This is a genomic window from Telluria sp. PB2R4 (assembly GCF_059685695.1).
This window is the reverse complement of the sequence record NZ_JCASIC010000009.1, coordinates 171,173-226,458: the sequence shown is the minus strand read 5'-3', so window position 1 is coordinate 226,458 and position 55,286 is coordinate 171,173. Positions and strand designations below refer to the sequence as shown.

Annotated in this window: 55 protein-coding genes (2 of these 55 running past the window's edge); 34 read left to right on the top strand and 21 right to left on the bottom strand. The window is 65.8% G+C overall.

Features of this window, described 5'->3' with window-relative positions; all coding sequences use genetic code 11:
• Together AC56LU_RS16510 and AC56LU_RS16505 are read right to left on the bottom strand one after the other, a co-directional pair.
• Window positions 1-767, bottom strand: the 5' portion of a protein-coding gene (locus AC56LU_RS16510) for a TPM domain-containing protein (RefSeq protein WP_497176698.1). It extends 103 nt beyond the left edge of the window; the window shows 767 of its 870 coding nt (coding positions 1-767); the start codon lies at window positions 765-767; the stop codon falls past the left edge of the window.
• Window positions 768-780: 13 nt separating this feature from the next.
• Entirely contained in the window at window positions 781-1,392 is a 612-nt protein-coding gene (locus AC56LU_RS16505; protein WP_497176697.1) for a LemA family protein, read from the bottom strand.
• 154 nt (window positions 1,393-1,546) lie between these two features.
• On the opposite strand from AC56LU_RS16505, the gene pyrF reads away from it, so the two are divergent.
• Window positions 1,547-2,368, top strand: a complete 822-nt coding sequence (gene pyrF, locus AC56LU_RS16500; RefSeq protein ID WP_497176696.1) for an orotidine-5'-phosphate decarboxylase — start codon at window positions 1,547-1,549, stop codon at window positions 2,366-2,368.
• A gap of 55 nt (window positions 2,369-2,423) precedes the next feature.
• Here pyrF and sbcB read toward each other — a convergent pair whose 3' ends face one another.
• On the bottom strand, window positions 2,424-3,872 hold the full coding sequence (gene sbcB / locus AC56LU_RS16495) for an exodeoxyribonuclease I (RefSeq protein ID WP_497176695.1): 1,449 nt from the start codon (window positions 3,870-3,872) through the stop codon (window positions 2,424-2,426).
• A 96-nt stretch (window positions 3,873-3,968) separates the two neighbouring features.
• Window positions 3,969-4,934, bottom strand: coding sequence for a GGDEF domain-containing protein (locus tag AC56LU_RS16490; RefSeq protein ID WP_497176694.1), 966 nt, complete (start codon window positions 4,932-4,934; stop codon window positions 3,969-3,971).
• Window positions 4,935-5,051: 117 nt separating this feature from the next.
• On the opposite strand from AC56LU_RS16490, the gene AC56LU_RS16485 reads away from it, so the two are divergent.
• Complete coding sequence (locus AC56LU_RS16485; RefSeq protein WP_497176693.1) at window positions 5,052-5,870, top strand: helical backbone metal receptor; 819 nt, start codon at window positions 5,052-5,054, stop codon at window positions 5,868-5,870.
• Window positions 5,871-5,912: 42 nt separating this feature from the next.
• On the opposite strand, the gene AC56LU_RS16480 is transcribed toward AC56LU_RS16485, so the two are convergent.
• The 5 genes from AC56LU_RS16480 to AC56LU_RS16460 form a co-directional block, all read right to left on the bottom strand.
• Window positions 5,913-6,287: an HPF/RaiA family ribosome-associated protein gene (locus AC56LU_RS16480; protein ID WP_497176692.1), complete on the bottom strand. Its 375-nt coding sequence runs from the start codon at window positions 6,285-6,287 to the stop codon at window positions 5,913-5,915.
• Between the two features lie 120 nt (window positions 6,288-6,407).
• Window positions 6,408-7,283 carry an extracellular catalytic domain type 1 short-chain-length polyhydroxyalkanoate depolymerase gene (locus AC56LU_RS16475; RefSeq protein WP_497176691.1) on the bottom strand — a complete coding sequence of 292 codons (876 nt, stop codon included), beginning with the start codon at window positions 7,281-7,283 and terminating at the stop codon, window positions 6,408-6,410.
• A gap of 72 nt (window positions 7,284-7,355) precedes the next feature.
• The gene (locus tag AC56LU_RS16470) at window positions 7,356-8,579 is read right to left on the bottom strand and encodes a sensor histidine kinase (RefSeq protein WP_497176690.1); all 1,224 of its coding nucleotides are present in this window, start codon (window positions 8,577-8,579) and stop codon (window positions 7,356-7,358) included.
• Complete coding sequence (locus AC56LU_RS16465) at window positions 8,572-9,279, bottom strand: response regulator transcription factor (RefSeq protein WP_497176689.1); 708 nt, start codon at window positions 9,277-9,279, stop codon at window positions 8,572-8,574. Before AC56LU_RS16465 ends, AC56LU_RS16470 begins: the two co-directional genes overlap by 8 nt.
• Window positions 9,276-10,532, bottom strand: coding sequence for an MFS transporter (locus AC56LU_RS16460; protein ID WP_497176688.1), 1,257 nt, complete (start codon window positions 10,530-10,532; stop codon window positions 9,276-9,278). The genes AC56LU_RS16465 and AC56LU_RS16460 overlap by 4 nt, the downstream gene beginning before the upstream one ends.
• Window positions 10,533-10,637: 105 nt before the next feature.
• On the opposite strand from AC56LU_RS16460, the gene AC56LU_RS16455 reads away from it, so the two are divergent.
• Window positions 10,638-10,826, top strand: coding sequence for a hypothetical protein (locus AC56LU_RS16455; RefSeq protein WP_497176687.1), 189 nt, complete (start codon window positions 10,638-10,640; stop codon window positions 10,824-10,826).
• Window positions 10,827-10,857: 31 nt separating this feature from the next.
• Here AC56LU_RS16455 and AC56LU_RS16450 read toward each other — a convergent pair whose 3' ends face one another.
• Complete coding sequence (locus AC56LU_RS16450; protein ID WP_497176686.1) at window positions 10,858-11,880, bottom strand: CDP-6-deoxy-delta-3,4-glucoseen reductase; 1,023 nt, start codon at window positions 11,878-11,880, stop codon at window positions 10,858-10,860.
• A gap of 142 nt (window positions 11,881-12,022) precedes the next feature.
• Between AC56LU_RS16450 and AC56LU_RS16445 the strand changes: the two genes are divergently transcribed.
• Both AC56LU_RS16445 and AC56LU_RS16440 read left to right on the top strand, forming a co-directional pair.
• On the top strand, window positions 12,023-12,946 hold the full coding sequence (locus AC56LU_RS16445; protein WP_497176685.1) for an NAD(P)H-binding protein: 924 nt from the start codon (window positions 12,023-12,025) through the stop codon (window positions 12,944-12,946).
• Complete coding sequence (locus AC56LU_RS16440; RefSeq protein ID WP_497176684.1) at window positions 12,943-13,170, top strand: hypothetical protein; 228 nt, start codon at window positions 12,943-12,945, stop codon at window positions 13,168-13,170. Before AC56LU_RS16445 ends, AC56LU_RS16440 begins: the two co-directional genes overlap by 4 nt.
• A gap of 166 nt (window positions 13,171-13,336) precedes the next feature.
• Here the strand turns inward: AC56LU_RS16440 and AC56LU_RS16435 are convergent, their stop codons facing one another.
• From AC56LU_RS16435 to AC56LU_RS16425, 3 genes are all read right to left on the bottom strand, one after another.
• Window positions 13,337-14,137 (bottom strand): glycine-rich domain-containing protein, encoded by an 801-nt coding sequence (locus tag AC56LU_RS16435; RefSeq protein ID WP_497176683.1) that lies wholly within the window; start codon window positions 14,135-14,137, stop codon window positions 13,337-13,339.
• Window positions 14,138-14,366: 229 nt separating this feature from the next.
• The gene (locus AC56LU_RS16430) at window positions 14,367-16,178 is read right to left on the bottom strand and encodes a sensor histidine kinase (protein WP_497176682.1); all 1,812 of its coding nucleotides are present in this window, start codon (window positions 16,176-16,178) and stop codon (window positions 14,367-14,369) included.
• A 261-nt stretch (window positions 16,179-16,439) separates the two neighbouring features.
• The gene (locus AC56LU_RS16425; RefSeq protein WP_497176681.1) at window positions 16,440-18,209 is read right to left on the bottom strand and encodes a glutamine--tRNA ligase/YqeY domain fusion protein; all 1,770 of its coding nucleotides are present in this window, start codon (window positions 18,207-18,209) and stop codon (window positions 16,440-16,442) included.
• 140 nt (window positions 18,210-18,349) lie between these two features.
• Between AC56LU_RS16425 and AC56LU_RS16420 the strand changes: the two genes are divergently transcribed.
• The 6 genes from AC56LU_RS16420 (at window position 18,350) to AC56LU_RS16395 (ending at window position 22,348) form a co-directional block, all read left to right on the top strand.
• A complete protein-coding gene (locus AC56LU_RS16420) occupies window positions 18,350-18,487 on the top strand; it encodes a hypothetical protein (RefSeq protein ID WP_497176680.1) in 138 nt (45 codons plus the stop codon).
• Between the two features lie 80 nt (window positions 18,488-18,567).
• Window positions 18,568-18,858 (top strand): DnaJ domain-containing protein, encoded by a 291-nt coding sequence (locus AC56LU_RS16415; protein WP_497176679.1) that lies wholly within the window; start codon window positions 18,568-18,570, stop codon window positions 18,856-18,858.
• Window positions 18,859-18,938: 80 nt separating this feature from the next.
• Window positions 18,939-19,448 carry a hypothetical protein gene (locus AC56LU_RS16410; RefSeq protein ID WP_497176678.1) on the top strand — a complete coding sequence of 170 codons (510 nt, stop codon included), beginning with the start codon at window positions 18,939-18,941 and terminating at the stop codon, window positions 19,446-19,448.
• Window positions 19,445-20,230, top strand: coding sequence for a hypothetical protein (locus AC56LU_RS16405; protein ID WP_497176677.1), 786 nt, complete (start codon window positions 19,445-19,447; stop codon window positions 20,228-20,230). The genes AC56LU_RS16410 and AC56LU_RS16405 overlap by 4 nt, the downstream gene beginning before the upstream one ends.
• A 17-nt stretch (window positions 20,231-20,247) precedes the next feature.
• Window positions 20,248-21,120, top strand: coding sequence for a hypothetical protein (locus AC56LU_RS16400; protein ID WP_497176706.1), 873 nt, complete (start codon window positions 20,248-20,250; stop codon window positions 21,118-21,120).
• A 7-nt stretch (window positions 21,121-21,127) separates the two neighbouring features.
• Window positions 21,128-22,348 carry an MFS transporter gene (locus AC56LU_RS16395; RefSeq protein WP_497176676.1) on the top strand — a complete coding sequence of 407 codons (1,221 nt, stop codon included), beginning with the start codon at window positions 21,128-21,130 and terminating at the stop codon, window positions 22,346-22,348.
• Here AC56LU_RS16395 and AC56LU_RS16390 read toward each other — a convergent pair.
• The 3 genes from AC56LU_RS16390 to AC56LU_RS16380 form a co-directional block, all read right to left on the bottom strand.
• Window positions 22,334-22,876, bottom strand: a complete 543-nt coding sequence (locus AC56LU_RS16390) for a DUF2812 domain-containing protein (RefSeq protein ID WP_497176675.1) — start codon at window positions 22,874-22,876, stop codon at window positions 22,334-22,336. The genes AC56LU_RS16395 and AC56LU_RS16390 overlap by 15 nt on opposite strands.
• Window positions 22,873-23,211 (bottom strand): PadR family transcriptional regulator, encoded by a 339-nt coding sequence (locus AC56LU_RS16385; RefSeq protein WP_497176674.1) that lies wholly within the window; start codon window positions 23,209-23,211, stop codon window positions 22,873-22,875. Before AC56LU_RS16385 ends, AC56LU_RS16390 begins: the two co-directional genes overlap by 4 nt.
• A 109-nt stretch (window positions 23,212-23,320) precedes the next feature.
• Window positions 23,321-24,343 (bottom strand): lysozyme inhibitor LprI family protein, encoded by a 1,023-nt coding sequence (locus tag AC56LU_RS16380; protein WP_497176673.1) that lies wholly within the window; start codon window positions 24,341-24,343, stop codon window positions 23,321-23,323.
• Between the two features lie 198 nt (window positions 24,344-24,541).
• Here AC56LU_RS16380 and AC56LU_RS16375 point away from each other — a divergent pair, with 198 nt between their 5' ends.
• On the top strand, window positions 24,542-24,865 hold the full coding sequence (locus AC56LU_RS16375) for a hypothetical protein (RefSeq protein ID WP_497176672.1): 324 nt from the start codon (window positions 24,542-24,544) through the stop codon (window positions 24,863-24,865).
• A gap of 46 nt (window positions 24,866-24,911) precedes the next feature.
• Here the strand turns inward: AC56LU_RS16375 and AC56LU_RS16370 are convergent, their stop codons facing one another.
• Window positions 24,912-26,165, bottom strand: coding sequence for a CaiB/BaiF CoA transferase family protein (locus tag AC56LU_RS16370; RefSeq protein WP_497176671.1), 1,254 nt, complete (start codon window positions 26,163-26,165; stop codon window positions 24,912-24,914).
• Between the two features lie 174 nt (window positions 26,166-26,339).
• On the opposite strand from AC56LU_RS16370, the gene AC56LU_RS16365 reads away from it, so the two are divergent.
• Entirely contained in the window at window positions 26,340-27,209 is an 870-nt protein-coding gene (locus AC56LU_RS16365; protein ID WP_497176670.1) for an aspartyl protease family protein, read from the top strand.
• Window positions 27,210-27,234: 25 nt separating this feature from the next.
• Here the strand turns inward: AC56LU_RS16365 and AC56LU_RS16360 are convergent, their stop codons facing one another.
• Window positions 27,235-29,025 (bottom strand): cation:proton antiporter domain-containing protein, encoded by a 1,791-nt coding sequence (locus tag AC56LU_RS16360; protein ID WP_497176669.1) that lies wholly within the window; start codon window positions 29,023-29,025, stop codon window positions 27,235-27,237.
• A gap of 212 nt (window positions 29,026-29,237) precedes the next feature.
• Window positions 29,238-31,556 carry a family 1 glycosylhydrolase gene (locus tag AC56LU_RS16355; protein ID WP_497176668.1) on the bottom strand — a complete coding sequence of 773 codons (2,319 nt, stop codon included), beginning with the start codon at window positions 31,554-31,556 and terminating at the stop codon, window positions 29,238-29,240.
• A 316-nt stretch (window positions 31,557-31,872) separates the two neighbouring features.
• Here AC56LU_RS16355 and trpS point away from each other — a divergent pair, with 316 nt between their 5' ends.
• Both trpS and AC56LU_RS16345 read left to right on the top strand, forming a co-directional pair.
• Window positions 31,873-32,901 (top strand): tryptophan--tRNA ligase, encoded by a 1,029-nt coding sequence (gene trpS / locus AC56LU_RS16350; RefSeq protein ID WP_497176667.1) that lies wholly within the window; start codon window positions 31,873-31,875, stop codon window positions 32,899-32,901.
• Between the two features lie 127 nt (window positions 32,902-33,028).
• Window positions 33,029-34,078: a serine endopeptidase gene (locus AC56LU_RS16345; RefSeq protein WP_497176666.1), complete on the top strand. Its 1,050-nt coding sequence runs from the start codon at window positions 33,029-33,031 to the stop codon at window positions 34,076-34,078.
• Window positions 34,079-34,105: 27 nt separating this feature from the next.
• Here the strand turns inward: AC56LU_RS16345 and AC56LU_RS16340 are convergent, their stop codons facing one another.
• Entirely contained in the window at window positions 34,106-34,540 is a 435-nt protein-coding gene (locus tag AC56LU_RS16340) for a DUF3597 domain-containing protein (RefSeq protein WP_497176705.1), read from the bottom strand.
• 715 nt (window positions 34,541-35,255) lie between these two features.
• Here AC56LU_RS16340 and ugpQ point away from each other — a divergent pair.
• The 9 genes from ugpQ (at window position 35,256) to AC56LU_RS16295 (ending at window position 47,010) form a co-directional block, all read left to right on the top strand.
• Window positions 35,256-36,008, top strand: coding sequence for a glycerophosphodiester phosphodiesterase (gene ugpQ / locus AC56LU_RS16335; RefSeq protein WP_497176665.1), 753 nt, complete (start codon window positions 35,256-35,258; stop codon window positions 36,006-36,008).
• Window positions 36,009-36,092: 84 nt separating this feature from the next.
• Window positions 36,093-37,760 (top strand): flagellinolysin, encoded by a 1,668-nt coding sequence (locus AC56LU_RS16330; RefSeq protein ID WP_497176664.1) that lies wholly within the window; start codon window positions 36,093-36,095, stop codon window positions 37,758-37,760.
• Between the two features lie 96 nt (window positions 37,761-37,856).
• Window positions 37,857-40,466, top strand: a complete 2,610-nt coding sequence (gene alaS / locus AC56LU_RS16325) for an alanine--tRNA ligase (protein WP_497176663.1) — start codon at window positions 37,857-37,859, stop codon at window positions 40,464-40,466.
• Window positions 40,467-40,744: 278 nt separating this feature from the next.
• Entirely contained in the window at window positions 40,745-40,972 is a 228-nt protein-coding gene (locus tag AC56LU_RS16320) for a sulfurtransferase TusA family protein (RefSeq protein ID WP_091876271.1), read from the top strand.
• Between the two features lie 71 nt (window positions 40,973-41,043).
• The gene (locus AC56LU_RS16315; protein WP_497176662.1) at window positions 41,044-41,505 is read left to right on the top strand and encodes a DUF6265 family protein; all 462 of its coding nucleotides are present in this window, start codon (window positions 41,044-41,046) and stop codon (window positions 41,503-41,505) included.
• A 62-nt stretch (window positions 41,506-41,567) separates the two neighbouring features.
• Window positions 41,568-43,283: a hypothetical protein gene (locus AC56LU_RS16310; protein ID WP_497176661.1), complete on the top strand. Its 1,716-nt coding sequence runs from the start codon at window positions 41,568-41,570 to the stop codon at window positions 43,281-43,283.
• A 145-nt stretch (window positions 43,284-43,428) separates the two neighbouring features.
• The gene (locus tag AC56LU_RS16305) at window positions 43,429-44,178 is read left to right on the top strand and encodes an electron transfer flavoprotein subunit beta/FixA family protein (protein WP_497176660.1); all 750 of its coding nucleotides are present in this window, start codon (window positions 43,429-43,431) and stop codon (window positions 44,176-44,178) included.
• 19 nt (window positions 44,179-44,197) lie between these two features.
• Window positions 44,198-45,139 (top strand): electron transfer flavoprotein subunit alpha/FixB family protein, encoded by a 942-nt coding sequence (locus tag AC56LU_RS16300; protein WP_497176659.1) that lies wholly within the window; start codon window positions 44,198-44,200, stop codon window positions 45,137-45,139.
• A gap of 80 nt (window positions 45,140-45,219) precedes the next feature.
• Entirely contained in the window at window positions 45,220-47,010 is a 1,791-nt protein-coding gene (locus AC56LU_RS16295; RefSeq protein WP_497176658.1) for an acyl-CoA dehydrogenase, read from the top strand.
• A gap of 120 nt (window positions 47,011-47,130) precedes the next feature.
• Here AC56LU_RS16295 and AC56LU_RS16290 read toward each other — a convergent pair whose 3' ends face one another.
• Window positions 47,131-47,544 (bottom strand): NINE protein, encoded by a 414-nt coding sequence (locus AC56LU_RS16290; protein WP_497176657.1) that lies wholly within the window; start codon window positions 47,542-47,544, stop codon window positions 47,131-47,133.
• A gap of 76 nt (window positions 47,545-47,620) precedes the next feature.
• Here AC56LU_RS16290 and AC56LU_RS16285 point away from each other — a divergent pair, with 76 nt between their 5' ends.
• The 10 genes from AC56LU_RS16285 to AC56LU_RS16240 form a co-directional block, all read left to right on the top strand.
• Window positions 47,621-48,373, top strand: coding sequence for an AAA family ATPase (locus tag AC56LU_RS16285; RefSeq protein WP_497176704.1), 753 nt, complete (start codon window positions 47,621-47,623; stop codon window positions 48,371-48,373).
• A 167-nt stretch (window positions 48,374-48,540) separates the two neighbouring features.
• The gene (gene rpsP / locus AC56LU_RS16280; RefSeq protein WP_036216003.1) at window positions 48,541-48,789 is read left to right on the top strand and encodes a 30S ribosomal protein S16; all 249 of its coding nucleotides are present in this window, start codon (window positions 48,541-48,543) and stop codon (window positions 48,787-48,789) included.
• Window positions 48,790-48,829: 40 nt separating this feature from the next.
• On the top strand, window positions 48,830-49,369 hold the full coding sequence (gene rimM / locus AC56LU_RS16275; RefSeq protein ID WP_497176656.1) for a ribosome maturation factor RimM: 540 nt from the start codon (window positions 48,830-48,832) through the stop codon (window positions 49,367-49,369).
• A 35-nt stretch (window positions 49,370-49,404) separates the two neighbouring features.
• Window positions 49,405-50,166 (top strand): tRNA (guanosine(37)-N1)-methyltransferase TrmD, encoded by a 762-nt coding sequence (gene trmD, locus AC56LU_RS16270; protein ID WP_497176655.1) that lies wholly within the window; start codon window positions 49,405-49,407, stop codon window positions 50,164-50,166.
• Window positions 50,167-50,284: 118 nt separating this feature from the next.
• Window positions 50,285-50,671 (top strand): 50S ribosomal protein L19, encoded by a 387-nt coding sequence (rplS, locus tag AC56LU_RS16265; protein ID WP_225240324.1) that lies wholly within the window; start codon window positions 50,285-50,287, stop codon window positions 50,669-50,671.
• A gap of 81 nt (window positions 50,672-50,752) precedes the next feature.
• The gene (locus tag AC56LU_RS16260) at window positions 50,753-51,421 is read left to right on the top strand and encodes a CoA pyrophosphatase (RefSeq protein ID WP_497176654.1); all 669 of its coding nucleotides are present in this window, start codon (window positions 50,753-50,755) and stop codon (window positions 51,419-51,421) included.
• A gap of 263 nt (window positions 51,422-51,684) precedes the next feature.
• Window positions 51,685-52,644, top strand: a complete 960-nt coding sequence (locus AC56LU_RS16255; RefSeq protein ID WP_497176653.1) for a CobD/CbiB family protein — start codon at window positions 51,685-51,687, stop codon at window positions 52,642-52,644.
• Window positions 52,645-52,748: 104 nt separating this feature from the next.
• The gene (locus tag AC56LU_RS16250) at window positions 52,749-53,099 is read left to right on the top strand and encodes a DUF3579 domain-containing protein (RefSeq protein WP_497176652.1); all 351 of its coding nucleotides are present in this window, start codon (window positions 52,749-52,751) and stop codon (window positions 53,097-53,099) included.
• A 95-nt stretch (window positions 53,100-53,194) separates the two neighbouring features.
• Complete coding sequence (locus AC56LU_RS16245; protein WP_497176651.1) at window positions 53,195-53,644, top strand: CBS domain-containing protein; 450 nt, start codon at window positions 53,195-53,197, stop codon at window positions 53,642-53,644.
• Window positions 53,645-53,719: 75 nt separating this feature from the next.
• On the top strand, window positions 53,720-55,286 hold the 5' portion of the coding sequence (locus AC56LU_RS16240; protein WP_497176650.1) for a M16 family metallopeptidase. 1,199 nt of this gene lie beyond the right edge of the window; 1,567 of the gene's 2,766 nt are visible here — the first part of the coding sequence; its start codon is at window positions 53,720-53,722; the stop codon falls past the right edge of the window.

Here is a 55,286-nt window from a genome sequence, read left to right as displayed (position 1 = left end):
CGTCCCATGCCGCTCATGATGTTGCCGAGGATGATGCCTGTCGCAACATTGCCCAGGCCGCTGCTGCGGCCGTGGCCCCAGTGGTTCGGCGAGAGCCGGCTGCGGCGCGGACGGAAGATCGAACGCAGCAGGGTAAAGCCGATGACCAGCGCCAGGATGCCGAAGATCGAGAAGCCGCCGCCGCTGTCCTGTTGGACCTGCCGCTGCGGCACTTGCTGCTGCTGCGGTGCCGGGAAGCTTTCCTTGTTCAGCAGGGTGGCGATGGCGCCGACGCCGGCCACCAGGCCTTCGTAATAGTGATTCTGCCGAAAGTGCGGTGCAATCACATCCTGCAGGATGCGTTTCGACTGGGCGTCGGTCAGCACCCCCTGTACGCCGCGCCCGGCCTCGATGCGCAGCCTGCGCAGCGCACTCGGGTTGTCGCGCGCCACCATCAAGAGCACGCCGTCGTCGATGCCCTTGCGTCCCAGCTTCCAGGCATCGGTGACGCGGATGCTGAACTGCTCGATCGCCTCGGGCTCGGTCGACTTGACCAGCAAGACGGCGATCTGGCTCCCGGTGCGCGCCTCGTAGTCGGCCAGCACCGCCGTGAGGCGCTCGCGCTGGGCGGCGTCGAGCATCCCGGCTTCGTCGACCACGCGCCCGCTCAGCGCCGGCACCGGCTTGAGCTGGGCGAATGCCGAATTGGCCCCCACCACGGCCAGCATGCAGGCCAGCAGCAGGGCCCACACGTGACGTTTGATACGGCCTTGGATCAGCGCGGGCATCGTGGTCGCGTCCTTATTTGCCGAAGTCGACCGTCGGCGCCGTCGAGATCGCCTTTTCGTTCTCGACCGTGAACGACGGCTTGGTGTCGTAGCCGAATACCATGGCGGTCAGGTTGTTCGGGAACTTGCGCACGGTGACGTTATAGTCCTGCACCGACGCGATGTAGCGCTGGCGCGCCACGGTAATGCGGTTCTCGGTGCCTTCGAGCTGCGAGGCCAGGTCGCGGAAGCTGGCGTCGGCCTTCAGGTCCGGATATTTTTCCGACACCATCATCAGGCGCGAGAGCGCGCCGGACAGTTCGCCCTGCACCTGCTGGAACTTCTGGAATGCCGCCGGGTCGTTCAGCACTTCCGGCGTGATCTGGAAACTGGTGGCGGCGGCGCGGGCGCGCGTCACGGACTCGAGCGTCTCGCGCTCGTGCGAGGCATAGCCCTTGACGGTATTGACCAGGTTCGGGATCAGGTCGGCGCGGCGCTGGTACTGGTTCACCACCTCGCTCCAGGCCGCCTTGGTTGCCTCGTCCTTGGTCTGGAACTCGTTGTAGCCGCAGCCGGACAGCAGTGAACCCGTGAGGATGGCCAGGGCCAGGGTACGGATCCAGCGCGAGAAGAGGGAAGGTGTCATGATCATTCCATGGCAAGTTGTCGAATGGTCAAAATATACATGATGTAAAGATATTTTGGCGCATCATCCGGGCCACCCGATGCTGCGTCGGCCGCCTTCCTGGCTGGCAGGTACAATATTGGGTTTGCCATCATCGACTGCCAAGGGCCCCAAAGTGACATTCATCGACAAACTTACCGCTGCATGGACCCGCAACAATTCCCTGCTGTGCGTCGGACTCGACCCCGACCTGGCGCGTTTTCCGGCCCACTTGCAAGGGCAGCCGGATGCCATCGTCCAGTTCTGCAAGGCGATCATCGACGCAACGGCCGACCTGGCCTGCGCCTTCAAGCCGCAGATCGCCTACTTCGCCGCGCTCGGCGCCGAGGCGCAGCTCGAGGAAATCTGCAGCTACCTGCGCAGCAACTACCCACATATTCCGCTGGTGCTCGACGCCAAGCGCGGCGACATCGGCGCCACCGCGCACCAGTACGCGCGCGAAGCCTTCGAGCGCTACGGCGCGGACGCCGTCACGGTCAACCCCTACATGGGCTTCGATTCGGTCGAGCCCTACCTGGCATGGTCGGAGCGCGGCGTGATCGTGCTGTGCCGCACCTCGAACGCGGGCGGATCGGACCTGCAGTTCCTGGACGTCGGCGGCCGCCCGCTGTACCAGCACGTGGCCCAACTGGTGGCCGAGAAATGGAACCGCAACGGCCAGCTGGCGCTGGTGGTGGGCGCGACCTTCCCGGAAGAGATCGCGCAGGTGCGCAAGCTGGTCGGCGACATGCCGCTCCTGATCCCGGGCGTGGGAGCTCAGGGTGGGGATGTGGAAGCGACCGTGAAGGCGGGGCGCACCGCGGATGGCGCCGGCATGATGATCAATTCTTCGCGGGCGATCCTGTACGCGGCGCCGCAAGCGGGTGAAGATTTCGCGGCGGCGGCGCGGCGGGTCGCACAGGAAACGCGGGACGCGATCAACGCGGCGCGAGCATAATCGGCGCTTGGGGTCATGGTTCGCCCCACCCGTAGGCGGGAACCATGACCCCTCTTCAATACCTGCTCGGGGCGATCATCTCCGCATAGTCGTACAGCGCGCCAAGGATCTCCTCGGCCCGCTCGTCCGCGGTCTCGGACAGGGCGTCGATCTCCATGAACAGCTGGTCCACGGTACGCGCTCCGCCCGCACCCTCGAACAGGCGCGCGGCCCGATGGTCTTCCCACTGCTGCATCTCTGCTTCCGACAAGGTCTGCGGGAAATTGCGCGCGCGGTAGCGGAAGAACAGCTCGCCAAGGCGCTCGTCTTCGAACGAGGGGCGCATGCCGGCCAGCGCTTCCGGCTTTTCGTGGCGCAGCGATTCCAGCTTGCGGCGGTCGCCGTTGCCGACGAAGCCGCCGTACAGGTCTTCGTCAACATCCACTTCGTCGACCGGGGCCGGTTTCTTGAACACCTCGGCCCAGATCGCGCTCATGTTGCGTCCACCGGCAGCCAGTGCTGCATGCGCGCGCGCCTGGTCGACGTCGATGCCCCAGCGCGCCGCCATCGCCGGCTGCAGGGTTTTCAGATTCCCGACCAGCATCGGCGACTTGTTCAGGTGGACGCTCTTGATCGGCAGGCGGGTCATCCCTTCCGGCATGTCGGCGCTGCGGGTGAACAGGCGGGTGCGGATCGTCTCGGCGTCCAGGTCGAACAGCTCGGACGGATCGTGGCGGCAGTCCCAGACCAGGATCTCGTTCTTGTTGGTCGGATGCTGCCCCAGTGGCCACACCAGGCCCAGGCAGCCGTTCTCGACCGGGAACATGCCGGACACGTGCAGGAAGGGCTGGCGCTGGCCCGGGTCCAGGTGCAGGCCCATCTCGGCGGCGACGCGGTCCTTGCGGCGCAGTTCCAGGCAGAAGTCGAACAGCTTCGGCTGCTTTTGTCGGATCAGCCTGGCCAGGGCGATGGTGGCGCGCACGTCCGACAGCGCGTCGTGGGCCGCATCGTGCGCCAGGCCATTCGCGGACGTCAGGTGTTCCAGGCGGAAGCTCGGCTTGCCGTCTTCCTTGCGTGGCCATTCGATGCCGTCCGGACGCAGCGCATGGGTCATGCGCACCACGTCCAGCAAGTCCCAGCGGCCGCAGCCGTTCTGCCACTCGCGCGCATACGGGTCGATCAGGTTGCGCCAGAACAGGTGGCGGGTGACCTCGTCATCGAAGCGGATCGTGTTGTAGCCGACGCCGATCGTGCCGGGCTCGCTGAAGGCGGCCTCGATGCGGCGGGCGAATTCGTGTTCCGGCACACCATGTTCCAGGCAGTGTTGGGGCGTGATGCCGGTGATCAGGCAGGATTGCGGGTCGGGCAGGAAGTCCGGCGCCGGCCGGCAATACAGCATGACCGGTTCGCCGATCTCGTTGAGCTCGGCGTCCGTCCTGATGGCGGCGAACTGGGCCGGGCGGTCGCGGCGCGGGGTCGCGCCGAAGGTTTCATAGTCGTGCCAGAGGAAGGTATGCGTGCTCATGTAGTGCTCATGTCGTTTGTATAGCGGCGGGCAGGCGCCATGGTGGCACAGATCAGGCTGCGCGTCAGCCGTCGGGCTCCGCCTGGACGGCCTTGCTCAAACGCTGACGCGGTCGCGTCCGGCCAGCTTGGCGCGATACAGTGCGGCGTCGGCCGCAGCCACCAGGGCATGCTCGTCGCCCCCCGGTTCCAGGCAGGCCACGCCGAAGGAGCCGGTGACATGGGGCAGGGGCAAGCGCATGTCCGGGAAGACCATTGCCGTGCGCAGGCGCTCGGCCAGGCGTTCGGCCACCATTTCGGCCAGGCCGGGCGGGGTATCCGGCAGCACGGCCATCAGTTCTTCGCCGCCATAGCGCACCGCGAAGTCCGAGGGGCGCAGCGATTCCCGGATCACGTTGGCGGCGCTGGACAAGGCGGCGTCGCCGGCGAGGTGGCCGTGGGTGTCGTTGAAGCGCTTGAAGTGGTCGAGGTCGATCATGATGACCGACAGCGGGCTGCCGTCCTGGCGCGCGCGCGCGGCCAGCTTGGGCAGCATGTCGTTGAGCCAGGCCCGGTTGTACAGGCCGGTGAGGCCGTCGTTGAGCGAGAGCTGGCGGTAGAATTCGCCCAGCTTCTGGCGCCGCTTGAGCTGGGCATTGGCCGCACGCACGCGGAAAGACAGCAGGCGCAACAGGTTACGCGCCAGCACATTGGAGCGGTCGATCAGCTGCCACACCAGGTCCGCTTCGATGACCAGCAGCGTGCAATCGTCCAGCGCCGTCATCGCGGCCAGGTTCACGGCGTCATCCAGTACCGCCTGCTCGCCCACGCTTTCGCCGGACCGCACATGGCTGACGCCACTGTCCTCGTTGCCGCTATGGGCGTCCGGCGCCACTTCCAGCGTGCCCGACAGCACGATGTACAGGCGCGCGCGCAGGCCGTCTTCCACCCGCTGTCCGGCCGCCACCCGGACCACCGCGCACGGGGAGAGCGCTAGCGCGACGAGCGGATCGTCGGCGTCGCGGAACAGCTGCAGGTCGCGCGTGGTGTAAGGGGAAGCACCAAAGGTGCCGATCTGGTTCACAGGGGTTCTCAGGCGGAAATTGTCGTTACGACCTGGAATGATAACTCATGCAACTCGCCTTATCGCAACTCATGAGCGCGCTGGCGTTCCAGAAACAACAGTGGTCAAATGACGGCCATGACGAATCCTGTTCACCTGGTCGACGCAGTCGGCCGCCAACATGTTCCCGCACCCGACGCCCGCATCGTGTCGCTGGTGCCCTCGATTACCGAACTGCTGTGCGATCTCGGCCTGGCCGCGCAACTGGTTGGCCGTACGGGCTTCTGCATCCATCCGCGCGAGGCCGTGGAAGCGATCCCGAAGGTCGGCGGTACCAAGGACGTCAACATCGAGAAGATCCGCAAGCTGGCGCCGACCCACCTCGTGGTCAACATCGACGAGAACGAAAAGCCGACCGTGGAGCAGCTGGCGCAATTTGTCCCCAACATCGTCGTCACCCATCCGCTCGCGCCGCGCGACAACCTGGCGCTGGCGACCCTGATGGGAAGCATCTTTGGGACGGAAGACAAGGCGCAGCGCTGGTGCGCGGCCTTCGAGCAGGAATATGCGGCCTTGCGCACGCTGCGCGCATCGGCTGTTGCAGCGCCGCGCACCGTTCTGTACTGCATCTGGCAGGATCCGTGGATGAGCGTGTCGAAAGACACGTATATCGCCGCGATGCTGGCCGAGCTCGGCTGGCAGGTGCCGTCCCTGGGCGAGGCCCGCTACCCGTGCTTCGCGTGGTCGGAAGCGCTGGTGCACGGGCTCGATGCCGTGCTGCTGTCCACCGAACCCTACCGCTTCACGGAAGCGCACGCGGACGCGCTCGAGAAGCAGCTCGGCATCCCGGTTTTTTTGGTCGATGGGGAAATGATGTCGTGGTACGGCAGCCGCGCGCTGGCGGGCCTGCGCTACTTGCGCGAACTGAGGGCGATGCTGGAGGGAAGGGCGGGCTGAAAACGCACGCCCAGGAGCAGGGCGTGCGTCCGGCAAGACCGGTCAGGAATCGGTCAGGTGCTTGTCCGACAAAGGATCCTCGACGACCGGAGCGGTATGCTTGTTCTTGTCCTGCAGGCGGCCAAGGGCGCTGTCGAGGGCGCGTGCCAGCTTGCTGCCGGCGTTCTTGATCGACTGGTGCAATTCTTCGGCGTGCTCGTGAACGACCACCGGCTGGTAGCCGCGTACACGCGCTTCCATCATGCAGGAATTGCCGCCGTCGGCATGCTTTTCACGGTTTTCGTTGCTCAGGTGGACTTCGACACTGGTGAGATGGTCATTGAAACGGCCGATCGCGCCGTTGACCACCGCGTGCACGTGTTCTTCCAGACCTGGGCTCTTGCTGATAGTACGGTCGGTATTAACATTAATTTGCATAGATTCGCTCCTGTTGTCATAACGATTACATCTTACCTGCAGCGCGATTTCAGCCGCGTCCCGTTATGACAAGTGGGGCCGGTCCGGCAACTTGCAAGGCCGACCACATCCGCTTCCGGTTCAGCGCCGGTGGCGGCTGAAGAACTGCCACATGAGCTCGTTCGCGTCGACGTCGCGTGTCGTTTTTCCGATCGGCAAGCCCACGTTGAACGGATCGGCCCCGGGCCAGGTATGGCCGCCGTCCCTGACCGTCACCAGGGCCACGCGGGTGTCGGCGTCGCCCTGCTCGATATAGCTGACCTCGGTACCGTCGCCGCGGTCGGTGTCGATCGTGCGCGCCGGTCCGGGCGCCGTCTCGAACCCGTTACGCCTGGCCCAATAGCGCTGGCTCTCGCTGGCGGACAGGTAGCCGCCGGCCTTGCCGTCATAAGCGACCACCTTGTCGGCGCTGCCATGGATCAGCATCACGCCGACCTTGCCGGTTTTCGTGTGGTGCTGCACCAGCGGCTCGGGCGTCGGCCCGCCCACCGAGGCCACCGCCGCGAAGCGCTCGGGCAGGTCGGCGGCCAGGCGCAGCGCGAAGAAGCCGCCGCGCGACAGGCCGGTGGCGTAGACGCGCGTGGCGTCGACCCGGTAATCCTTCTTGAGCTTGGCCAGCAGGGCCTCGGTGAAGCCGACGTCGTCGGTGCCGCCGAGCCAGGGCATGTCGAAGCCGACGTTCCAGTCTCCCTTGATGCCGAGCGGGTAGACCACGATGAAGCGGTGGCGGTCGGCGGCGCGGTTCATGCCGGTGTACAGCATTTGCTCGGCCATGCTCATGCCGCCGCCGTGGAAGTTGAACACGACCGGATACGGCTGCTGCGCTTCGCTATGGTACGACGGTGGGGTGTAGACGATGTAGCGGCGCTTCTCTTCCTTGTGGACCAGGCTGCTCACCTGGGCAAGGGCGGTGCTGCAGGCGCTGGACAGGACCAGCAGGGCGATCAGGATTTTCATGGCGTGCTCCAAGTGATGGAGCACCCAGCGTAAGGGGGCGGTGGTGAAATCGCGGTGAAATCCGCCGGCTTTTCACGATGCGGCGCGGGGCACGATCTCGACCCGGTACGCCGATTCGCCCGGATGGAAGGCGATCTCCCAGCCCATGCTGGCGGCCACCCGCGCCAGCAGGTTCTGTCCGTGCGCGAAGCCCTGTATCCGGCGCACCTGCGCCGCGTCCACGGTATTGGCGATGCCGAGCCGGCCGTCGGCCCAGCGGATCGTGAGCCTGGCCTGCGGCCCGCCATGGAACAGGGCGTTGCCTACGCAGTTGGCGACCAGCAGCGCGGCGAGGTGCCGGTTGCCTACTACCTGCAAGCGGTCCGGAAGGTCCAGCACCAGGCGCTCCTCGTCCCATTCTTCCGCCCCGGGCAGGCGCAGCAGCGCCCCCTCGATGCAGTCGCGCAGGTCGAACACCGCGTGCCCGAGGTGCTCGGCGCGCGCCAGTGCGAACAGGACGTCGATAGTGGCGCGCAGCTCGTCCACCCCGGCCTGCAGCTGGCCGAGTTCGTGCCGCTCGAGCGGGCGCGAAGCCGCCAAAGCCAGCGTGTTGTTCATGACGGTGAGCGGCGTGCGCAGTTCGTGGCCGACGTCGCGCGTGAAGTCGTGCTCGCGCCGCAGGGCCGCCTGCAGCGCGCTGAAACTGCTCTCCAGGCGTTCGGCGAGAATGCCGATTTCGTCCCGCCGGTGGCGCGCGCTGAAGCCGGCCGTGCCGCCGGGCCGCAAGGCTTGCGCCTCCTGCGCCAGCGCCTGCAGCGGCTGGACCAGGCGCCGCGCCAGCACCCAGGCCAGCAGCAGGGCCAGTGCGATCAACGCCACCGCGACGAAGACCAGCACCCCGCCCACGTCCTGCACCACTTTCGAGACCACCAGCACGGGCGCCACGTCGGCCAGTATATGGATGCGGCGCTTGCCGGCCTCACTGGACAGCTCACGCACCATCAGGTGATAGTGCTGGCCGGTCTCCGTGAACACCTCGGCGCGCAGGTCGAAGGGCGAGGTCGCCGCGCGCACCGCCGCCGGTAGCGTATCGCGGCTGGCGTGGAGGGTGATGAGGTCGGTGCTGGGCCGGGGCAGGGCGCCATCGCGGGCCATGTGCGCTTCGATGGCGGCAGCTTCCCGTTCCAGCAGCCGTCCGACCAGCATGTCTTCGGTGACGTAGGCGATCACCACCGCCAGCCCGGTGTAGCACAGGCAGATCAGGACGGTGAAGCCGGCCAGCGCGGCGAACAGGCTGCGGCGGATGGACTTAGTCATCGCCATCGCCAGGGGCTTCCAGGTCGAGCCGGTAGCCCAGCTGCAGGATGGTGGCCAGCAGCTTGCGTCCGGACGCCGCTTCGAGCGTCTTGCGCAAGGTGTAGATGTGCGACTTCAGGGCATCGCTGCCGGGCGGATTGGCGCCCCACAGGTGCTGGACCAGCGCCGCGCGCGAGACCGGATGCGGGTGCTCCCGGCACAGCAGGAGCAGGATGTTGAAGCCGAGCTGGGTCAGGACCAGCGGCCGGCCCTCGTGGAAGGCGCGCTTCTCGCGGGCCAGCAGGGTGAATGGCCCGACGCGCATTTCGTGGTGCTGGTGCAGGGCGCCGCGCCGCGCCAGCGCTTCGCAGCGCAGCGCCACCTCGCGCAGGTCGAAGGGCTTGGCCAGGTAATCGTCGGCGCCTTCGCGAAAGCCTTGCGCCTTGTCCTCGAAAGCGTCGCGCGCGGTCAGCATCAGGACCGGCACGTTGCTCGGGGCGCCCGCCTTGATCGCGCGGCAGACCTGCAGTCCGTCCAGGTCGGGCAGGTTAAGGTCGAGCAGCACCACGTCGTAGGGCTGCTGCGTGGCCAGCTGGATGGCCAGCTTGCCGGTGCCGGCATGGTCGAGCTGCCAGCCCAGGCCAGCGAGGAAATCGACCAGCTGGCGGGCGATGGTCGGGTGGTCTTCGACCACCAGCACGCTCAGCACCGGCCGGTTCATGCCTTTTCCTTTTCATTTTCCTTTTCATGGTGCGGGAAGCGGTCCATGCGCGACAGCACCGGGAACAGCACGGCCCACAGGCCGGTAACAAGCAGCGTGGCCGCGCCGCCCAGCAGGATCGCGCGGGTCAGGCCGAGCCAGCCGGCGGTGACGCCCGATTCGAATTCGCCCAGTTCGTTCGAGGCGCCGATGAAGACCGAATTCACCGCACTGACGCGTCCGCGGATGTCGTCCGGCGTTTCGTATTGCACCAGCAGGTGGCGGATGTACACGCTCACCATGTCGCCCGCGCCGAGCAGGAACAGGGCGCCCAGCGCCACCGGGAAGCTGTTGGTCGAGCCCATCACCAGCGTGCACAGGCCGAACACGGCCACGCCGCCGAACATCCACAGGCCGACCAGGCGCGTGATCGGGAAGAAGGCGAGCAGGATCGAGCACAGCGCCGCCCCCAGGCCGGGCGCGCTGCGCAGCCAGCCCAGCGCGGCCGGCCCGGCCTGCAGCACATCGTGCGCGTAGGCCGGCAGCAGGGCGGTGGCGCCGCCGAACAGCACTGCGAACAGGTCGAGCGAGATCGCGCCCAGCACGATCGGGCGCGACTTCACGAAGCGCAGGCCCTCGAGCAGCGACGCCAGGCTCACCGGGCCCTGGCTGCGCGCCTGCGGCGCGGCGCGGGTGCGCGACATGCACAGCACGGCGACCGTGAGCAGGCTGGCGGCGACCAGGTGCACGGTCATCGGACCGAAGACATACAGCAGGCCGCCGACGACCGGGCCGGCGATCACGGCCACGTGGAAGGTCGAGGAACTCAGGGCCACGGCCTGGCTGAAGTCGCGGTCCGGCACCAGGTTCTTGAGCACCGCCTGCGAGGCCGGCATCATGAAGGCGCGCGCGGAGCCGAACAGCACCAGGATCGCGAACACCGGCCACACGATGCTGGTCCCGCTGGCCGTAAACCCCACCAGCAGCAGGCTGCACAGCAGTTGCACGGCCATGCACAGCAGGACGATGTTGCGGCGGTTGTGGCGGTCGGCCACGTGGCCGGCCCACAGGATCAGCACCAGGAAAGGCGCGAACTGCGCCAGGCCGATCAGGCCGAGGTCGAACAGGCTCTTGGTGATCTGGTAGACCTGCCAGCCGATGGCGACGCTCTGCATCTGCACCGCGAGGGTGCCCAGGAAACGGGCGGAGAGGTAGTAGGCGAGATTGCGGTTGCGCAGGACGGACAGGCCGCTGGAAGAGGACAGCAGGGACATGAAGGGCTTTCGGGGACGGTGCAGGAAACGCTAGTTGCCATTGTGCCCCAAATATGCCTCTACCGTAGGGTGGGCGGGTCTCCCGCCCACGCGTTCAACCAGCTGATGATCGATCGCACCGCCTCGAATCAAACCAACCAGCTGATGATCGTTCGCACCGCCTCGAATCAAACCAACCAGCTGATGATCGATCGCACCGCCTCGAATCAAACCAACCAGCTGATGATCGATCGCACCGCCTCGAATCAAACCAACCAGCTGATGATCGATCGCACCGCCTCGAATCAAACGTAATTTGAACGCGTGGGCGGCAAAGCCGCCCACCCTACGCGAGATCCGCTTCGCTGGTGAAGGCGTCGGCGAAGAACTCGTCTTCCGGCAGCCCGCACTGCGCCACGTAGTCGCGCCGCGCCGAATCGACCATGACCGGCGCGCCGCAGGCATACACCTGGTGGCCCGAGAGGTCGGGAAGATCCTGCATCACGGCCGCATGCACATAGCCGGTGCGGCCCTGCCAGGCGTCTTCCGGCAGCGCGTCCGAAATCACCGGCACGTACTGGAAGTCCGGCAAGGTGGTTTCCCAGGCGCGGCACAGTTCGTCCATGTACAGGTCCTGCGGGCGGCGGCCGCCCCAGTACAGGCGCACGGGGCGCGTCGACTTCAGGTGCATCAGGTGCTCGACCAGCGCCTTCACGGGCGCGAAGCCGGTGCCGGAGGCCAGCAGCACGATCGGCTTGCTCGATTCTTCGCGCAGGAAGAAGGTGCCGAGCGGGCCTTCGAAGCGCAGGATGTCGCGCTCCTTCATGGCGCCGAAGACGTGGTCGGTGAACAGGCCGCCCGCCAGGTGGCGGATGTGCAGCTCGAGCGGGCCGCTGAACGAGGGCGCGCAGGCGATGCTGTAGGCGCGGCGCTTGCCGTCCTTGAGCAGGAATTCGATGTACTGGCCGGCGCGGTAGGCCAGCGCTTCGTTGGCCGGCAGCTGCAGCGTGACGATGGCGACGTCGGGCGCGGCCTTCCTGACGCCGGCTATCCGGGTCGGCATCTTGCGCACCGGGTACTCCGAACTGCCGCCCACTTCGCGCGCTTCGATCACCAGGTCCTGCTGCGGCACGGCGCAGCAGAACAGCGACATGCCCTGGGTCTTTTCGATATCGGTGAGGGCGCGCTGCTGGTGCGGCTTGTGGGCGACTTCGCCGATGGCCACCCGGCCCTTGCACGAACCGCAGGCGCCGTTCTTGCAGCCGTAGGGCAGGCCGATGCCGGCGCGAATGGCGGCGGACAGGACGGTTTCGTCGGCTTCGCAGGTGAACTGGTGGCCACTGGGCTGGACGGTGATCTGGAAAGTCATGCAGTATCTGAGTTTGACGATATTTGTTGGGCGGTATTCTACACCGCGGCCCCCGGGGCCGTGAAACGCCAGGACGGGGCTGTGCTAGAGTGGCAGGCTTTCATCCGCATCGCACCCCTGTTTCCTCTCCTACTGCGCCGCCATGATCCAGCCTCCCGCTTTCCACCGTCCGCGCCTGCTCATCGTCGGCTGCGGCGACGTCGGCATGCGCCTGCTGCCGCTGCTCGCCGGGCGTTTCCGCGTGTTCGCCCTCACCAGCCAGCCGGAGCGCCGGGCCGAGCTGCGGGCGGGCGGGGCGGTGCCGGTGGTGGCGGACCTCGACCGTCCCGCGACGCTGGGCCGCCTGTGCGGGCTGGCCGACTGGGTCGTGCACCTCGCCCCGCCGCAGCCGGAAGGCGATCTCGATCGCCGCACGCGCCACCTGGTGGCGGCGCTGGGCAAGGCCAGGCGCCTGGTGTATGTGAGCACCAGCGGCGTATATGGCGATTGCGGCGGCGCGCTGGTACGCGAGACGCGGCCGGTGGCGCCGCGCAACGCACGCGCGCAGCGGCGCGTCGACGCCGAACGGGTGCTGCGCGCCTGGGCGCTGGCCACCGGCACCGGCTTGTCGATCTTGCGCGTGCCGGGCATCTATGCCGCCAACCGCCTGCCGCGCAAGCGGCTGGAGCAGGGCACGCCGGCCCTGCGGCCGGAAGACGACGTGTACACCAACCACATCCACGCCGACGACCTGGCGCGCATCGTGGCACTGGCACTGTTCCGGGCCCGCGGCGCGGGGCGGGTGCTGCATGCGGTGGACGACACGCGCATGATGATGGGCGAGTATTTCGACGCGGTGGCCGACGCCCTGGCGCTGGCGCGGCCGCCGCGCCTTCCGCGCGCCGAGCTGCAGGCGCTGGTGTCGCCGACGCTGCTTTCCTTCATGTCCGAATCGCGGCGCCTCGACAACACGCGCCTCAAGCGCGAGCTGCGCCTGCGCCTGCGCTACCCGGACGTGCCGGCGGCGCTGGCGTACCTGGGCGCGACTCCCGTACAATCGGGCACCCAGAATGAGAGGCCAGCATGACCTATGAAGAATACCTCGACGAAGTGACCACGCTGATCGTCGAAAAATACGGCGTCACCGACGCCGCCGCGATCAGGATCGTGGTCGCCGCGCAGGACAAGGAATATTTCGTGGCGCACGACGACAAGCCCGAGATGCGCACGGTCGAACGTGCCCACACCGACGCGCGCGCCCTCTACCAGGCCAGCGGCCTGGCCAAGGCCGCGCCAGGCAAGAAAAAGTAAGTCCCGCACCCCCAGCCCGCATCCCGGGCGGCTCCACTGCTCGACGTTGCTTCCGGTTCGCCGGAGGCATGATGGTCAAGACTGAAGTAGACGGGCGCGCGCTCGCTGCCTGAAAGAAAACGGCCGGTAGGCGACTGTCGCCCTACCGGCCGCAGACTGAGGGGAGTCAGGCCGCTTGCACCAGCTCCTTGCCTGGTGCAGCGCAGTAGGCGTACGCGGAGCTGGCGGCCGCGCCCGGCTTGCCCGGCGCGGCGCAGTAAGCGTATACGGCGTTGGCGGCTGTGCCCGGCTTGCCCGGCGCGGCGCAGTAGGCGTATGCAGTGTTGGCCGCCTCGAGGGGCCTGCCCGGCGCTGCGCAGTAAGCGTATGCGGCGTTGGCGGCTTCGAGGGGCTTGCCCGGCGCGGCGCAGTATGCGTATGCGTCGTTGGCGGCTTCGCGTGGCTTGCCCGGCCCGGCGCAGTAAGCATACTTGGCGCTGGAGCTGGCGGCTTCGCGCGGCTTGCCCGGCCCGGCGCAGTAAGTATACTTGGCGTTGGCGCCTTCGTGCGGCTCGTCCGATGAGGAGCAGAAAGCGTATGCGGCGTTGGCGGCAGCCATGGCGCCGAATTCCGCCTCGTAGATCTCGCGCATGCGCTGGCCCCCGGCAGCGTGGTCGCCTTCATTCGCACCCGCGCCAATGCCGACGTACGGATAGTGGTGCAGGAAGTAGCCGAACAGCGCTTCGCAATCGCGGGCGTACTTCAGCGTGTCGAGGATGTGATAGTGCCAGAAGGTGTCGACGTCAACGGTCGGCGAGGCGTCCGCATCGGGGTATTTCTTCATCAGGAACAGGAAGCGCCGGTACTCCGTTTCCACCGCGTCGGCGCGCACTGCGGACCAGCCTTCGCCAGATTCCACGTGCATCAGTTTCATTTTGATCGGGGCAAGATCAAGCGTTTCAAACGCTGCAAATTCTTTGGTCGACATGTTTATCACCTTTTGTTTTGAACAGTTTATGTAGGCATTTCTATTGTTATCCCTAGCTTGAAGCGGTACTCGAGAATGTCCTCCTGAGTGATCGGTTTGCGTTAATCGGTAGCCAAGAAAAGCGTCTTGACCGGTGGCAGTGATAACCAGTGTCCTGCGATCGGTCACGCTTGGCGTTGAGTTCAATCAAGCAATAAACTGCTGTGCAGAAACGCGACAACATCCAAGCTCAGGCCAGTACCGACACCGCGGAATTGCTGGCGCGGCCGGTGATGGTGGACGGGTCCGGCATGTGCCCGTGCAAGGGGATGGTGACGACGATGGCGGTGCCGGTATCGGGTCCGCTGCTGATCGAGAAGCTGCCACCGAGGATGTTGACGCGCTCCTCGATGCCGACCAGTCCGAAGGAGCCACTACGGGTGCGGCTGCCCGGCTGCATGCCCACGCCGTTGTCGCGGATCGTCATCGTCAGCATGTCGGCATGCTGGTGCAGGTCGATGCGCACCCTGGTCGCGCGCGCGTGCCGCGCCACGTTGTTGAGCGACTCCTGGAGGATGCGGAAGAAGGCGGTGGCGCAATGGTCGTCGAGGTGGTGCTCGGTCTCGTCCTCGACCAGTTCGCATTCGATCCCGGTGCGGCGCGCGAAATCGGCCACCTGCCAGTCCACTGCCGCGTTCAGGCCCAGGTCGAGCACGTTCGGGCGCAGGTCGTTGATGATGTGGCGCACGCTGCGGATGGTCAGGTCGATCTGGCGCACCGTCGCCGCGGCGCGCTCGTACAGGCGGCCGTGGCTGTTGCGCGTGCGGTTGGCGAGGATCTCGGCCTCGATCTTCAGCGCCAGCAAATTCTGTGCAAGCTCGTCGTGGATTTCGCGCGCGATGCGCTTGCGCTCGCCCTCCTTGATCTGTTCGGCGTGTGCCGCCAACTGGCGCAGTTTCTCGTTGGTAGCCTGCAGCTTGGCCTGGCTGGCACGCAGTTCGCGCGTCATGTCCTCGGCCATGCGCAGCGCGTTGCGGCGCGCCGAGGCCATGGTCTGGAACAGCGCGTAGAGGAGGGCGGTGCTAAGCGAGCCGGCAACTGCGGCCAGCCAGGGATAATAAGAGTCGAAACGCGTATACAAGGCGGAACTGGCGATGCTGAAATCGGCGCGCCAACGGCGCTTCTTGAATTCGATCGGCAGGCTGGCCCGCAGCAGGTTCGCCTCGTCGAGCACTGTTCGGGTTTTCGTCGTCCAATGGCTGTCGTAGAGCACCGCGTTGGGCCTGGACTCGCCCGGTTCCAGAGGCACATCGTCGAGGTCGGTGATTACCAGGCGCACGCCATCGGCCGGGAATCCCGCGAGTGCGCCGTTGACCATCATGTTGACCCCGAAACCGATGCCGACGGTGCCAATGTAGGCGGCGCGGCGTTGCAGGATGGTATCGGTCGGCATGCGACTGCGGTACACGGGCAGGCGCATCGCGAGGATGTTCTGATAGGGGCCCGAGCCCGGCAACACGTTAACGCGGAGACCCGATGAAGTGAAGGAATTGTTGTCGCGTGCCGCTTCCACTGTGCGGCGGATGTAGGGCCGTGCTTCCAGGTCGAGGCCGAGCTTGTCGAGCGATTCCGGGATGGGAGGTTCCATGTAGACGATGACTGTGTAGCTGTCCCGGCCGGGCACGGGCTGCAGTTTCCTGGCAGGCTCGGGCCTGCCGTAGGCGCGCAGGCGGCGGCGCACGTCCGCGTCCACCGCCGTCAATTCAGCGGGGCCGACATTGCGCGCATAGTTCATGGCATGCAGGCCAGGGAAATTGCGGGGCGTGTCGAGCTGCTCGACGTAGTGGCGGAAATCGTCGGCGCTGGCATCCGGGTTGGCGTGGAACAGCCCGGCCATGCCGCGCAGGACGTCGGTATAGCTCTTGATGCGGGCATCGATCGCGAACTGGGCGGTGCGCGCCATGCCGCGAAAGCGCGTCTGGGCATCGCTTTCGATCGCCTTGGCGGTGGCCAGGTGCAGCGTGGCGCCGACAGAAACGGACAGCAATGTCCCGATCAGCATCGTCGTCGGCAATACGACATGATGATGGGAGGAACGGCGGGGTGACATAGTCCGAATCTCGCTTGCAAGGTGAAGTCGTCGCGCTAATGCGACATACATGCCTACGCTAAGCTTCTTTACGGAGCGAAGAACCTATCAGGTTTGTCAGGTATAGCAAATATGCAACGAAATGATCAGGATGGAAACGTTTCGAAAGCATGACAAAAAAATAGGGGAAGGGCGCCAGGCACCTTTCCCCCATTTCTCGAGCGCGTTTGAAACTTATTTACCCCAGCTGTCCTTCAGCGTCGTCACGCGGTTGAACACCGGCTTGCCCGGCTGTGTATCCACGCGGTCCGCCACGAAGTAGCCGTGGCGCTCGAACTGGAAGCGCTGGTCGGCCACCGCATCCTTCATGCCCGGCTCCAGGTAGGCCGTGACGGTCTCGAGGGCGTTCGGGTTGAGCGCGGCCTTGAAGTCCTTGCCGCCGGCATCCGGCTGCGCCTCGGTGAACAGGCGGTCGTACAGGCGCACTTCGGCCGCCAGGGCGGTGGCCGCGCTGACCCAGGTGATATTGCCCTTGACCTTGTAGTTGTCCGCACCCGGCGTACCCGACTTCGAGTCTTCGAAATACTTCACGTGCACGGCCGTTACCTTGCCGTCGGCATCCTTGTCGAAGCCCGTGCACTCGACCACGTAACCGTACTTCAGGCGCACGCGCGAACCCGGCTGGTCGCCGCTCGGCGGCGTGAAGCGGTGGTAGCCCTTGGTCGGGACTTCCATGAAATCGTCCTGTTCGATCCACAGCTCGCGGGTGAAGGGGAAGCGGCGCAGGCCCATGTCGGGGTGGTGCGGGTGGACCGGTGAAGTGCACTCGACCGACTCGCCTTCGGGGAAGTTGTCGACGATGAGGCGCAAGGGACGCAGCACCGCGATGGCGCGCGGCGCCTTCGGATCGAGGTCGTCGCGCAGCGCGCCTTCCAGCGTGCTCATGTCGATCCAGCCGTCGGCTTTCGACACGCCGATGCGCTCGCAGAACAGCTGGATCGATTCCGGCGTGTAGCCGCGGCGGCGCAGGCCGACGATGGTCGGCATACGCGGATCGTCCCAGCCGGTGACCACACCTTCGTCGACCAACTGGCGCAGCTTGCGCTTGGAGGTGACCACATAGGTCAGGTTCAGGCGCGCCATCTCGTACTGGCGCGGCACCGGGCGCGGGAAGAAGCCGCCGTCGGCCAGCGTGTCCACCAGCCAGTCGTACATCGGGCGGTGGTCCTGGAACTCGAGCGTGCAGATCGAATGGGTGATGTTTTCCAGCGCGTCCGAGATCGGATGCGTGTAGTCGTACATCGGGTAGATGCACCAGTCGTCACCGGTGCGGTGGTGGTGCGCATGGCGGATACGGTACAGCGCCGGATCGCGGTTGGTCATGTTCGGCGAGGCCATCGCGTCTTCCGACATCTTGGCGCGCAGGATGTGCTCGCCATCCTTGTACTTGCCTGCCTTCATGTCGCGGAACAGCTGCAGCGATTCCTCGACCGGGCGGTTGCGGAAAGGCGAGTTGGTGCCCGGCGTGCCGAAGTTGCCGCGGTTTTTCGCCATGTCGGCGGCACTCTGGCTGTCCACATAGGCCTTGCCTTCGCGGATCAGGTACTCGGCCATCTCGTACAGCTTGTCGAAGTAATCGCTGGCGTAGTGCAGGTATTCGCCGTCGCCCTGTTCCCAGCTGAAGCCGAGCCATTTCACGGAATCCATGATGGTGTCGACGTATTCCTGGTCTTCCTTCTCCGGATTGGTATCGTCGAAGCGCAGGTGGCAGCGGCCGTTGTAGTCGCGCGCCAGGCCGAAGTTCAGGCAGATCGACTTGGCGTGGCCTACGTGCAGGTAACCGTTCGGCTCCGGCGGAAAACGGGTGATCACGGGTGGCATGCCTTCGCGCGCATGCGTGCCTGCCGCCAGGTCGCTTTCGATAATGGCGCGCAGGAAGTTGGACGAAGGGGGCGCAGGGTTTCCAGCCTTCGCAGCCGCCGGGGTATTCATTTCGTTGCTCATGGAAAAAAGTTGAATAGGTTATGACGGACATTTTACCGTAAGGCAGGGGGGAGCCGGACCGGTATGTGGTGGAGCGCACGGTACAACGCATTCAAACGATACATACTTGGGGCATGCAGATCCATTCGCAAGGCTCAACCATGAAAACCCTCGCCACCCATCCGGAACTGGTCCGCGCCTGGCTGCTGGCCCTGGCCGGCATGCCGCTGCCCCCGTCCCCCACGCTGCAAGCGGCCCGTCCGCAGGCCACGCCGCCGGCCCAGCCTGGCCGCCGCTGAACGGCGCCGAAGCGTCCGCCTCGCCAGCTTATCGCTTTATATAGGATAATCCCGGTTTGGCCGTTACGCGGGAGTGTTTTTTGGAAAATCTATACGCGATTCTCGGCGTCGCCCCGAACGCCGCCGACGACGAGATCAAGAAGGTCTATCGCTCGCTGGCGATGCGCTACCACCCGGACCGTAACCAGGCGCCGGGCGCCGAAGCACGCTTCAAGGCTGTCACGAAGGCCTATGAAATCCTGTCCGATCCGGTCAAGCGCGCCGAATACAACCAGAGCGTCAACCACCGCATCGTGCTCGATGCCGAGGCCGAAGCCTTCGAGCTGTGGCGCTCGCTGTTCGCGCTCAACGGCGTGAATCTACCCAACTGACCGGGGCGACGCTCGCCTGCAGGCCCGAGAGGCTGGCCCACCGTGGCCGCCGGCCCAACAATGAATCAACAGGACACACAATGAAAAACGTACATCCCGAATTCTCGTTCCAGTCGCGCGAACTGGAAGGACAGATCGAGGGCACGCTGGGCGATCCGCCCAACAAGAAGAACTACGACATGATGGTCAGTGCGCTGGTCTCCGAATACGCCAGCGGATCGGGCCTGGACGACGTCAACCTGATGGCCTTCGCACTCGTTGATTGCATCAAGTTCAAGGATCCGAAAGGCCTGATGCGCGAGGCCGCCGACTACGAGGGCAGCGGCCCGGACGGCGTATTCGCGATGGCCGAGTGCAGCGGCGAGCAGGGCGGCGCCATGTACGAGGCGATGTGCGCGAATTATCCCGAGCTGGCGCGCCAGGCCATCATCACGGCCTTCCTGTACAAGAACCAGGGCCGCTGGGAAGACGAAGACCGTGACTTCGCGCGTCTCGGCGAAGGCGACGAAGGCGACGACGACGACATGGAAGACTCGGCCGCCACCGACGACTTCACCCAGCTGTTCGATGCGGATGGAGAGCGCGAATGAGTGACGAAGGCAAACAAGCCAATCTGCCGGCATTGACCAGGCAGGTCAGCGAACTGGTGCTGGCCGGTTCGCTCGAGCACGCCGAAGAGGCGTTCTCGCAGGCGGCCGACGAGCACGGCGACTACGCCGTGGCCGAAGTGCTGGCGACGCTGCCGCCGCAGGTCACCGCGCTGCACCTGTCCGGCTTCGACGGCGCCAAGACCTCGCTGGCCACCATGCTGGTGCCGCCCAGGGCCTGGGCCGAAAGCCTGGCCTACATCGCCGCCACCTGGCCGGACAACCTCATCGAAGACGACCCCGAGCGCATCGCCGAGAACCTGTTCAACCACGTGCACGGCATCGTCTACGCCAACGACGACGACGAGCGCCGCCACGAACTGCTGCAGGAAGCATCAAGCACCGACCATGGCGCCACCGTGTTCGCGATCCTGTGGTCGCTGGCGCCGAAGGAAATCCTCGAAGTCGCCGGCGAAATCCTGTCGAAAGGCCGCTACGTCACCGCCCAGACCAGCGGCGACAGCGACATCGCGCCGCTGGCGGTCGACCTGGCCAAGGCCAGCGAGGACGGCTGGGAGCGTTCGCTGCTCGAGCTGTTCCCGGAGTTCCGCCATAGTGCCGAGATGGCCGACGTCGAGTTGCCGGACGACCCGGACGAAGAATCGCCCTTCATGCAGCGCAGCACGCGCGAACTGCTGTACCGCCTGCGCAAGCAGGTGCCGTCGGTGCGCAGCATGCCGCGTCGCGGCAACCGCCGCAGCATGGGCACGGACATCTTCTCGTGAGCGGGGCGCCTGCGACCATGCTGCCCGCCATCGTCATCGAGAAGCTGCCGCGCCTGGTGCGTGCGATCAAGCTGCTGCCAGGCGAGGCCACCGACGAGGAGGCCACGGTGCTGGCCGACGAACTGGCCGGCATCACCGCCATGGTGGCCGAGAAGTTCACCAATGACCGCACCGCCGAAGGCATCCAGCGCGCCCTGCTGCTGACCGTGGGCGGCGTCTCGCTCGGCCTCGAGCACCTGCTCGACACCGAGGACGACCTCGACGCGCTCGATATCCTGATCGAGGAGGGCGCCGAGCTGGTATTCCAGCAAGGCTTCCGCATGGTGAAGGAACTGTCCGCGCTGCCCGAGGACAGCCTGGTGGGCGAGTACGACGTCGACCCGATCTATTCCCAGCGGCGCCTGAAGGAACTGTTCGTCGACCTGTGCACGGCCGATCCGGGCGAGAGCTGGTCCGGCTACGAACGTTACCTGTCCCAGCTGAAGGAGCGCCAGGGCGTGCAGGCGATCGTGCGCGCGGCGCAGTGGATCCGCCGCCACCATTACGAAGGCCCGATCAACGACCCCGACCTGAACGCCGAAGGCGTGATCGCGCTGGCGGTCATCTTCGCGGTCGAGGGGGGCGGGCGCATCACGGCGCGCACCGGACAGAAGGAGTTCGAGCGCCTGGTGAAATCGGTGCGCAAGAACAAACCGGACTTCGAAGCCGGCTGGGCCGCGCTGATGGAAAAGATCCCGGCGGCGCACCAATCCGTCATCGCCGATCGCATCGCCACCTACCGCGCGCACTGCACGGTGCTGCAGCACATCGACACCCGCGCGAGCATGAAGCAGCTCTTCACCGAGCTGGAGAACTACGCCGGGTCCGAACTCGACGCGGACCTGCCGTAAGCCAGCCATGAACGGTGCGCGCGGAACGATCGCGGCCGGAAGCCCAGCCTTCCGCCGCATCAACCGCGCAATGGCCTTTGGCGGCTTTTCCGTCTTTGCGCTGCTGTACTGCGTCCAGCCGCTGATGCCGCTGCTGGCGCAGGATTTTTCCCTCACTCCCGCACAAAGCAGCCTGGCGCTGTCGGTGTCGACCGCGGCGCTGGCGGTGGCGCTGTTGGTCTCCGGCAGCGTGGCCGACCGCATCGGCCGCAAGCAGCTGATGGTGGCCTCGATGGTCGGCGGCGCGCTGCTCACCCTGTTGTCCGCCTTCGCGCTCGACTACATCCAGCTGGTCGGCGTGCGCGTGCTGCTCGGCCTGGTGCTGGGCGGCCTGCCGGCGGTGGCCATGGCCTACCTCAGCGACGAGATCGAAGCGACCTCGCTCGGCCTGTCGATGGGCATGTACATCAGCGGCTCCGCGTTTGGGGGCATGAGCGGGCGGGTGCTGTCTTCGGTGATCAGCGACGTCGTCTCATGGCGCATCGCGGTCGGGCTGCTGGGGGTGGCCGGGCTGTATGCGGCCTGGGAATTCTCGCGCAGCCTGCCGCCCTCGCGCCATGGCGAGACCAGGCGGGCGCGGGGACCGGGCTTCGTCGACGGCCTGCGCATCCACCTGGCGGACGAAGGCCTGCCCTGGCTGTTCGTGCTGCCTTTTCTCTTGATGGGCGTGTTCGTGAGCCTGTACAACTACATCAGCTACCGGCTGCTCGCGCCGCCCTTCGGCCTGAGCCAGAGTGCGGTGGGCGCGGTGTCGCTGCTGTATTTGCTGGGCATGTTCAGCTCGATGTGGGCCGGCAAGCTCGCGGACCGGCTCGGGCGCCGTAACGTGCTGTGGCTGTTCATGGGCGTGATGATCGCGGGGCTGCTGGTGACGCTGCACGATTCCGTCATCGCCATCGTGCTCGGCACCGGGGTGGCGACCTTCGGCTTCTTTGCCTCGCATTCGGTGACCAGCAGCTGGGTCGGCCGGCGCGCGCGGCCGCCGCAGGCGCTGGCATCGGGCATCTACCTGTTCTGCTACTACCTGGGCTCCAGCGTGGTGGGCTGGTTCACCGGCTATGTGTGGGCAGGCTGGGGCTGGCCGGGCGTGGTGGCCGTGCTGGGCGCGCTGCTCGGCGCAGCGATGGGCATCGCGCTGCGCTTGCGGCGGCTCGCGCCGGCCCCCATGCCGGCATCAGGCCGGCAATGACGTGTTCAGTTCGCGGACCCTCAGCCACAGCCGCAGGATCGAATACGGCATGACCATCAGGTAGACCGCCAGGGCGCCGCCGTAGGCCACCAGGAAAGGCATGGACAGCTGGGGCAGCTTGCTCGGCATGTCCAGGACGAAAAAGGTGACGAAGAGGGGCATGGCGGCGGCTACGAACAGGACGAGCCTTTGCCTGAACTTGTTGGCCTTCGATGCATTGTCGGTGAACAGTGCCGGCGCCTTGCCCTTGACGGCCTGCGTACGCCAGTAATGCCAGCCTACGGTCTGCGCGGCCAGGGCCCAGCCGGCATCCTCCATCAGTTGCCGGAAGCCGGCGTCGTGGCTGGCGTTGGGAAAGTCGACCCGATACACGATGTCGGCCGGTTCGCCGCGGCGGAAGGTCCAGAAGCAGAATGGGCTCACCTTCACCAGGTGCAGGCCTTGTTGCGCCTTGGACCGCAGCCAGGCTTCCTGCTGCTCGTCCTCGTGCGCCCAGAACAATTTGAAAATCCGTACCGTCGTGCTCACGCCGCTTCTCCCTTGTTCGAATGTGAAAGTGCAAACTGCCCGTTGCGCACCATGATGGCGAGCCGTCGTACCTGCTCGGCCAGCACCAGGCGGCCCTTGTCCGTCAATCCATACGTCTTGCGCCGCTCGACTTCGCTGACTTTTTCGATCAGTCCCGCTTTTTCCAGGGAGGCAAAGGCGCCATAGAGCGTGCCAGGCCCGATGACCACCTTGCCTTCGCTCATCGCGTCGACTTTCTGCATCAGCGCATAGCCGTGCAGCGGTTCCTGCAGGGCTGCCAGCACGTAGAACGTGGCTTCCGATAGCGGCAGGTATTTCGCGTAATTGACGTCCACGTCGGCTCCCGGTTTGTGTCGTTGCCCGCTATATCGGATGGCGACATATCGAATGTCGATATAGTAGCAGCAGTGCCATGGGTGTCAACATATTTATGGATACCGCGGCTCAGCGGTACTCCAGGATCGCGTTCAGCTCCGCCAGACGCTGCCTGGTCAGCGCCACTGCGATCGCATCCCGGCTCGCGCCCGAGGATAACTGCGCCCGCAAGGCGAGGAAGGCGTCGCGGTAGGCGATCCAGCGCCGTTCGGCTTCGCGCACTTCCGCGCGCGTAATGGTCGACAGGCCGATGCGCTCCGGTTGCCCGGATTCGGACGGCGCCGGCGCCATCAGCTGCCGGTAGACGGCGTTGAGCTTCTTGTCGATGCGGGCCAGGTCCTGCGGCGATGCGGAGGGCAATGCATTGTCCAGCACCCTGGCCAGCGTCTCGACGAACTGGGCCTGGAGCTTGCCTTCGCGTGCGATTGCCAGGCCCGGCGCCGCGGTGCCCTGCATGTCGTTCTCGGCTGCGGCTGCATAACGGTCGGCCGCGGCATGCAGTTGCGTGAGTGCGCGCCGTGCGGATGGCGGCAGCGTCGCCGCATGGCGATCCAGGCGCGCCTTGCGGATGCGCTCGGCCTGGCCTTCGCGGATGCCGGCGCAGACGGTTCCCATATAGCCGCTGGTGATGTCGTCGCACTGGTCGAACACGGCGCCGGCAGGCTGTGGACCGCTGAGGTGGGCGATGCGTGCTTCCATCTCCGCTTTCGCGATGAACTCGAGCTTGCAGGCATGGTGGATGGCGATGTCGCTGTCCCTCGGCACGCCGAAGCCGTTCGCGTACAGCATCATGAGCACGGCATCGTCTTCCTGCGCCAGCGCGCATTCGCGCACCTGCCGCCATTCCGCATCCGACGTGGCAGCCTGGCTGCGCTTGTCGTAGTAGAGATCGCCGGCATTGCCGCGCTGTGCCGGAGTCTGGCTGCCCAGGCCGGGCGCGCTACGTCCTTCGACCCGCATGCACTGGCGGTACCAGGATTCGTCCCGGGAAAAAGGAACGCCGAAGTTGCTGGTGTTCGGGTAAGGCACAGCCTGTGCCAGGCCGGCCAGCAGGACAGTGCCGAACAGCATGGGATGGAATGGTCCGGACATGGTGAAAAGTTAGCAAAGTGGATGGCGGCCCTACCTTAGCGCATTTCGCTTGCTGGAAATCCTTGGATTCTCACGCAAGCTGAATGTTGTTCCAGAGTTGACGCGCGCACGGCTGAAATGCGTGCTTGAAATCCCTACCGGGAGGACTAAAGTGGTTGATTCCAGCGGCGTGACCGCATTACTTTCAGGAGGTCAATCATGTTGCAACCTGCCGAAATTCAACAGCGTTTCACCCAGATCCAGCAGACGATCAACCAGGCCGAAGAAGTGACCCGCAACGACCAGGGTGCACCGGAAGACATCCGTGATTGCATCCAGAAGATCGCCCACGAAATGCCGGAAGCCCAGCGCGTGATGCAGTCGAACGACCAGTCCAATATCATCCAGTGCATCGACCGGCTGGAAGAAATGGGTGACGAAGCCAAGCGGATGTGCCGTACCTCGCAGCCGTCGCCGCAGGTGGCGTCGGTGGTGACGCGGGTGCATGACGTGCTGTCGGAGCTGAAGCACCAGCTGCATTGACATGCCGTCCGTCGCGTGGGCGGGAAGACCCGTCCACGCGACGAGATCAGACGATCCCTTTGCCGCGCAGCGCGGCAATCTCTGCCTCGCCAAGCCCCAGCACGTCGTGCAGCACCTCGTCGGTATGCTGCCCCAGCAGCGGCGGCGCCTTGTCGCTGGTCGCGGGCGTGGCCGACATCCGGATCGGATTGCGCACCAGTTTCACTTTACCGGCGGTCGGGTGCGGCAATTCGATGGCGACCTCGCGCGCCTGCACCTGCTCGTTGGCGAACACTTCCTTGAGGTCGTTGATCGGCCCGCAGGGCACGCCTCGTGACTCCAGCAGGGCGATCCACTCGTCGCGCTTCTTCTCCTTTACCATCCCGGCCAGGAGCGGCACCAGCTGGTCGCGGTTCTGCACGCGCAGCGGATTGGTGGCGAAGCGCGGATCGTTAGCCAGCTGCGGCCTGCCGCCGGCTTCGACGAATTTCTGGTACTGCCCGTCGTTGCCGGTGGCGACGATGAGGTGGCCGTCCGCACAGGCGAAGGTCTGGTAAGGCACGATGTTGGCGTGCGCATTGCCCCAGCGTTTCGGCGGCTTGCCGGTGTTGAGGTAATTGCTGCCCATGTTGGCCAGCATCGCCACCTGGGTGTCGAGCAGGGCCATGTCGATGTGCTGGCCCTCGCCGGTGCGGTCGCGGTGGGTCAGCGCGGCCAGCACCGCCACCGTCGCGTACATGCCGGTCATCAGGTCGGTCAGCGCCACGCCCGCCTTTTGCGGGCCGCCGCCCGGCAGGTCGTCGCGTTCGCCGGTGACCGACATCAGCCCGCCCATGCCCTGGATCAGGAAGTCGTAGCCGGCACGGTGCGCATACGGGCCGTCCTGGCCGAAACCGGTGATCGAGCAATAGACCAGGTCGGACTTGATGGCTTTCAGGCTGGCGTAATCGAGGCCGTAGCGCTTCAGGTGGCCCACCTTGAAGTTCTCCAGTACAACGTCGCAATGCTTGACCAGTTCGCGCAGCAGGCTTTGTCCCTCGCTGCTGGCGATGTCCACCGTGACCGAGCGCTTGCCGCGGTTGGCCGACAGGTAGTAGGCGGCTTCGCCGGTATCGCGGCCTTGCTCGTCCTTCGCATAGGGCGGTCCCCAGGCGCGGGTGTCGTCGCCGTTGCCGGGGCGCTCGATCTTGATCACGTCGGCGCCGAGGTCGGCCAGGTTTTGCGAGCACCACGGGCCGGCGAGCACGCGCGACAGGTCGAGCACGCGGATGTGGCCGAGCGCCTTCGGCAGCGCGGCGGAAGGAAGTCCGGATTGCGTCATTCTGTTCCTGGAGGGTAGTCGGGACGAGGCAGGATTATAGCTGCCTGCCAGGACAGCGAACCCACGGATGCGTGAAAAGCGGCGCTTCGTCGCGCCCGGCCAGGATTCGTCGCAAAGCCGGTGCAGTGCCGCGCGTTGGAGCGAATACTGGCATTTTCTTTTCCAAGGAATGCCATGCCCAAGCTCCTGCCCCCGCTGTTCCTGCTTTGCCTTCCCTTGACAGCGATTGCAGCTCCGGAGGCATGCCGGCTGGCCGATGCAGCGGGCGCGAACTTCGCGGTGCAGGTTCCGTTCGAGGTCGTCGACGGACGCATCTACGTGCAAGCGCGCGTCAACGACGGCGGTCCTTTCAGGTTCGCCGTCGATACGGGAGCGAGCGGGATCGGGCGGGCGGATACGACGCTGGTGAACGTGCTGGGCCTGAAGCCGCAGGGCCAGGCCAGCACCTCGGACGGCGTGCAGACGGCCACGGTCGATACGGTGCAGCTCGACGCGCTGGCAGTGGGCGGCCTGGTGCGAAAAAACGTGGAAGTCATCACCCGCGATTACGGCGGCCGGATGCGGGCCGAGGCGCGCTTTCACGGCATCATCGCCCGCGATTTTTTCGCGGATGGCCTGCTGGTGCTGGACTATCCAAATAAAACCCTGTCATTCAGCCGGACGCTGGCCCTGCCTGCCACGGGACACGGCACCATCGGCTATGAACGCGCATTCCGCATTCCCGTTTCCGTCGGCGCTGTCCGGACCGAGGCCAACCTGGACACCGGCGCCAACGTCGGCTTCGTCATGCCCAAGGCCTTGTACGCGCAGCTTGCGCAGGCCCCGTTGGAACCGGCCGGGGCGGCAACCCTCACCAATACCCGAATCGAGACCTGGCGCGGGATGCTGCCCGGTCCTGTCACGATCGGCGCCGCCACGCTGCCGGACGTGGAGGTGCGGGTAGCGGACAGGTTCCCCGAAATGCTCGTCGGGGCGCATGTCCTGCAAAACTTCGTGGTGCTGATCGACCAGCGCGCGAAGCGCATTGCGCTGTGCGATCGATGAGCCAGTGTGACCGTCAGCCGGCCCGTCAGCCTGGCGTCACGCCGGACGCCTCCGGTTCCAGCAGCCTGGCGGTCACCAGGTCGCGCTCATGGTCGACGATCCCGTCCACCGTGCGCTCGTCCAGCCCCATCGCTTCCAGCACGAAGGCCGACAGCTGCAGGCTGGCTTCCAGCGTTTCCGGCACCACCACGCTGGCGCCGGCCAGGCGCAGGGCGCGCGCATGCTTCTCGTCGCGCGAGCGCACGAACAGGCGCGCATGCGGGAACTCGCGGCGGATGCCGCGCACCGCCTGCATGCTGGATGCCGGATGGTCCATGGTCAGCACGATCGCCGGCGCCTCGTCGGCATGTACGCGGCGCAGCAGTTCGGGGCGCGAGGCGTTGCCGAAGTAGACCGGCTTGCCTTCCGCGTGCAGCTTCGAGACCAGTTTGGCGTCGCATTCGAAGGCCACGAAGGGGATGTTCTGCTCGCCCAGCAGCTTGGCCAGCTGCTGGCCCACGCGGCCGAAGCCGGCGATGATGACGCGGCCGCGCGCCGAGGCCAGCGCGCGGCCGTCCGCGTCCGCAGCCAGTTCGTGCTGCGCGTGCTCATCGCGGTCGCCGATCAGGCGGCCCAGGCGCGCCAGCATCGGCGTGATGAACAGCGACAGCCCGACCACCAGCATGACCTGCGCGCCGAGCGCGGGCGCGAGCACCTGCGACGTCATGGCATAGCCGACCGCCACGAAGGCGAACTCGCCGCCCTGGCCCAGCAGCAGGCCGCCCTCGAGCGCACGGCTCCACGGCTGGCCGCCGATCCGCAGCAGAACTGCCACCACCAGCGCCTTGAGCAGCACCAGGCCGGCCGCCAGGGCCGCCAGCAACAGCGGCGCATCGACGATCTGGCGGGTGTCGATGCTCATCCCGACCGTCATGAAGAACAGGCCCATGAGCAGGCCCTTGAACGGCTCGACCGTCAGTTCGACCTCGTGCTTGAACTCGGTCTCGGCCAGCAGCAGGCCGGCGATCAGGGCGCCCAGCGCCATCGACAGGCCTGCCGCCGCGGACAGGCCGGCGATGCCGAAGGTGCTGAGCAGGATCAGCGCCATGAAGACGTCCGGCTGGCGGTGCGCGGCGAAGGAGCGGAACAGCTTGCGGACGATGCGCCCGCCGACCAGGTAGATCAGCCCGATGGCAATGGTGGCCTTGACCAGCGTGGTGAGCGCCACGAGGGCGACGCTGTCGCCGCTGCCGGCGCTGCTTCCCGCATTGTCCCCGCCGAGGGCGCCGATCAGGAGCAGGATCGGCACCACGGCAAGGTCTTGCAGCATCAGGATGGCAAAGGCGGCCTGGCCGAGTGGAGTGCCGGTGGCCTGCTGCTGGGCCAGCAATTGCATCACGACGGCCGTGGACGACAGCGACAGCACCAGTCCCACGATCAGGGCGGACTGGGTGTCGAGCCCGTAGAAGAGGAGCAGGGCGCCGCCGATCAGCGTGGCGCTGAGGATGACCTGCGCCGTGCCGGCGCCGAATACCCAGCGCCGCATCGCCCACAGGCGCGCCGCCGACAGTTCGAGGCCGATCATGAACATCAGGAACAGCACGCCGATCTCGGCCAGCGCCGCGATGCCCTGGTCGCGCGGGAAAGTGAGAAAGGCCAGCCAGGGGACGTCAGCGGCCAGCAGGCCCAGGCCGAAGGGGCCGACCAGGGTGCCGACCGCGAGGAAGCCCACCACCTGGTTGATGCGCAGGCGCTGGAGCAGGGGGATCAGGATGCCGGAGAGGATCAGGAAAAGCAGGATCTCCCGCAGGAAGGGGAAGGCGTGTTGCTCTTGCACGGTGGTGGCCGGTGGTGGTTGTTGGCCGATTGTAACGTGGGAGCGGGACTGTCAGGCTAGTGGCATCACTGCGGCCTTCGCGGGAAGTCGTATGCGCCGGTGGCGCGTACCACGGCTCTCAGGTTGCGTGTCGATAGCCGGGCCATCATTACCTATCGTCGAAGACCGTCGTCCCCGCGAAGGCGGGGACCCAATTTGACGTGATCAACGCCTCAGCAATTCCCCGCCTGCACCGCCTCCGGCGGCGTCTCTTCCTGCTGGCGGTGGCCGCTGGCCACCGGCTGGCGGCTTTCGGCGGTGTGCTGGAGTTCTTCGATCTCCGGATCGTGCACGTTGCGCAGTTCGAGGTAGCGGTCGAGGGCCTGGTCGAGGCGCGGCAGCAGGATGCCGCGCTCGCTGCTCAAGGCGCAATACGCAGGGCGCACCGCGGCGAAGGCGATCGGACGCGCTTCCAGCCGGCTGGCATCGATGCCGGCCCGCTCGGCCGCCTTCAGCGCCAGCTCGGCCCAGGTCAGCTCGCCGCCGTTGGACAGGTGCCAGATACCGGCCTCGCGGTCGATCGCCAGGTCCAGGCAGGCGTGCACCAGGTCCGGCACGTAGGTCGGCGTGATGATCAGGTCGTTCGAGGCCGTGAAGGACTCGCCGCGCTCCAGCGCGCCGAGCGCCTGGGTGACGAAGTTGTACTGGTCCCAGGGCCCGAAGAAGGCGCTGGTGCGCACCACCAGCGCGCTAGGGTCCTCGTCCAGCACCGCCACTTCGGCCTCGGCCTTGCTGCGGCCGTAGACATTCAGCGGCGCCACCGGGTCCGACTCCACATAGGGCCGGCTTTGCTGGCCGTCGAATACCAGGTCGCTCGAGAAGGTGGTGAGGTGGATGCGGTGGCGCGCGCAGGCCGCGGCCAGGATTGCCGCACCGGCCGTGTTCTCGCGCAGGCAGCGTTCGACCTCGTTCTCGGCATCGTCCACACGCACGTAGCCGCAGGTATTGATGACCGCCCAGGGCTGGTGCACGGCCAGGGCACGCTCGACCGAGCCGGCGTCGGCGATGTCCATGTCCTTGCGCGACAGCAGGCGATACGACAGGTTGCGCTTGCGGCAGACGCGCGCAAAGGCGCGGCCCAGGGTGCCGCTTGCGCCCAGGATCAGGATCGGGGCCGCGCCCGTGCCCACCAGGCGGTGGCCGTCGGCCGAGATCGAGGTGAGCGCCTTGGGCGTGGCCACCGGCGGATGGCACAGGAAGCGGCCCTGGCGGCGCCACCAGCCCTGGCCGCGCAGCACCGGGTGCGACAGGGCAGAACCGGAAGACAGCTCCTTCATCATCTTCGCCAGCGCGGTCGGGCGCGGGGTAGGGGAGCGCACGTCGAAGGGGCCGGGCTCGTAGTAGCCCTTGTTCTGGGTGACCAGGCTGTTCCAGTCGAAGGAGCCGAGCAGCGACCAGACCGTGACCGCGCGCACGTCGACGCCGTTCTGCTGCGACTGCTGGGCCGCTTCCCAGATCTCGAGCAGCCAGCGCAGCTGGTCTTCGCGGTTGGCGTCGATGTGGGCTTCGGTGATGGCCAGCGGGATGCCGTAGCGGTCCCAGATTTCACTCAGCAGCGGGGCGATGCCCGGCGTCGGCGTGGCCAGCACGCGCGCGGCTTCGATGTCGGCGCAGGGAATGCCGTCGGCCATGCCGCGGTGGTGTTCCGGGAAGCGCTCGGGACGGTGGTCGAGCCAGCGCTCGGAGGTGACGTAGTAATTGACGCCGATGATGTCGGGCGGGCAGGGATTGTCGCGGAACCAAAGGATGTCGGCGGCATCGACCCCGGTCTTGAGCAGGTATTTCCACAGCGCGTGCCCTTCGTCGACCATGCCGCACAGCAGGTCCCAGGCCAGCCAGCGGCGCTCGTTGTAGAACTCGGCGACATGGGCGAGCTCCGGGGTGCCGTAGGTCTTGCCGAGGTCGTCGGTCTGGACCAGCTTGGCGTCCGGGTTGACGGCGCGGATCGCGCGCATCGACAGCACCACGGCGCGGCACTGCACCAGCAGCGCTTCGATGAAGGTGCGGTCGTCGCGGCCGTGCGGATACCAGACGCCGTACAGGCCGGCGAAGCGGGCGGTGGTGCAGGGCTCGTTGACCGGGGTGTAGTACTCGATCCAGGGGTAGCGCGCCGCCACCGCGCCGGCATACTCGGCCAGCTGCTCGGCGAACAGCGGGTCGACCAGGCTGGTATGGCGCGGACCGCTGCCGTGGTGCACCAGGCCGGCGATCGGCGTGACACCGGCGTCGCGCAGCGCGTTCAGGCGCTCGTCGGGCCAGCTCCAGTCGGCCTTGTCCACGCCTTCGGGCGCGGTACGTTCCCATAGTACGGGGTAGCGGATTGCGCGGATGCCGGTGGACGCGAAGCGCCCGATGTCGCAGGCGCGCCCGGCATGGCCGTTGCGCTCCATCTGGCTGAAGTAGTCGTCGCGGACGCGGTTGACCGTGCATTCGAGGCCGCCCCAGAGTTCGAGGGGGCGGATTTGGCTGTTCGTGCTCTTTTGTGGATTCATCAGTTTCACCCAATATTAGTTTTCTAACAACAATTTCCCTACAGCTTGGCGTCCCGGACTTGAAAGTGTGAAGAGGGGAGCCGGTCAGGCGGACCAATGCGGCCATGAGGCGAGGTAGCGGTTGACATCCTTGCGCCAACCTGCAACCATGCGGTCCATGAATTTTCCGAAAGCACATCATCTTTTCTTGACCTGGTGGCGCCGCACCTAGCGCGCGGCCACAGGAAATGATCTGCATTTCGACTAACGCCGCCTCGATCCGGGTGGCGTTTTTGTTTCTGGCGCAGGAGGATCGGGGCAATAACAAGGAAACCCGATGAGCTCCCCAACCCCTTCCACAACCGCACCAGTCATCCTGACCGGCGACCGTCCTACCGGTCCGCTGCACCTCGGCCACTTCGTGGGCAGCCTGCGCAACCGTGTCGCTTACCAGGACACCTACCGCCAATTCGTGATGCTGGCCGACGCCCAGGCGCTGACCGACAACATGGATGACATCGGTAAGGTACACCGGAACGTGGTCGAAGTGGCGCTCGATTACCTCGCCTGCGGCATCGATCCGGCCCGCACGACCATCCTGATCCAGTCGCAGATCCCGGAACTGACCGAGCTCACCTTCTATTACCTGAACCTGGTGACCGTGGCGCGCCTCGAGCGCAACCCGACCGTGAAACAGGAAATCATCCTGCGCGGCTTCGAGCGCGACATCCCGGCCGGCTTCCTGACCTATCCGGCCAGCCAGGCCGCCGACATCACCGCCTTCAAGGCCAGCGTGGTGCCGGTGGGCGAGGACCAGATCCCGATGATCGAGCAGTGCAACGAGATCGTGCGCAGGTTCAACCGCACCTACAGCCCGGAAAAGGACATCCTGGTCGAGTGCAAGGCGATCGTGCCGGAAGTGGGCCGCCTGCCGGGCATCGACGGCCGCGCCAAGATGAGCAAGTCGCTCGGCAACACCATCAACCTGGGCGCCAGCGCCGACGAGATCCGCGCCGCGGTCAAGCAGGTCTATACCGATCCGCTGCACCTGAAAGTGTCCGACCCGGGTCACCTGGAAGGCAACGTGGCCTTCATCTACCTCGACGCGTTCGACACCGACAAGGAAGGCCTGGCCGAGATGAAGGCGCACTACACCCGCGGCGGGCTGGGCGACAGCGTGGTCAAGAAGCGCCTGGAAGGCATCTTGCAGGACCTGCTGGCGCCGATCCGTGAGCGTCGTGAAGAGTTCGCCAAGGACCGTGGGCAGGTGATGCAAATCCTCAAGGAAGGCACCATGCGCGCGCGCGAAGTGGCGGCGCAGACCACCGACGAAGTCAAGAAGGCGCTGGGGCTCTCCTACTTCTGATTGCGGTTCACGCGGTAGCGCTGGCCGCTACTGCGCGTCTCGCGACGTGCTGCCTTTGCGTTTGAGGGTGGTAGGCAATGTATTTCGATGGCAAGCTGTCGCCTTTCAGTGATTGGGGGTCCGCGGCATGAGCAAAGGTTTGCGCCTTACCGAGAAGTGGCTGCAGCGCGGGCTGTGGCTGGTCGCGTTGGCCTTCGCCGCCTTCCTGATCGGCCTTGGCGGCAAAGTTGTCGAAAACTTGTGGGATGTCGAGCAGCCCCTGAGTGTCGAGCAGTTCATGGACCCGGCGCAGGTCGCATCCCTGCGTGCGGAGGAAGAGCAAGCCGAGCGTCGGCACGAGAATGCCCGCCTGGCGCTGGAAAATGCGAACCAGGCCCATGGCGTGGCGCAGGCGAATACCCGCTCGGCGCGCGAAAGCTTTGATAACTGGCTGGCAACGCGTCGGGCGACCGCCCGGCCAGAGCAGGATCCTGAACTGCTGGAGCGCACCCGCGCATTGGATAAGCTGGTGGCTGCCGAGCGTACAGCATTGGCGGACGTCGAGGCCCAGCAGAGGACATTGCTCGAGGCCACTCAGGTGCTCGAACGCGCCAGGGTGCGTTGGCGCAGCATGGAAGGTCCGGCGCACGAAGCGTTCAGGGACGCCGCGACCGCCAAGGAGCTGCGCGTCTTCCTGTACCGACTCGCGCTGACCCTGCCGCTGCTGGTGCTGGCCGGCTGGCTGTTCGCGCGCAAGCGCCAGAGCCCCTACTGGCCCTTCGTGTGGGGATTCATCTACTTCGCACTGTTCGCGTTCTTCTTCGAACTCGTGCCTTACCTGCCGAGCTACGGCGGATATGTGCGCTACCTGGTCGGTATTGCCCTCACCGTGCTGGTGGGCCGCTACGCAATCCAGTCGCTGCAGCGCTACCTGGCGCGACAGCGGCAGGCCGAAGCGCTGCCGGACGTGCAGCGCCGCCAGACGCTGCGCTACGATGCCGCCCTGGCCCGGCTGGGCAAGGGCGTGTGTCCCGGCTGCGAGCGGCCGGTCGACCTGAAGGATACGGCCGTCGACTTCTGCCCGCACTGCGGCATCGGCCTGTTCGACCGCTGCGGCTGCTGCAGCAGCCGCAAGAACGCCTTCGCCCGCTTCTGCTTTTCCTGCGGGACGGCGGCGAATACCTCGCTGGCCGACTAGATCAGTCGCGCAGTTCAGTCACGCGAATCAGTCACGCAAATCAGCCGGCACCTTGCCGCCGTTGGCCGCGAGCTTGTTCATGACCTGGCGGTGCAGCCAGATATTCATCGAGGCCGAGTCGCCCGTGTCGCCGGTGTAGTGCAGTTCGGCGGCCAGCTCCTTGCGCGCCTGCAGGCTGCTGTCCAGGCCGAGCAGCTTGAGCAGGTCGACGATCGAGGTGCGCCAGTTCAGCTGCTGGCCGCTCGAAGCCTGCATCTTGGTCAGGATTTCCTCGACGTCGACCTGGTCCATTGCAGCAGGGGCGGCTTGCGCCTGGGGTTGGGGCGCCGCCTGCGGGGCGGCTTGCGGAGCAGCCTGTGGGGCCGCCTGCGGGGCCTGGGCCTGCGGCTGGGTCGCCGGTCCTTTATTGGCTGCGTGTGCTTTCGGGAAGATCTTGCTGAAGATATTGCTCAGGATGCCCATATCATTTCCTTCGTGAAGTGTGGATTGAGAACGCATGCGTTGCGCCACGTGGCCAAGCGCCAGCGCCAGCGCGGCCCCCCCCATTGCTTTGACCAGGGTCGGGTGTTCGGCATAGAACGCGCTCATGCGGTCGACGATACCGGGATTCTGCTGCTCGGCCCGTTCGGCCAGCTCGCGTACCTGCTCGGGGGATACCTGGGACGCCTGTTCAGGCGTCACCTTCCCGCCACCAAACAGCTTGCCGAACACACCGCCCGCGACCGACGACAGCATCGCGGGATTCAGCGAACCCAGCAACTGGTTCAGCATGCCGGCGCGCCCGTTCGCATCGCTTTGCCCGAACAGCTGGCTGACGACCTGCGGAAACGGGGGAGTCTGGTCGGAGCGCAGGGCGCTGGCGACGCCATCGGCAAGCGTTGCACGCGGGGTGTTCTGGGCCACGCGGTCGAAATCGTCTGCTGCCTTGTCCTGGTTGCCGCCTCCGAGGTACTGCGACAACAAATTGCCCAAATCAAATGCCATCTGATGCTCCTTGCTTCGACATGGTGGAAGGTCGAGCGTAGGCGTTTCGACCTCGCGTTCTCTGTTCGGTATTCAACGGACGAGGATGAAAAGCGGTATTTACTTTCCATGTAGACATCTACGCGCCGACCGGGGTAAGCTGCCTGTATATCGAAACCAACGGCTACCTGATTCCCGCGCAAAGGAGATGGGCATGTGGCGATACCCTCGGATCCTGGCCCATCGCGGCGGGGGCACCCTGGCGCCCGAAAATACCTTCGCCGGCCTGCGGCGCGGCATCGATTTCGGTTTCCGCGCCATCGAGTTCGACGTCATGCTGGCGCGCGACGGCGTGCCGGTGGTGATGCACGACCCCTATCTTGGCCGCACCGTGAGCGGTGCCGGCCATGTGTTCGACTACGATGCCGACGAGCTGGCGCGGATGGACGCCGGCAGCTGGTTCGGCGCCGGCTACGGCGGCGAGCCGGTGCCGCTGTTCGTCGAATTCGCCCAGTTCTGCAAGGCCCACGGCATCTGGATGAACATCGAAGTCAAGCCGGCCCGCGGTTTCGACCGCGAAACCGGCGAGACCGTCGCGCGAATCACGCGCGCCATGTTCGCGGACGAGATCGCGGCCGGCGAACTGGACCGGGTGCCGCTGCTGTCCTCGTTTAGCCTGGCCGCCCTGGAGGCTGCGCGCGACGCCGCCCCCGACCTGCCGCGCGCCTTCCTGATGAGCGAGCTGCCGCCCGGCTGGGAGCCGCTGGCGCGCTCGGTCGAGGCGGTCGCGATCCACGCCAACCACAAGCACCTGACCCCGGCGATGGCGAAGACGGTGCGCGACGCCGGTTTCGGGTTGTTCTGCTACACGGTCAACGAGCCGGTACGGGCGCGCGAGCTGCTGGACTGGGGCGTCGAGGCCTTCTGCACCGACCGCATCGATTTGATCAGCCCACATATGGGCTAGCTGCATATAAATATTTCAAGATCGCCCTTCAGAAAATTGACCGGTTGTCGATAAGTTCTGACAACTGCCGAAACGGATGACTTCATGTCATTGTCAATCAATAACAATTCACTGTCGCTCAGCGCCCAGCGCAGCCTGAGCAAGCACGTGACTGCCCAGGAGACGCTGATCAACCGTCTCACCGCCGGCACCCGCATCAACCGGGCCGCCGACGATCCGGCCGGCCAGGCCATTGCCGCGCGCATGGATGCGGGCCTGCGCGGCGTGAGCGAAGCGATGCGCGCCATCAGCGACGGCGCCTCGATGCTGCAGGTGGCTGACGGCGCGCTGGCGAACGTGGCCGACAGCCTGCAGCGCCTGCGCGAGCTGGCGGTGGCCTCCGGTAACGGCAGTTACGGCAGCAGCGACCGCGACAAGCTGCAGCAGGAAGCGATGCAAATCCTGAGCCACATCAACCAGGTCGGCGCCCAGACCCAGTTCAACGGCGAGGCGGTGTTTTCCCAGGAACGCGTCAGCATCGGCGGCGACGAGAAAAAACGGACGGTGATCGACGGCCTCAAGACCGGCTGGCTGAGTTCTTCCGAAAAGATGCTCAAGGATTTATTTGGCCTCAGTGCCGACGGCGTCAAGCTGACGGTCAACCTCGACCAGACGCCCTGGGATCCGGGCGTGCTGGCCTCGGTATCCGGCCTGGTGAACGGCGACGGCAAATTCCACAATGTGCACCTGAACATCAACATGGATTACTTCGGCACCGCGGCAACCCCTGACGGTGGCGGCGCGCCGATGTACAGCGACCGCATCATCGCGCACGAGATGGCGCACGCGGTCATGTCGCGCTCGATGAACTTCACCGACCTGCCGCAATGGTTCATCGAAGGCAGCGCGGAGCTGATCCACGGTGCGGACGAGCGGGTGGCCGGCGCCATCGGCGGCGGTAGCGCCGCCGCCATGGTCAACAACATCGCGACCGGCGGCTTCAGCTACGAAGGCGGCTACGTCGCCACGCGCTACATGCACGACAAGCTGAAGGAATTCGGCGTGGAAGGCGGCATCAAGGGCGTCATGCGCTACCTGACCCAGCACCAGAACGACGACCTCGGTGACGCGCTGACCGCGGTCACGGGCGGCCGGATCGCCGGCACGGCGGCCTTCCTGAGCGATTTCGGCGCCAACGGCGCGGCCTTTGTCGCCACGAAGATGAACCTGACCAACGCAGACACCGGCGCCATCGGCGGCCTCGATGCCGACGGCAAGGCATCCCTGAATGCGCGCGCGGTCGTGGCCGACAGCGGCGACAACAATGCCAGCGACGGCCTGGGCGGATTCCAGGTGATCTACCCGGAACTGGGTGGCCACACCGGCGTGCGCCGGGTGCAGGTGCAGGCCGGCGACCAGGCGGGCGACCTGATCGAACTGGAGTTCAGCGCCATCAATGCGTCTTCGCTCGGGCTGGCGACGCTCGACATGCAGCGCGGCGCAGTGGCGCTGCTGCACGTGGAGCAGGCGCTGGAGTTCGTGAACCAGCAGCGCGTGGTGGCGGGCGCCTCCGGCAACCGCCTCGATATGGCGGCCAACAGCCTGCAGACCAGTTCCGTCAACATGGCGGCGGCCAAGGAGAGGATCGTGGGCATCGACTATGCCGGCGCCGCGGCCGGGCTGACGCGTTCGCAGATCCTGCAGCAGGCGGCGTCGGCGATGCTGGCGCAGGCGAACAGCCAGCCGCGCGCCGTCCTGTCCCTGCTGCGCTGATTCCTCGGTAAATAAGGGCCAGGCCGATAAGCCCGTGCCCAGCTACGCTATAATCGATTTTTTATAGCGCATGCTCCCTCATTCCGCCCCTACGACATGAAATCCTCCGAAATCCGCGAAAAGTTCCTCAAGTTCTTCGAGTCCAAAGGCCACACCATCGTCCGTTCCAGCCCCCTGGTGCCGGGCAATGACCCGACCATGCTGCTGACGAACAGCGGAATGGTGCAGTTCAAGGATGTGTTCCTGGGCCTGGATACGCGCCCGTACTCGCGCGCCACCACCGTGCAGCGCTGCGTGCGCGCCGGCGGCAAGCACAACGACCTGGAAAACGTCGGCTACACCGCGCGCCACCACACCTTCTTCGAAATGCTGGGTAACTTCAGCTTCGGCGACTACTTCAAGCGCGACGCGATCAACTACTGCTGGGAGCTGCTGACCAAGGTCTACCAGCTGCCCGCCGAAAAGCTCACCGTCACCGTCTATTTCGAGGACGACGAGGCCTACGACATCTGGGCCAATGAAATCGGCGTGCCGAAAGAGCGCATCATCCGCATCGGCGACAACAAGGGCGCGCGCTACGCATCGGACAACTTCTGGCAGATGGCCGACACCGGCCCCTGCGGTCCGTGCACCGAAGTGTTCTACGACCACGGCGCCGACATCTGGGGCGGTCCTCCGGGATCGCCGGAAGAAGACGGCGACCGCTTCATCGAGATCTGGAACCTCGTGTTCATGCAGTTCAACCGCGACGAGTCGGGCACCCTGACCCCGCTGCCGAAGCCGTCGATCGACACCGGCATGGGCATGGAGCGCCTGGCCGCCGTGCTGCAGCACGTGCACAGCAACTACGAGATCGACCTGTTCCAGGCCCTCATCAAGGCCGCCGCGCGCGAAACCGGTACCACCGACCTGGAGAACAACTCGCTCAAGGTCATCGCCGACCACATCCGCGCGGCCTCGTTCATGATCGTCGACGGCATCATCCCTAGCAGCGAAGGCCACGGCTACGTCCTGCGCCGCATCATCCGCCGCGCGCTGCGCCACGGCCACAAGCTGGGCCAGACGAAGCCGTTCTTCCACAAGCTGGTGGCCGATCTCGACATCGAGATGGGCACGGCCTATCCGGAACTGCACGACGCAGCAGGGCGCGTGGCCCAGGTGCTCAAGACCGAAGAAGAACGCTTCGGCGAAACGCTCGAAAACGGCATGAAAATCCTGGAAGCGCAGCTGGCCAAGGACGCGAAGAACCTCGACGGCGCCACCGCCTTCACGCTGTACGACACCTACGGCTTCCCGCTCGACCTCACCGCCGACATCTGCCGCGAGCGCGGCATCACCCTGGACGAAGAGGGCTTCACTGCCGCCATGGAGCAGCAGAAGAAGACGGCGCGCGCCGCCGGCAAGTTCAAGATGGCCGCCAAGGTCGAGTACGCGGGCGAGAAGACCAAGTTCGTCGGCTACGAATCGCTGACCCACAACACCCACGTGCTGGCCTTGTACGCCGACGGCGTGTCGGTCCAGGAACTGAAGGCCGGCCAGGACGGCATCGTGGTGCTCGACACCACCCCGTTCTATGCCGAGTCGGGCGGCCAGGTGGGCGACCAGGGCGTGATTGGCGATGGCGCCAACGTGTTCGAAGTCGAGGACACCCTGAAGATCCAGGCCGAAGTCTTCGGCCACCACGGCGTGCTGCGTGAAGGTTCGCTGAAGGTGGGCGACACCGTCGATGCAAAAGTGGACACCGTCAAGCGTGCACGCACCATCCGCAACCACTCTGCGACCCACCTGATGCACAAGGCCCTGCGCGAAGTGCTGGGCAGCCACGTGCAGCAGAAAGGCTCGCTGGTCGATCCGGACAAGACCCGCTTCGACTTCAGCCACGGCGCACCGCTCACCGCGGAAGAAATCGCCAAGGTCGAAGCCATCGTCAACCGCGAGATCCTGGAAAACCACGCCACCCAGGCCCAGAACATGTCCTTCGACGACGCCGTGAAGCACGGCGCCATGGCGCTGTTCGGCGAGAAGTACGGCGACAGCGTGCGCGTGCTGGACATCGGTTCGTCGAAAGAGCTGTGCGGCGGCGTGCACGTCACCCGCACCGGCGACATCGGCCTGTTCAAGATCGTGTCGGAAGGCGGCGTCGCCGCCGGCATCCGCCGCGTCGAAGCCGTGACCGGCGAGGGCGCGCTGGCGCTGGTGCAGTCGATCAACCGCAAGCTGCAGGAAGCCGCCGGCGCGCTGAAAACCAGCCCGGACGAGCTGCCGTCGCGCATCGCCCAGGTGCAGGACCAGGTCAAAATGCTGGAAAAGGAAGTGGCCGCGCTCAAGTCGAAGCTGGCCGCAGGGCAGGGCGACGAGCTGCTGACCAAGGCTGTGGACGTGAACGGCATCAAGGTGCTGGCCGCGACCATGGAAGGCGCCGACGTCACCGCACTGCGCGAAACCATGGACAAGCTGAAGGACAAGCTGGGCACCGCGGCCATCGTGCTGGCCAGCGTCCTTGAAGGCAAGGTCAGCCTGATCGCCGGCGTCACCAAGGACGCCACCGGCAAGGTCAAGGCGGGCGAGCTGGTGAACTTCGTCGCCCAGCAGGTGGGCGGCAAGGGCGGCGGCCGTCCGGACATGGCGCAGGCCGGCGGTACCGACCCGTCGGGCTTGCCGCAGGCGCTGGCCGGCGTGGCCGGCTGGGTGGGCGAACGCGCGTAAGCGGTTCGCGCTTCCGTGAACAACGCCGTCCCACTGGGCGGCGTTTTTAATTTAGAGCCCAGAATGTCCTTGCACTATTCCTGCCCATTCCCGCTACCAATCTGACTCGAGCCAGTGCACATGCATGTTCCATTTCACAATCGGTTGCAGTGCTGCAACAATGTGTGACTATTTTGGTGCGCTGCGTCATACTGCCTGAAAAGGAGTAGTATTCGATTTCCGAGCACTCCCTACTTAGCAGGCATGCGATGAGCGTCACCACTATCGACATTGACACCATGGAATTCCAGAAAGACCTGGACGCACGCGGACTGAATTGTCCCTTGCCCATCCTGAAAGCCAAGAAGGCACTCGCCGAGATGGAAAGCGGCCAGGTGCTGCGCATCGTCGCCACCGACACCGGTTCCGTGCGCGACTTCCAGGCTTTCGCCAAGCAGACCGGCAACGCCCTGCTGGCGCACACCGCCGAGAACGGCGAATTCACGTTCTGGATGCAGCGAAAATAAGTTAATGCACTCCATGGGTAGGTTCTTCGCGCTTCCGTGAAGGACCTTTTTTTTGCGTCAAGGAATGTGTCATGCATAAATGCGCGATCGTCCTGCTTGCCGCCTGCGCCAGCGCACCCGCCACGGCAGCCAATGACACGCTGGCCAAACTGGGCTGGCTTCAGGGGTGCTGGAAAGCCGACGGGGCCGAGAGCGGCTCCGGCGAGCACTGGATAGCGCCGGCCGGCGGCAGCATGCTCGGCATGAGCCGCACCGTGCGCAAGGGACGCACGGCCGAATTCGAATTCATGCGCATCGCCCCCGGTGCAGACGGCAGGCTCGCCTTCATTGCCCAGCCCTCGGGCCAGGCCCCGGCCAGCTTCCCGCTGGTGCAAGCGGACAGCGACTCCGTCGTGTTCGACAATCCAGCCCACGATTTCCCGCAGCGAATCATCTACCGCCGCGTCGGCGCTACCCGCCTGCAGGCGCGGATCGAAGGCAAGGGCAGGGGCATCGACTTCCCCATGACGCGCACCGACTGCGCCGTAAAATAAAGCCGTTCCCCGGGGTGTCGCCTGTGGCAAAATCGACACTTTCGAGCCTATCGGTTTCCCGCATGCGCCATCTGGTCCGCTCCATCCCCGTCCGCCGTCTCGGTACACTTGCGCTTTCGCTGGCGCTGGTCGGCGCCTGCACGGTCGCGCCGCCGGCGGTCATCGATCGCAGCGCCAGGGCGCCGCTGCTGGACGGCTATGGCGAGGCCAGCCTGCAGCCCTCGCGCGCCAACGAGGCCGCGCGGCGCCTGTTCGCGCAGGGCATGGCGCAAGCCTATGCCTTCAACCGGCCGGAAGCCATCCGCGCCTTCAAGGCCGCGCTGGCGCAAGACCCGTCCTGCGCCATGTGCGCCTGGGCGGTCGCCTGGCAGCTGGGCCCCAACATCAACAATCCCAAGCGCGGCGACCTCACGCAAGCGGTCCGCCACGTCGACTACGCCCTGAAGCACACAGACGGCATCTCCAGCCGCGACCGCGCCCTGATCGACGCCCTGGCCCTGCGCTATGGCCATGCCAGCGCAGGGGGCGCCGTGCTGCCCGCCGTCGAGATCTGCCGCGCGCCCGGCGCCAACGCGCGCAGCGAGCCGGCCGATCCGCGCGACATCGCCTACGCGGCGCGCCTGCGCGAGATCCTTGCCGGCCATCCGCAGGACCCCGACGTGCTCACCCTGTATGCGGAAGCCGAACTGGTCGCGACCGACCAGGAATGGTGGGCCGAGGCGAGCGGCAAACCCTCCGGGCGGGTAGGTGAAGTGGCCGACCTGATCGAGGCGGCGCTGGCGCGCAGGCCGGATCACGTCGGGCTGAACCACTACATGATCCATGCCGTCGACGCGGTGCCGGTGGCGGCGCGCGCCGTGCCCGCCGCGGACCGCCTCGGCCGCCTGGCGCCGAAGTCGCCGCACCTGCTGCACATGCCCTCGCACACCTATGCCCACGTCGGGCGCTACGCCGACGCCACCCGCGTCAACGGACTGGCCGTGGCCGCCGACGAGGCCTTGATGGCCGACCTGGGGCGCCAGGGCTTTTCGGTCACCTTCGACTGGCGCGGCCACAATACCCATTTCCAGTGGTTCGGCGCGCTGATGGAAGGACGGGGCGAGCTGGCGCTCGCCACCGCGCGCGCCGCCGCCGGCCGCGCCAAGGGCACCCATGCCTATGCCGAATACACGCGCAGCCTGCCACTCCTGACCCTGCTGCACCTGCAGCGCTGGGACGCGCTGCTGCGCGAGCCGACGCCGCCTGGCGGCCAGGGCCTGGCGCCCGTGCTGGCCGATGCCGCACGCGGGATCGCCATGGTGCGCACCAGGGACCTGGCGGGTGCGCGCGCGGCGCTGGCGCGGGTTCGGCCGCAGGCCGACGCCCTGGCGGCGAAGCATCCGGGCAAGGATTATTTCCCGCGCATGCTGCGCAGCCTGGCCGGCAGCGCCGCGAAGGAACTGGCGGCCGAACTGGCCTTTGCCGAGGGCCGGGTCGATGCGGCGCTGGCGCTGCAGGCCGGGGCGGTAGAGGCGGCGCTCGATGCGAACCGCACCGAGCCGCCGATGCTGGCCAGCGGCCCGCGCCTGCGCCTGGGCGCGATGCAGCTGCGCGCCGGCCGCCATGCTGAAGCGGAGCGGATCTTCCGCGCCGACCTGGCGCGCCATCCCGGCAGCGGCTGGGCCCTGCATGGACTCGGCAAGGCGCTGGCTGCCCAGGGCAAAACCGATCCCGCCGCACAGCGGCAGCTGGCGGAGAGCTGGGCCCGTGCCGAAGCCGAAGTGCGCGCCCTCATGTAGGGCGGGGCTTGTGCCGTCGCAAGTTTAGGAGAAAACCTCTAGCGGTAAATCGCACGATCGTGCTTTAATTTCGACCTGAGGCTGAATTTCTCATATAATCTAGGCCATTTCGTCTGTCACCCATTCCATTTTCTAAAGGCACCCTATGAAAGTCCTGGTACCCGTCAAACGCGTGGTCGACTACAACGTCAAGGTCCGCGTCAAATCCGACGGCAGCGGCGTGGATATCGCCAACGTCAAAATGTCGATGAACCCGTTCGACGAGATCGCGCTGGAAGAAGCCACGCGCCTGAAGGAATCCGGCAAGGTCACCGAAGTCGTGGCAGTCTCGGTGGGTGTGACCCAGTGCCAGGAAACCCTGCGTACCGGTATGGCCATCGGCGCCGACCGCGGCATCCTGGTCGAAACGGGCGGCGAGACCGAGCCGCTGGCCGTGGCCAAGATCATGAAGGCGCTGGCGGATAAAGAGCAGCCCCAGCTGATCATCTTGGGCAAGCAGGCGATCGACGACGATTCGAACCAGACCGGCCAGATGCTGGCTGCGCTGCTGGGCTGGCCGCAAGCCACCTTCGCCTCGAAAGTGGTGCTGGAAGACGGCAAAGTGACCGTGACCCGCGAAGTCGACGGCGGCCTGGAAACCGTGGCCCTGACCCTGCCGGCCATCATCACCACCGACCTGCGCCTGAACGAGCCGCGCTACGTGACGCTGCCGAACATCATGAAGGCCAAGAAGAAGCCGCTGGACATCGTCAAGCCGGAAGACCTGGGCGTCGACGTGAGCCCGCGCCTCAAGACCCTGAAGGTCGTCGAGCCGGCCAAGCGCTCGGCCGGTGTCTTGGTGCCGGACGTTGCCACCCTGGTGCAGAAGCTGCGCCTTGAGGCCAAAGTCATCTAAATATACTGAGGAAAAGAACATGGTCGCACTCGTCATCGCAGAACACGACAATGGCTCCCTCAAGGGCGCTACCCACCACACCGTGACCGCCGCCGCCCAATGTGGCGAAGGTGGTGCAAATGAGGTCCACATCCTGGTCGCCGGCTCCGGCTGCGGCGCCGCCGCCGAAGCCGCCGCGCAGATCGCCGGCGTGAGCAAAGTGCTGGTCGCCGACGCGCCGCACTTCGCCGACGGCCTGGCCGAGAACGTCGCCGAGCAGATCCTGGCGATCGCCGGCAGCTACTCGCACATCCTGGCGCCGGCCACCGCCTACGGCAAGAACATCCTGCCGCGCGTGGCCGCCCGCCTGGACGTGGCCCAGATCTCGGAAATCACCAAGGTCGAGTCGCCGGACACCTTCGAGCGTCCGATCTACGCCGGTAACGCCATCGCCACCGTGCAATCGAGCGACAGCGTGAAGGTCATCACGGTGCGCGGCACCGCTTTTGATTCCGCCGCAAGCGGCGGTTCGGCTGCCGTCGAGCAGATCGCAGCAAGCGGCGACTTCGGCAAATCGGCGTTTGTCGGCCGCGAACTGGCCAAGTCGGATCGTCCGGAACTGACGGCCGCCAAGATCATCGTGTCGGGCGGCCGCGGCATCGGCTCGGCCGAGAACTTCAAGCTGCTCGAGCCGCTGGCCGACAAGCTGGGCGCCGCCATGGGCGCCTCGCGCGCCGCGGTCGACGCCGGCTTCGTGCCCAACGACTGGCAGGTCGGCCAGACCGGCAAGATCGTCGCCCCGACCCTGTACATCGCGGTCGGCATCTCGGGCGCGATCCAGCACCTGGCCGGCATGAAGGACTCGAAGACCATCGTCGCCATCAACAAGGATCCGGAAGCGCCGATCTTCTCGGTGGCCGACTACGGCCTGGTGGGCGACCTGTTCGAGGTCGTGCCGGCGCTGGTCAAGGAACTGGGCTAATTACCCCTTAGCCGATCTACCGTCGTTCCCGCGTGCCTATCCGGCGCGCCGGAACGGCGTTTTCACATCAGGAGACAAAGGTGAGCTACCAAGCCCCGCTGAAAGACATGCAGTTCGTGCTGAACGAACTGGCCAACCTGCTTGAAGTCAACCAACTGCCGGGCTGCGAAGACGCGACCCCGGACACCGTGGATGCCGTGCTCGAAGAGAGCGCGAAGTTCTGTGGCGAAGTCATCGCCCCGCTGAACCATGCGGGCGACAAGGAGCCGAGCTTCTGGCGCGACGGCAGCGTCACCACCTCGAAGGGTTTCAAGGAAGCTTTTCGCGCCTTTGGCGAAGGCGGCTGGCAGGGCATCCAGCACCCGAGCGAATTCGGCGGCCAGGGCCTGCCGAAGCTGGTTGCCACGCCATGCATCGAGATGCTGCATGCGGCCAACCTGTCGTTCGCGCTGGCCCCGCTGCTGACCGACGGCGCCATCGAGGCGCTGCTGACGGCCGGTTCCGATGAGCAGAAAAAGCTGTTCCTCGAGCCGCTCATCAGCGGCAAGTGGACCGGCACTATGAACCTGACCGAGCCGCAGGCCGGTTCCGACCTGGCCGCCGTGCGCACCCGCGCCGAGCCGCAGGGCGACGGTACGTTCAAGGTCTTCGGCACCAAGATCTTCATCACCTACGGCGAGCACGACATGGCGGAGAACATCGTCCACCTCGTGCTGGCGCGCACCCCGGACGCTCCAGCGGGCGTGAAGGGCATCTCGCTGTTCATCGTGCCGAAGTTCCTGGTCAATGCCGACGGCTCGCTGGGCGCGCGCAACGATGCGCACTGCGTCTCGATCGAGCACAAGCTGGGCATCAAGGCATCGCCGACCGCCGTGCTGCAGTTCGGCGACCACGGCGGCGCCATCGGCACCCTGGTGGGCGAAGAGAACCGCGGCCTCGAGTACATGTTCATCATGATGAACGCGGCCCGCTTCGGCGTCGGCATGCAGGGCGTCGGCCTGGCCGACCGCGCCTACCAGCAGGCAGTGGCCTTCGCCAAGGACCGCGTGCAGTCGCGCGAAGTGGCCGGTTCGCCTGGCCCGGTGGCCATCATCCACCATCCGGACGTGCGCCGCATGCTGATGTCGATGCGCTCGCAGACCGAGGCGGCGCGCGCGCTGGCCTACGTCGGCGCGGCTTTGTCCGACCTGGCGCACAGCCACCCCGACGAGGCGACCCGCAAGGCGAACCTTGCCGTGTACGAGTACCTGGTCCCGATCATCAAGGGCTGGTCGACCGAGATGAGCGAGAACGTGGCGCGCGACGGCGTGCAGGTGCATGGCGGCATGGGTTTCATCGAAGAGACCGGCGCGGCCCAGCATTACCGCGACGCCAAGATCCTGACCATCTACGAAGGCACCACCGCGATCCAGGCCAACGACCTGGTCGGCCGCAAGACCGTGCGTGACGGCGGCGCCGTGGCCAGGTCGCTGATCGAGCAGGTGCGCGCGGTCGAAGCGCAACTGGGTGAGCTGCAAGGTGAGGAATTTGCGGCGATCCGCCGCCAGCTGGCGCTGGGTTCCACGGCGCTGGAACAGGTGGTGGACTTCGTCGTGGCCAACGCCAAATCGAACGTGCGCGCCGTGTTCGCGGGCAGTGTGCTGTACCTGAAGCTGGCCGGCATCGTGCTGGGTGGCTGGCAGATGGCGCGTGCGGCCCTGGTGGCGCAATCGAAGCTGGCGGCAGGCGAGGGCGATGTGTCCTTCCTGCGCGCCAAGATCGCCACCGCGCGCTTCTTCGCCGATCACGTGCTCTCGAGCGCACCTGGCCTGTGCACCGCCATCGTCGAAGGCGCGCCGGGCGTGCTGGCGCTGGAAGTCGATCAGTTCTGACAGCGCCCCGGCTGTCTTGGGAAGCGGCCTGCGGGCCGCTTTTTTAATGCAAACATTATTTGCATGCAGGCTTCGCGATGCAAATAATGTTTGCAGCAGCCGTACGCGGGCCGCGGCACGTCAGCCGTAGGAGCCGCCCGTGTACAGCAAGTCGAACACCCGGGCGATCGTCCCGATCAGCACGATCGCTCCCACTCCCAAAATCAGCACCAGCAGCAGCGCCAGCAGCCAGTTCGAGCGCGAGTGCTTGCCGCTGCCCTTGTTGTGCTGCGCATCCCAGGCTTCGTCCGGCGTAAGCCCGAGCACCAGCCCTTCGATGAAGCCTGCAATATATGACAACAGCAGTGGCAGCAGCACGTAGAAGGGATGGGGCTGCACCGCGCCGTACAGGATGCCGGTGACGGGCAGGGCGCACAGGTGCAGCAGGCCAAGGCGGTCGGTGGCGCCCTTCAGGTAGAAACGGTGGGCGCCGACGCCGCCGAGCAGCAGGGCGAGCAGGGTTGCAAAGGTCTTGTTCTTGTGCCGGACAGCCATGAGCGTTGCCAAAAGTTCAGGAAAGCAGGAGTATGGTGCAAATTGACAAGGAAGGCACGCATTGCGTGAAGCCACGATGCTCGAGACGCGCTCCTACCTCGCCGAAGTCCAGCTCAAGCCGGGCGCGCCGATCGAGCCGCCGGTGTTTCCGTTTACCTTGCCGGCAATCCGTTCGCTCGCACGCCTGCCGCTGCATCCGAATGTCACCTTCCTGGTCGGCGAGAACGGCTCGGGCAAGTCGACGTTGCTCGAGGCGATCGCGGTCGGCATGGGCTTCAATGCCGAAGGCGGCAGCCGCAACTTCAACTTCGCCACGCGCGCATCGCATTCGAACCTGCATGAGCACTTGCGCTTCGTGCGCGGCATCGAGCGGCCACGCGACGGCTTCTTCCTGCGCGCGGAGAGCTTCTATAACGTCAGCACCGAGATCGAGCGCTTGGATGAGGTGCCGAACGGGAGATTGATGATGTCCTATGGCGGCGGCAGGTCGCTGCACGACCAGTCGCACGGCGAGGCCTTCCTGAGCCTGTTCATGAATCGCTTCGGCAAGGACAGCTTCTACGCACTGGACGAGCCCGAGGCCGCGCTGTCGCCCCAGCGCCAGCTTGCCCTGCTGAGCCGCCTGCACGACCTGGTCGGCCAGCGCTGCCAGTTCGTCATCGCCACCCACTCGCCCATCCTGATGGCCTACCCGAACGCCCTCATCTACGAATGCGGCGAGCACGGTGTTCGCGAGATTGCCTACGAAGAAACGGAACACTACCGCGTCACCCGCGACTTCCTTGCCAATCCGGCACGTATGCTGCGCATCCTGATGGGGGAAGCGTAGCCGGCAAAGGCCAACGGTGGCCTTGTCGCGAAAAATAAGCGATAATGCGCGTTTGGCCGAACTGCACGAAGCGTGTCCGCCGTGTTGCTATTACCGCTTGCCCCTATCTAGGCATGCGCGCTATAATCGTCGGCTTTCTCCGTCCAATACAACTTTTTGGAAATATTATGGTCGTTATCCGTTTGGCTCGTGGCGGCGCAAAAAAGCGCCCGTTCTACAACATCGTTGCAACCGATTCGCGCAACCGTCGCGATGGCCGTTTCATCGAGCGCATCGGTTTCTACAACCCGATGGCGTCGGGCGCTGAAGTCGGCCTGCGTATTGCTGCTGACCGTCTGGCTCACTGGCAAGGCGTTGGCGCGCAACTGTCGCCGACCGTCGCTCGCCTGGTTGCTAACCAGCAGCCTGCAGCCTAAGTAGGGCATTCCAGGTTTGACCGATTCGGCAGCATCCGGGGTGCAAGTCCCCGACGACCTGGTTCAGGTCGGTTATGTGTCCGGCGCATTCGGGATCGTGGGTGGACTTCGCGTTACCCCGTTCTCGGTGGATGCCGACGCGCTGCTGAGCGTCAAGACCTGGTGGTTCGACAAGCCGGCCCTGCGTCCCGTTTCGGTACGCACGGCAAAGATGCATGGCGGCGACGTGGTCGCCACCCTGGTCGGCATGCGCGATCGCAACGACGCCGAAGCGCTCAAGGGCGCCGCGGTCTCGGTATCGCGCAGCGAGTTCCCGAAACTCGAAGAAGACGAATTCTACTGGTCCGACCTGATCGGGCTGGATGTGGTCAACCTCGAAGGCGAAGCCCTCGGCAAGGTGACCGACATGATGCACAACGGCGCGCAGTCGATCCTCAGGATCACGCCGGCGGCATCCGAAGATACCGGTGCTCCAGACGCGAAAGTGTCGGAGCGCCTCGTGCCGTTCGTCGACCAGTTCGTCAAGAACGTCGATCTCGGCGCGAAACGGATTACCCTGGACTGGGGTCTGGATTATTGACCTGCGTAGCAGCGCCGATGTGAAGCGGGGTCCCGATGCAGTTTGACGTCGTGAGCTTGTTTCCGGAAATGTTCGCAGCCTTGACGGAGTCCGGTGTGACCCGGCGCGGCATCGAGCAGGGACGCTGGGGCCTCAAGATCTGGAACCCGCGCGATTTCACGCAAGACCGCCACCGCACCGTGGATGACCGCCCTTACGGCGGCGGCCCCGGGATGGTGATGCTGGCCAAGCCGCTTGAAGCCGCGCTCGCCGCTGCGAAGGCGCGCCAGGTCGAGCTGGGCTTGCCGGCGCCGCGCGTGGTGTTCATGTCGCCGCAGGGCAAGCCGCTGACCCACGAACGCGTGGTGGCGCTGAAGGACGAGCCGGGACTGGTCGTGCTGTGCGGACGCTACGAAGGCGTGGACCAGCGTTTGCTGGACCGCTGCGTCGACGAGGAAATCTCGCTGGGCGACTTCGTGCTCTCGGGCGGCGAATTGCCGGCGATGGCGCTGATGGATGCGGTGGTGCGCTTGCTGCCCGGCGTGCTGGGCGACGAAGCATCGGCAGTCGAAGACAGTTTCGTCAACGGTCTGCTCGATTCGCCGCACTACACGCGTCCGGAAGTCTACGAAGGCGACGCGGTGCCGCCAGTGCTCATGGGCGGCAACCACGCCGAGATCATGAAGTGGCGCCGCCAGCGCATGCTGGAGGCGACCTTGAAGAAACGGCCGGACCAGCTGGAGCGTGCGCGTGCCGCCGGCCAGTTGACGAAGGCCGATGAAAAGTTTCTGGCAGAGCTGGATAAGCCTGCCGAGTAGGAATGTACGGGGAATACCTCGGTACATGTAACGGCGGGCATGTTGCCCGCATGTTCAACCCCATCCTCTACCGGGCAAGCTGTACAGCGCCGGCAAGATGGTTTTTGGAGCAATAAAAATGGATCTGATCCAGCAACTCGAGCAAGAAGAAATTGCGCGCCTCGGCCGCAGCATCCCTGATTTCGCACCGGGCGACACCGTGGTTGTCAGCGTCAACGTCGTCGAAGGCAACCGCAAGCGCGCCCAGGCATACGAAGGCGTCGTCATCTCGCGTCGTAACCGCGGCCTGAACTCGAACTTCATCGTTCGCAAGATCTCGTCGGGCGAAGGCGTCGAGCGTACTTTCCAGCTGTATTCGCCGCTGATCGCTTCGATCGAAGTGAAGCGTCGTGGTGACGTGCGTCGTGCCAAGCTGTACTACCTGCGCGAGCGTTCGGGCAAGTCGGCACGTATCAAAGAAAAGCTGCCACAGCGTAAAGTCAAGACTGCAGCAGCAGCTGAGTAATAGCGTCTGTGTCTTGGAAAAAGGCATCCGCAAGGATGCCTTTTTCTTTATGCGCGCGAGTTTTTGCTTTTAGGAATGTAATTGACCAACGTCCTGTTCGATCCCACAGCAATGCCTGTCGAAGGCCTTGCCGGTGAAGCGCCGCTCGCCCCCGAGGTGCTGAGCGTGGAGGCGGTGCGCGCCCGTTTTGCGCGCACGCTGCCGTGGGACCCGGAAGCTTCCGATGAGGCACTGCTCGCGCCCGCGCTGCGCCTGCGCCGCGCCGCCGTGCTGGTGGCGCTGGTCGAGCGTCCCGCAGGCCTGACCGTGCTGCTGACCAAGCGCACCGACCACCTGAGCAGCCATGCCGGCCAGGTCAGTTTTCCCGGCGGCCGCGCCGAAGAGCTCGATTCCTCGCCAATCGAAACCGCGCTGCGCGAGACCGAAGAGGAGATCGGGCTGCACCGCCGCCACGTCGAGATCGTCGGCGTGCTGCCCGAGCACGTCACCATCAGCGCCTACCGCGTCACGCCGGTGGTGGCGATCGTGACGCCGCCGTTCGCGCTCAATGCCGATCCGGGCGAGGTGGCGGATATTTTCGAGGTGCCCCTCAGCTTCCTGATGTCGGGCGCCAACCACCAGCGCCGTTCGCTGGCGCTGCCGGAGGGGAAGGGCACGCGCAGCTTCTATGCGATGCCTTACCAGGATTATTTCATCTGGGGGGCGACGGCGGCGATGCTGCGCAACCTCTACCACTTCCTGCGTGCCTGAGAGTAACGATCGTAGGGTGGGCGGCTCGTGATTCGGTCCACTGGACCGAATCACCCCACGCGTTCAAACGGTGCAGGCTTAGCCGATACGACTGCGCCACCACCGACTATCACCGTGCGGGCGGGAGACCCACCCACCCTATGAACCCGAGCTGCCCGTGATTTGGTCCACCGGACCAAATCACTTTCCCGATTTGATTCCAGCCCACTTCTCCGCTATCGTAGCGGCAGCATGGTATTGCCAGAACAAAAAAGGATTCCTGAATGACATTTTTCTCCATCCTCGTCGCGCTGATCATCGAGCAGCTCAAGCCGCTGCGCGCCGACAACCAGGTCTATGGTGGCATCAAGGGGTTCGCGATGCGCATCGAGGGCTGGTTCAATGCGGGCGAGCAGAAGAATGGCCGCATGGGCTGGATCCTGATGATGCTGGCGCTGATGCTGCCGACCTGGCTCGTCTACTGGGTGTTCATGCGCTACAACCTGGTGCTGCTGGCCTTCGCGTGGAACGTGCTGATCGTCTACCTGACGCTGGGTTTCCGCCATTACAGCCACTATTTCACCTCGATCCAGCTGGCCCTGAACCAGGGCGACGACGCCACCGCGCGCCAGCTGCTGGCCGAGTGGGCCCGGATCGACACGGTGGGCATGGACAGCACCGAAATCACCCGCCTGGCGGTCGAAAAATCGCTGGTGACGACGCACCGCAACGTATTCGGCGTATTCTTCTGGTTCCTGATGCCACTCGGGCCAGCGGGCGCGGTGATGTACCGCGTGTCGGAATACCTGGCGCGCGCCTGGAACGAACCCGATCACATGCGCAACGAGGCCTTCGGCCAGTTCGCCGCCAAGGCCTTTTACTGGATCGACTGGCTCCCGGTGCGCCTGACGGCGGTGGCCTTTGCCGTGGTCGGCAATTTTGAAGACGCGATCTACGCCTGGCGTAATTTCGCCGGCCGCTGGGCCGACGAATCGAAGGGCATCATCCTGGCCGCGGGCGGCGGAGCGATGGGGGTGCGCCTGGGGACGCCGAACGAGAATGCCCCCCGGCTGCTGCCGCCGGATGCCGCCACGGTCGACCTGGGCGACAGCGAATCCGAGGTGCTGCCGGGCGAGGAACCGAACCTGCGCGCGATGCAGAGCACGGTCGGGCTGGTGTGGCGGGCGCTGATCCTGTGGATGATCCTGCTGCTCCTGCTGTCGAGCGTGGTGTGGCTCGGCTAAGGCATATCGCACGGCAGGTCTCGTCCGGCAGTCTTCTATAAGATATAATACTGCGCTGAGGTTGTTCTCATCCACGCAGTATCCTTGTTTCAGCAAGCAGCACTATGGCCGAGTTACCGCAGACCCCGGAGTCGACACTCAAGGACGAGTTTTTTATCCTGGGCATTACCAGCACCGGCAGGCAGTTCCGTCCCAGCGACTGGGCCGAGCGCCTGTGCGGGGTCATGTCGTGCTTCGCGCCCGGCGCCGCCGGCCGCGATTCCCACCTGCAGTTCTCTCCCTGGGTCCACCCGACCAACGTCAATGGCGTGAAGGCCGTGGTCGTCAGCCGCGAGCTGCAGAAGATCGAGCCCCTGGCCTACCACTTCGTGCTGAACTTTGCCAAGGATAACGATTTGCAGGTGGCGGACGCCTGCTTCGTGCCGCCGCCGGACGAGAAGAAGGCCGCGGTATAAGACCCTTCCGGATTCAGGAACTGGCGCTATGATGAAAGTCATAGCGCCAGTGTCATTTGGGGCCCGCAGGCCCCAGCATTGAATAGGGGGATACCATGCACATCCGCGATATCTGCACCAGCGCAGCCGCCCACTGCGCCCGCGACGAAACCGTGCAGGGCGCGGCCCTCATGATGCGCCGCCTGCACGTGGGCGACATCATTGTCGTCGAGCAGTTCGACGGCGCCAACGTCCCGGTCGGCATCCTGACCGACCGCGACATCGTGGTGTCCGTCATCGCTCCCGGCCTCGACCCGGCCAGCCTGCAGGTCGGCGACATCATGGCCGACGACTTGCTCACGGCGCGCGAGACCGACGACGTCTACGAGACCATCGAGCGCATGCGCCTGCGCGGCATCCGCCGCGTGCCCGTCATCGATGCGGCCGGCAGCCTGGCCGGTATCGTCAGCGCCGACGATCTACTCGAATTCCTGGCCGAGGAGATGGGAGAATTGTCTCGCATTAGCCCATATCAACAAGCGCATGAACGCCGGGCCCGCCAGTAACTAGCCCCTCTGTTACCATCCTGCATTGTTCACTAACATGCAGGATGGAAAGTCCTGCCAATATGACAGGACACCATGGACAAGAAGATCATATTCGCAGGAAGCCTCTGCTTCGTGATGGCCAGCGCCGCCTGGAGCGCACCGGCGCCGGCGGCAGCGCAGAAGGAGGCGACGGCGCCGAAGAGCGCGTCCTTGCCCAAGGGCGTCACCCTGGGCCCCTCGGCCGAGGGCATCACTGAATACCGCCTGGCCAACGGCCTGAAGGTGCTGCTGTTTCCCGACGCCTCGCGCCCGACCGTGACCGTGAACGTCACCTACCTGGTGGGCTCGCGCCACGAGAACTACGGCGAAACCGGCATGGCCCACCTGCTCGAACACCTGCTGTTCAAGGGCACGGAGAAGAATCCCGACATCACCGGCCAGTTCGCGCGTCGCGGCATGGATTTCAACGGCACCACGTCGCTCGACCGCACCAATTACTACGAGGTGTTCCAGGCATCCCCGGACAACCTGAACTGGGCGCTGCAGATGGAAGCCGACCGGATGGTCAACTCGCCGGTGGCGCAGAAGGATCTCGCCTCGGAAATGACGGTCGTGCGCAACGAGTTCGAGAGCGGCGAGAACTCGCCCGGCCAGGTGCTGTTCAAGCGCATGCAGAGCGTCGCCTACGACTGGCACAGCTACGGCCGCTCGACCATCGGCAACCGCAGCGACATCGAGAACGTGAAGATCGCCAACCTGCAGGCCTTCTACCGGACGTATTACCAGCCCGACAACGCGGTGCTGCTGGTGGCCGGCAAGTTCGACCCGGATGCCACGCTGGCCACGATCAAGCGCCTGTTCGGCGCGATCCCGAAACCGAAGCGCGCGCTGCCGCAGTTCTGGACCGTCGAGCCGACCCAGGACGGCGAGCGCAGCTTCGCCGTGCGGCGCCAGGGCGACGTACAGATCGTCGCGGTCGGCTACAAGATCCCGTCCGACCTGCAGGACGACGCCGAAGCGCTCGGCTTCGCCTCCGAGATCCTGGGCGACGCGCCCAACGGCCGCCTGCACAAGCTGCTGGTGGAAACCGGCAAGGCCAGCCAGGTGTTCAGCTTCGGCCAGACCGGCTACGCGCCCGGCCTGCAATTCTACGGCGCGGTGGTGAAGAAGGGCGAGCCGATCGAACCGGTGCGCGAAGCGCTCACCGAAGCCGTGGAGGGCTTCGCCAGGCGTCCGCCCACCGGCGAGGAAATGGAGCGCGTGCGCCGCGGCTGGCTCAATACCATCGAACGCAGCCTGAACGACGCCCAGGGCTTCGGCGTGGCGCTGTCGGAAGCCATCGCGCTCGGCGACTGGCGCCTGTACTTCCTGGGCCGCGAGCGCATCAAGGAAGTCCAGGGCGAGCAGGTGGCCGCCAGCGCGGGCCGCTACTTCGTGCGCAGCAACCGCGTCAGCGGCACCTTCGTGCCCGAAGAAGCACCGGTGCGGGCGGCGATCCCGGCAGCGCCCAGCGTCGAGACCGTGATGAAGGACTACAAGCCGTCCGCATCGAGCCTGGTGTCCGAGGACTTCGAGCCGAGCCAGGCCAACATCATGAAGCGCACCACGCTCACGACCGCCGGTGGCGTCAAGCTGGCGCTGCTGCCGAAGAAGAACCGCG

Excerpts from the sequence above, each read along its gene's own strand:
- AC56LU_RS16380 (WP_497176673.1), bottom strand. The coding sequence starts at position 24,343 with ATGTCCGGACCATTCCATCCCATGCTGTTCGGCACTGTCCTGCTGGCC.
- AC56LU_RS16435 (WP_497176683.1), bottom strand. The coding sequence starts at position 14,137 with ATGTCGACCAAAGAATTTGCAGCGTTTGAAACGCTTGATCTTGCCCCG.
- AC56LU_RS16305 (WP_497176660.1), top strand. The coding sequence starts at position 43,429 with ATGAAAGTCCTGGTACCCGTCAAACGCGTGGTCGACTACAACGTCAAG.
- AC56LU_RS16245 (WP_497176651.1), top strand. The coding sequence starts at position 53,195 with ATGCACATCCGCGATATCTGCACCAGCGCAGCCGCCCACTGCGCCCGC.
- AC56LU_RS16395 (WP_497176676.1), top strand. The coding sequence starts at position 21,128 with ATGAACGGTGCGCGCGGAACGATCGCGGCCGGAAGCCCAGCCTTCCGC.
- AC56LU_RS16320 (WP_091876271.1), top strand. The coding sequence starts at position 40,745 with ATGGAATTCCAGAAAGACCTGGACGCACGCGGACTGAATTGTCCCTTG.
- AC56LU_RS16345 (WP_497176666.1), top strand. The coding sequence starts at position 33,029 with ATGAGCAAAGGTTTGCGCCTTACCGAGAAGTGGCTGCAGCGCGGGCTG.
- AC56LU_RS16440 (WP_497176684.1), top strand. The coding sequence starts at position 12,943 with ATGACCTATGAAGAATACCTCGACGAAGTGACCACGCTGATCGTCGAA.
- AC56LU_RS16445 (WP_497176685.1), top strand. The coding sequence starts at position 12,023 with ATGATCCAGCCTCCCGCTTTCCACCGTCCGCGCCTGCTCATCGTCGGC.
- AC56LU_RS16450 (WP_497176686.1), bottom strand. The coding sequence starts at position 11,880 with ATGACTTTCCAGATCACCGTCCAGCCCAGTGGCCACCAGTTCACCTGC.
- AC56LU_RS16460 (WP_497176688.1), bottom strand. The coding sequence starts at position 10,532 with ATGTCCCTGCTGTCCTCTTCCAGCGGCCTGTCCGTCCTGCGCAACCGC.
- AC56LU_RS16290 (WP_497176657.1), bottom strand. The coding sequence starts at position 47,544 with ATGGCTGTCCGGCACAAGAACAAGACCTTTGCAACCCTGCTCGCCCTG.
- AC56LU_RS16285 (WP_497176704.1), top strand. The coding sequence starts at position 47,621 with ATGCTCGAGACGCGCTCCTACCTCGCCGAAGTCCAGCTCAAGCCGGGC.
- rplS (WP_225240324.1), top strand. The coding sequence starts at position 50,285 with ATGGATCTGATCCAGCAACTCGAGCAAGAAGAAATTGCGCGCCTCGGC.
- AC56LU_RS16340 (WP_497176705.1), bottom strand. The coding sequence starts at position 34,540 with ATGGGCATCCTGAGCAATATCTTCAGCAAGATCTTCCCGAAAGCACAC.
- trmD (WP_497176655.1), top strand. The coding sequence starts at position 49,405 with ATGCAGTTTGACGTCGTGAGCTTGTTTCCGGAAATGTTCGCAGCCTTG.
- AC56LU_RS16370 (WP_497176671.1), bottom strand. The coding sequence starts at position 26,165 with ATGACGCAATCCGGACTTCCTTCCGCCGCGCTGCCGAAGGCGCTCGGC.
- AC56LU_RS16505 (WP_497176697.1), bottom strand. The coding sequence starts at position 1,392 with ATGACACCTTCCCTCTTCTCGCGCTGGATCCGTACCCTGGCCCTGGCC.
- ugpQ (WP_497176665.1), top strand. The coding sequence starts at position 35,256 with ATGTGGCGATACCCTCGGATCCTGGCCCATCGCGGCGGGGGCACCCTG.
- AC56LU_RS16425 (WP_497176681.1), bottom strand. The coding sequence starts at position 18,209 with ATGAGCAACGAAATGAATACCCCGGCGGCTGCGAAGGCTGGAAACCCT.
- AC56LU_RS16365 (WP_497176670.1), top strand. The coding sequence starts at position 26,340 with ATGCCCAAGCTCCTGCCCCCGCTGTTCCTGCTTTGCCTTCCCTTGACA.
- AC56LU_RS16400 (WP_497176706.1), top strand. The coding sequence starts at position 20,248 with ATGCTGCCCGCCATCGTCATCGAGAAGCTGCCGCGCCTGGTGCGTGCG.
- sbcB (WP_497176695.1), bottom strand. The coding sequence starts at position 3,872 with ATGAGCACGCATACCTTCCTCTGGCACGACTATGAAACCTTCGGCGCG.
- AC56LU_RS16470 (WP_497176690.1), bottom strand. The coding sequence starts at position 8,579 with ATGACTAAGTCCATCCGCCGCAGCCTGTTCGCCGCGCTGGCCGGCTTC.
- trpS (WP_497176667.1), top strand. The coding sequence starts at position 31,873 with ATGAGCTCCCCAACCCCTTCCACAACCGCACCAGTCATCCTGACCGGC.
- AC56LU_RS16475 (WP_497176691.1), bottom strand. The coding sequence starts at position 7,283 with ATGAAAATCCTGATCGCCCTGCTGGTCCTGTCCAGCGCCTGCAGCACC.
- AC56LU_RS16410 (WP_497176678.1), top strand. The coding sequence starts at position 18,939 with ATGAAAAACGTACATCCCGAATTCTCGTTCCAGTCGCGCGAACTGGAA.
- AC56LU_RS16330 (WP_497176664.1), top strand. The coding sequence starts at position 36,093 with ATGTCATTGTCAATCAATAACAATTCACTGTCGCTCAGCGCCCAGCGC.
- rpsP (WP_036216003.1), top strand. The coding sequence starts at position 48,541 with ATGGTCGTTATCCGTTTGGCTCGTGGCGGCGCAAAAAAGCGCCCGTTC.
- AC56LU_RS16255 (WP_497176653.1), top strand. The coding sequence starts at position 51,685 with ATGACATTTTTCTCCATCCTCGTCGCGCTGATCATCGAGCAGCTCAAG.
- AC56LU_RS16465 (WP_497176689.1), bottom strand. The coding sequence starts at position 9,279 with ATGAACCGGCCGGTGCTGAGCGTGCTGGTGGTCGAAGACCACCCGACC.
- alaS (WP_497176663.1), top strand. The coding sequence starts at position 37,857 with ATGAAATCCTCCGAAATCCGCGAAAAGTTCCTCAAGTTCTTCGAGTCC.
- AC56LU_RS16375 (WP_497176672.1), top strand. The coding sequence starts at position 24,542 with ATGTTGCAACCTGCCGAAATTCAACAGCGTTTCACCCAGATCCAGCAG.
- AC56LU_RS16430 (WP_497176682.1), bottom strand. The coding sequence starts at position 16,178 with ATGCTGATCGGGACATTGCTGTCCGTTTCTGTCGGCGCCACGCTGCAC.
- AC56LU_RS16455 (WP_497176687.1), top strand. The coding sequence starts at position 10,638 with ATGATCGATCGCACCGCCTCGAATCAAACCAACCAGCTGATGATCGTT.
- AC56LU_RS16315 (WP_497176662.1), top strand. The coding sequence starts at position 41,044 with ATGCATAAATGCGCGATCGTCCTGCTTGCCGCCTGCGCCAGCGCACCC.
- AC56LU_RS16420 (WP_497176680.1), top strand. The coding sequence starts at position 18,350 with ATGAAAACCCTCGCCACCCATCCGGAACTGGTCCGCGCCTGGCTGCTG.
- AC56LU_RS16310 (WP_497176661.1), top strand. The coding sequence starts at position 41,568 with ATGCGCCATCTGGTCCGCTCCATCCCCGTCCGCCGTCTCGGTACACTT.
- AC56LU_RS16250 (WP_497176652.1), top strand. The coding sequence starts at position 52,749 with ATGGCCGAGTTACCGCAGACCCCGGAGTCGACACTCAAGGACGAGTTT.
- AC56LU_RS16300 (WP_497176659.1), top strand. The coding sequence starts at position 44,198 with ATGGTCGCACTCGTCATCGCAGAACACGACAATGGCTCCCTCAAGGGC.
- AC56LU_RS16405 (WP_497176677.1), top strand. The coding sequence starts at position 19,445 with ATGAGTGACGAAGGCAAACAAGCCAATCTGCCGGCATTGACCAGGCAG.
- AC56LU_RS16485 (WP_497176693.1), top strand. The coding sequence starts at position 5,052 with ATGACGAATCCTGTTCACCTGGTCGACGCAGTCGGCCGCCAACATGTT.
- AC56LU_RS16480 (WP_497176692.1), bottom strand. The coding sequence starts at position 6,287 with ATGCAAATTAATGTTAATACCGACCGTACTATCAGCAAGAGCCCAGGT.
- AC56LU_RS16355 (WP_497176668.1), bottom strand. The coding sequence starts at position 31,556 with ATGAATCCACAAAAGAGCACGAACAGCCAAATCCGCCCCCTCGAACTC.